50 protein-coding genes (1 of these 50 running past the window's edge) are annotated in these 57,671 nt (G+C 41.7%); 37 read left to right on the top strand and 13 right to left on the bottom strand.

Features of this window, described 5'->3' with window-relative positions; genetic code table 11:
* The 3 genes from P2W73_RS19695 to treF all read left to right on the top strand — a co-directional run.
* Positions 1-324: the 3' portion of a carboxymuconolactone decarboxylase family protein gene (locus P2W73_RS19695; RefSeq protein WP_276503813.1), read on the top strand. The gene continues 228 nt to the left of window position 1, outside the view; 324 of the gene's 552 nt are visible here — the last part of the coding sequence; the start codon falls outside the window, past its left edge; its stop codon occupies positions 322-324.
* A gap of 16 nt (positions 325-340) precedes the next feature.
* Positions 341-1,483: a DUF3179 domain-containing (seleno)protein gene (locus P2W73_RS19690; RefSeq protein ID WP_276503812.1), complete on the top strand. Its 1,143-nt coding sequence runs from the start codon at positions 341-343 to the stop codon at positions 1,481-1,483.
* Positions 1,484-1,572: 89 nt separating this feature from the next.
* On the top strand, positions 1,573-3,177 hold the full coding sequence (gene treF, locus P2W73_RS19685) for an alpha,alpha-trehalase TreF (protein ID WP_276503811.1): 1,605 nt from the start codon (positions 1,573-1,575) through the stop codon (positions 3,175-3,177).
* A 3-nt stretch (positions 3,178-3,180) separates the two neighbouring features.
* On the opposite strand, the gene P2W73_RS19680 is transcribed toward treF, so the two are convergent.
* The 5 genes from P2W73_RS19680 to P2W73_RS19660 form a co-directional block, all read right to left on the bottom strand.
* A complete protein-coding gene (locus P2W73_RS19680) occupies positions 3,181-5,133 on the bottom strand; it encodes an alpha-amylase family protein (protein WP_276503810.1) in 1,953 nt (650 codons plus the stop codon).
* Positions 5,133-6,086: a carbohydrate kinase family protein gene (locus P2W73_RS19675; protein WP_276503809.1), complete on the bottom strand. Its 954-nt coding sequence runs from the start codon at positions 6,084-6,086 to the stop codon at positions 5,133-5,135. The genes P2W73_RS19680 and P2W73_RS19675 overlap by 1 nt, the downstream gene beginning before the upstream one ends.
* A gap of 18 nt (positions 6,087-6,104) precedes the next feature.
* Positions 6,105-7,850: a glycoside hydrolase family 13 protein gene (locus P2W73_RS19670; protein WP_276503808.1), complete on the bottom strand. Its 1,746-nt coding sequence runs from the start codon at positions 7,848-7,850 to the stop codon at positions 6,105-6,107.
* A 23-nt stretch (positions 7,851-7,873) separates the two neighbouring features.
* On the bottom strand, positions 7,874-9,220 hold the full coding sequence (locus P2W73_RS19665; protein WP_276503807.1) for an MFS transporter: 1,347 nt from the start codon (positions 9,218-9,220) through the stop codon (positions 7,874-7,876).
* A 108-nt stretch (positions 9,221-9,328) separates the two neighbouring features.
* On the bottom strand, positions 9,329-9,931 hold the full coding sequence (locus P2W73_RS19660; RefSeq protein ID WP_276503806.1) for a hydrolase: 603 nt from the start codon (positions 9,929-9,931) through the stop codon (positions 9,329-9,331).
* A gap of 132 nt (positions 9,932-10,063) precedes the next feature.
* Between P2W73_RS19660 and P2W73_RS19655 the strand changes: the two genes are divergently transcribed.
* Positions 10,064-10,768 carry a hypothetical protein gene (locus P2W73_RS19655; RefSeq protein ID WP_276503805.1) on the top strand — a complete coding sequence of 235 codons (705 nt, stop codon included), beginning with the start codon at positions 10,064-10,066 and terminating at the stop codon, positions 10,766-10,768.
* On the opposite strand, the gene P2W73_RS19650 is transcribed toward P2W73_RS19655, so the two are convergent.
* Together P2W73_RS19650 and P2W73_RS19645 are read right to left on the bottom strand one after the other, a co-directional pair.
* Positions 10,769-11,140: a helix-turn-helix domain-containing protein gene (locus P2W73_RS19650; protein ID WP_276503804.1), complete on the bottom strand. Its 372-nt coding sequence runs from the start codon at positions 11,138-11,140 to the stop codon at positions 10,769-10,771.
* Between the two features lie 13 nt (positions 11,141-11,153).
* Positions 11,154-11,447, bottom strand: a complete 294-nt coding sequence (locus tag P2W73_RS19645) for a type II toxin-antitoxin system HigB family toxin (RefSeq protein ID WP_276503803.1) — start codon at positions 11,445-11,447, stop codon at positions 11,154-11,156.
* A 353-nt stretch (positions 11,448-11,800) separates the two neighbouring features.
* Between P2W73_RS19645 and rplM the strand changes: the two genes are divergently transcribed.
* The 9 genes from rplM to P2W73_RS19600 all read left to right on the top strand — a co-directional run bounded on the left by rplM (position 11,801) and on the right by P2W73_RS19600 (position 20,356).
* Positions 11,801-12,244: a 50S ribosomal protein L13 gene (gene rplM, locus P2W73_RS19640; RefSeq protein WP_276503802.1), complete on the top strand. Its 444-nt coding sequence runs from the start codon at positions 11,801-11,803 to the stop codon at positions 12,242-12,244.
* A gap of 132 nt (positions 12,245-12,376) precedes the next feature.
* On the top strand, positions 12,377-12,766 hold the full coding sequence (rpsI, locus tag P2W73_RS19635) for a 30S ribosomal protein S9 (RefSeq protein ID WP_276503801.1): 390 nt from the start codon (positions 12,377-12,379) through the stop codon (positions 12,764-12,766).
* A 119-nt stretch (positions 12,767-12,885) separates the two neighbouring features.
* Positions 12,886-13,803, top strand: a complete 918-nt coding sequence (rpsB, locus tag P2W73_RS19630; protein ID WP_276503800.1) for a 30S ribosomal protein S2 — start codon at positions 12,886-12,888, stop codon at positions 13,801-13,803.
* Between the two features lie 94 nt (positions 13,804-13,897).
* Positions 13,898-14,734: a translation elongation factor Ts gene (gene tsf, locus P2W73_RS19625; protein WP_276503799.1), complete on the top strand. Its 837-nt coding sequence runs from the start codon at positions 13,898-13,900 to the stop codon at positions 14,732-14,734.
* A gap of 239 nt (positions 14,735-14,973) precedes the next feature.
* The gene (sdhC, locus tag P2W73_RS19620) at positions 14,974-15,777 is read left to right on the top strand and encodes a succinate dehydrogenase subunit SdhC (protein WP_276503798.1); all 804 of its coding nucleotides are present in this window, start codon (positions 14,974-14,976) and stop codon (positions 15,775-15,777) included.
* 112 nt (positions 15,778-15,889) lie between these two features.
* Positions 15,890-17,698 carry a fumarate reductase/succinate dehydrogenase flavoprotein subunit gene (locus P2W73_RS19615; RefSeq protein WP_276503797.1) on the top strand — a complete coding sequence of 603 codons (1,809 nt, stop codon included), beginning with the start codon at positions 15,890-15,892 and terminating at the stop codon, positions 17,696-17,698.
* 182 nt (positions 17,699-17,880) lie between these two features.
* Complete coding sequence (locus P2W73_RS19610) at positions 17,881-18,822, top strand: alpha/beta fold hydrolase (protein WP_276503796.1); 942 nt, start codon at positions 17,881-17,883, stop codon at positions 18,820-18,822.
* 80 nt (positions 18,823-18,902) lie between these two features.
* Positions 18,903-19,655 (top strand): succinate dehydrogenase/fumarate reductase iron-sulfur subunit, encoded by a 753-nt coding sequence (locus P2W73_RS19605; RefSeq protein WP_276503795.1) that lies wholly within the window; start codon positions 18,903-18,905, stop codon positions 19,653-19,655.
* A 206-nt stretch (positions 19,656-19,861) separates the two neighbouring features.
* A complete protein-coding gene (locus tag P2W73_RS19600; RefSeq protein WP_276503794.1) occupies positions 19,862-20,356 on the top strand; it encodes a hypothetical protein in 495 nt (164 codons plus the stop codon).
* Positions 20,357-20,507: 151 nt separating this feature from the next.
* Here P2W73_RS19600 and P2W73_RS19595 read toward each other — a convergent pair whose 3' ends face one another.
* Positions 20,508-21,539 carry a GntR family transcriptional regulator gene (locus tag P2W73_RS19595; RefSeq protein ID WP_276503793.1) on the bottom strand — a complete coding sequence of 344 codons (1,032 nt, stop codon included), beginning with the start codon at positions 21,537-21,539 and terminating at the stop codon, positions 20,508-20,510.
* 333 nt (positions 21,540-21,872) lie between these two features.
* Between P2W73_RS19595 and P2W73_RS19590 the strand changes: the two genes are divergently transcribed.
* The 24 genes from P2W73_RS19590 (at position 21,873) to pdxH (ending at position 52,692) form a co-directional block, all read left to right on the top strand.
* A complete protein-coding gene (locus P2W73_RS19590) occupies positions 21,873-24,983 on the top strand; it encodes a SusC/RagA family TonB-linked outer membrane protein (RefSeq protein ID WP_276503792.1) in 3,111 nt (1,036 codons plus the stop codon).
* A gap of 20 nt (positions 24,984-25,003) precedes the next feature.
* Positions 25,004-26,959 (top strand): RagB/SusD family nutrient uptake outer membrane protein, encoded by a 1,956-nt coding sequence (locus P2W73_RS19585; RefSeq protein WP_276503791.1) that lies wholly within the window; start codon positions 25,004-25,006, stop codon positions 26,957-26,959.
* A gap of 103 nt (positions 26,960-27,062) precedes the next feature.
* Positions 27,063-28,421 carry a glycoside hydrolase family 88/105 protein gene (locus P2W73_RS19580; protein ID WP_276503790.1) on the top strand — a complete coding sequence of 453 codons (1,359 nt, stop codon included), beginning with the start codon at positions 27,063-27,065 and terminating at the stop codon, positions 28,419-28,421.
* An 81-nt stretch (positions 28,422-28,502) separates the two neighbouring features.
* The gene (locus P2W73_RS19575) at positions 28,503-29,291 is read left to right on the top strand and encodes an SGNH/GDSL hydrolase family protein (RefSeq protein WP_276503789.1); all 789 of its coding nucleotides are present in this window, start codon (positions 28,503-28,505) and stop codon (positions 29,289-29,291) included.
* A 188-nt stretch (positions 29,292-29,479) separates the two neighbouring features.
* Positions 29,480-31,036, top strand: coding sequence for a GH39 family glycosyl hydrolase (locus P2W73_RS19570; protein WP_276503788.1), 1,557 nt, complete (start codon positions 29,480-29,482; stop codon positions 31,034-31,036).
* A gap of 26 nt (positions 31,037-31,062) precedes the next feature.
* Entirely contained in the window at positions 31,063-32,304 is a 1,242-nt protein-coding gene (locus P2W73_RS19565) for an oligogalacturonate lyase family protein (RefSeq protein ID WP_276503787.1), read from the top strand.
* Between the two features lie 227 nt (positions 32,305-32,531).
* A complete protein-coding gene (locus P2W73_RS19560) occupies positions 32,532-35,426 on the top strand; it encodes a glycosyl hydrolase (protein WP_276503786.1) in 2,895 nt (964 codons plus the stop codon).
* A 78-nt stretch (positions 35,427-35,504) separates the two neighbouring features.
* Complete coding sequence (locus P2W73_RS19555; protein WP_276503785.1) at positions 35,505-36,428, top strand: family 43 glycosylhydrolase; 924 nt, start codon at positions 35,505-35,507, stop codon at positions 36,426-36,428.
* A gap of 30 nt (positions 36,429-36,458) precedes the next feature.
* The gene (locus P2W73_RS19550; RefSeq protein ID WP_276503784.1) at positions 36,459-38,594 is read left to right on the top strand and encodes a hypothetical protein; all 2,136 of its coding nucleotides are present in this window, start codon (positions 36,459-36,461) and stop codon (positions 38,592-38,594) included.
* A 486-nt stretch (positions 38,595-39,080) separates the two neighbouring features.
* Positions 39,081-39,218, top strand: coding sequence for a hypothetical protein (locus P2W73_RS19545; RefSeq protein ID WP_276503783.1), 138 nt, complete (start codon positions 39,081-39,083; stop codon positions 39,216-39,218).
* A 26-nt stretch (positions 39,219-39,244) separates the two neighbouring features.
* Positions 39,245-40,267 (top strand): 3-dehydro-L-gulonate 2-dehydrogenase, encoded by a 1,023-nt coding sequence (gene yiaK, locus P2W73_RS19540; protein ID WP_276503782.1) that lies wholly within the window; start codon positions 39,245-39,247, stop codon positions 40,265-40,267.
* An 8-nt stretch (positions 40,268-40,275) separates the two neighbouring features.
* Positions 40,276-41,202 carry a glycoside hydrolase family 43 protein gene (locus P2W73_RS19535; RefSeq protein WP_276503781.1) on the top strand — a complete coding sequence of 309 codons (927 nt, stop codon included), beginning with the start codon at positions 40,276-40,278 and terminating at the stop codon, positions 41,200-41,202.
* 148 nt (positions 41,203-41,350) lie between these two features.
* Entirely contained in the window at positions 41,351-41,845 is a 495-nt protein-coding gene (locus P2W73_RS19530) for a hypothetical protein (RefSeq protein ID WP_276503780.1), read from the top strand.
* Between the two features lie 121 nt (positions 41,846-41,966).
* On the top strand, positions 41,967-42,101 hold the full coding sequence (locus P2W73_RS19525) for a hypothetical protein (RefSeq protein ID WP_276503779.1): 135 nt from the start codon (positions 41,967-41,969) through the stop codon (positions 42,099-42,101).
* Positions 42,102-42,258: 157 nt separating this feature from the next.
* Positions 42,259-43,023, top strand: coding sequence for a hypothetical protein (locus P2W73_RS19520; RefSeq protein ID WP_276503778.1), 765 nt, complete (start codon positions 42,259-42,261; stop codon positions 43,021-43,023).
* Positions 43,024-43,365: 342 nt separating this feature from the next.
* On the top strand, positions 43,366-44,850 hold the full coding sequence (locus tag P2W73_RS19515) for an RNA-binding domain-containing protein (RefSeq protein ID WP_276503777.1): 1,485 nt from the start codon (positions 43,366-43,368) through the stop codon (positions 44,848-44,850).
* Positions 44,851-45,242: 392 nt separating this feature from the next.
* Positions 45,243-46,016, top strand: a complete 774-nt coding sequence (locus P2W73_RS19510; protein WP_276503776.1) for a rhamnogalacturonan acetylesterase — start codon at positions 45,243-45,245, stop codon at positions 46,014-46,016.
* A 30-nt stretch (positions 46,017-46,046) separates the two neighbouring features.
* Positions 46,047-47,177, top strand: coding sequence for a glycoside hydrolase family 88/105 protein (locus P2W73_RS19505; protein ID WP_276503775.1), 1,131 nt, complete (start codon positions 46,047-46,049; stop codon positions 47,175-47,177).
* A gap of 129 nt (positions 47,178-47,306) precedes the next feature.
* Entirely contained in the window at positions 47,307-48,098 is a 792-nt protein-coding gene (locus P2W73_RS19500) for a hypothetical protein (RefSeq protein WP_276503774.1), read from the top strand.
* A gap of 154 nt (positions 48,099-48,252) precedes the next feature.
* Complete coding sequence (locus tag P2W73_RS19495; RefSeq protein WP_276503773.1) at positions 48,253-48,852, top strand: hypothetical protein; 600 nt, start codon at positions 48,253-48,255, stop codon at positions 48,850-48,852.
* 273 nt (positions 48,853-49,125) lie between these two features.
* Positions 49,126-49,848, top strand: coding sequence for a hypothetical protein (locus P2W73_RS19490; protein WP_276503772.1), 723 nt, complete (start codon positions 49,126-49,128; stop codon positions 49,846-49,848).
* A gap of 160 nt (positions 49,849-50,008) precedes the next feature.
* Positions 50,009-50,722 (top strand): UMP kinase, encoded by a 714-nt coding sequence (pyrH, locus tag P2W73_RS19485; protein ID WP_276503771.1) that lies wholly within the window; start codon positions 50,009-50,011, stop codon positions 50,720-50,722.
* A gap of 177 nt (positions 50,723-50,899) precedes the next feature.
* Positions 50,900-51,946 (top strand): coiled-coil domain-containing protein, encoded by a 1,047-nt coding sequence (locus P2W73_RS19480; protein ID WP_276503770.1) that lies wholly within the window; start codon positions 50,900-50,902, stop codon positions 51,944-51,946.
* 101 nt (positions 51,947-52,047) lie between these two features.
* Positions 52,048-52,692, top strand: coding sequence for a pyridoxamine 5'-phosphate oxidase (gene pdxH / locus P2W73_RS19475; protein ID WP_276503769.1), 645 nt, complete (start codon positions 52,048-52,050; stop codon positions 52,690-52,692).
* A gap of 73 nt (positions 52,693-52,765) precedes the next feature.
* On the opposite strand, the gene P2W73_RS19470 is transcribed toward pdxH, so the two are convergent.
* The 5 genes from P2W73_RS19470 to P2W73_RS19450 all read right to left on the bottom strand — a co-directional run bounded on the left by P2W73_RS19470 (position 52,766) and on the right by P2W73_RS19450 (position 57,347).
* Positions 52,766-52,882, bottom strand: a complete 117-nt coding sequence (locus P2W73_RS19470; protein ID WP_276503768.1) for a 30S ribosomal protein THX — start codon at positions 52,880-52,882, stop codon at positions 52,766-52,768.
* 100 nt (positions 52,883-52,982) lie between these two features.
* Positions 52,983-53,252 carry an HU family DNA-binding protein gene (locus P2W73_RS19465; RefSeq protein WP_276503767.1) on the bottom strand — a complete coding sequence of 90 codons (270 nt, stop codon included), beginning with the start codon at positions 53,250-53,252 and terminating at the stop codon, positions 52,983-52,985.
* 294 nt (positions 53,253-53,546) lie between these two features.
* The gene (locus P2W73_RS19460; protein WP_276503766.1) at positions 53,547-53,972 is read right to left on the bottom strand and encodes a DUF4286 family protein; all 426 of its coding nucleotides are present in this window, start codon (positions 53,970-53,972) and stop codon (positions 53,547-53,549) included.
* Positions 53,936-55,165: a hypothetical protein gene (locus P2W73_RS19455; RefSeq protein WP_276503765.1), complete on the bottom strand. Its 1,230-nt coding sequence runs from the start codon at positions 55,163-55,165 to the stop codon at positions 53,936-53,938. Before P2W73_RS19455 ends, P2W73_RS19460 begins: the two co-directional genes overlap by 37 nt.
* The gene (locus tag P2W73_RS19450) at positions 55,143-57,347 is read right to left on the bottom strand and encodes a DUF2339 domain-containing protein (RefSeq protein ID WP_276503764.1); all 2,205 of its coding nucleotides are present in this window, start codon (positions 57,345-57,347) and stop codon (positions 55,143-55,145) included. Before P2W73_RS19450 ends, P2W73_RS19455 begins: the two co-directional genes overlap by 23 nt.
* Positions 57,348-57,671 lie beyond the last annotated feature (324 nt).

Genomic DNA, 57,671 nt, shown 5'->3' with positions numbered 1-57,671 from the left:
TGTGATATGCAGGTTATAGATGATATTAAAAGGGACTTTCGTTCCTCGCCTTTATCTGAAAAAATGAAAGCATTATTATCTATTGCAGGAAGTGTGCAAAAGAGTGGAAAACATGTTGCGATTGCTCAAATAAACGATGCAAAAAAAGCAGGGGTAACCGACCGGGAAATCCATGATACTGTTTTAATAGCAGCCGCCTTTTGCATGTTCAATCGTTATGTTGACGGTCTTGCAACATGGGCGCCTGCTGACAGGCAGGTTTATATTGACAGGGCGCCGCGGAGAGCAGAGGAAGGATATATAGATTTTGATCTTTATAAGTAAGTAAAAAAATATACCAATGAAAAAACTTTTTTGGCTGGGCTGGATAGGACTGCTACTTTTCGAAATAGCCAATGTCTATTTCATCATGCCTATGCCGGGCAGCCAGCGAATGAATAGTATTGACGCTGCATATTTTTTATATAAATGGCGCTGGGCAATTCGTGGCTTATTCGGGTTAATGATAATCGCCGGGCTTTTAAAAGCTAAATGGCATAAGAAGTGGAAGTGGGCATTGATACTTCCGCTGCTTGTTCTTGCGGCTGTTATTTATATGGCCAATTTTAATATGGCGGCCGACTCCATGTTTAGACAACCCAAACAATTTGTATTATCCGGCGCCGGTGACAATAAAGTGGATTCTAATCGCCTTGTGATCGGTGTTGCTATCAATGGCGAAGCAAAAGCCTATCCAATCCGGTTTTTAGGTTATCATCATCATGTGCAGGATATTGTTGGCGGCAAACCGATACTGGTTACTTATTGTACAGTCTGCAGAACGGGTCGTGTCTTTGAGCCAATCATTAATGGCAAAAAAGAAACATTCAGACTGGTAGGGATGGATCACTTTAATGCGATGCTTGAAGATGCAACTACCAAAAGCTGGTGGCAACAAGCCACTGGTAAATCAGTAGCCGGAAAATTAAAAGGGCAGCAATTGCCTGAAGTATTGAGTACACAAACATCATTGATCAAATGGCTGGAACTGCACCCTGATTCGAAAGTGATGCAAGCCGATTCGGCGTTTATTGCTTCTTACGATACCACATTGAAATATGAAAGCGGCAAAAGTAAAAGTAAGCTGACAGGAACGGATAGTTTGTCCTGGAAAGACAAATCATGGGTGATAGGCGTGAAGTCAGGTGATGGCAGAAAGGCTTATGACTGGAACCGGTTGAAGAAAGAAAGAATTATTCATGACAATATAAATAGTGCTTCGCTGGCAGTTGTACTTGCATCGGATGATCAAAGTTTTTTTGTGTTTGAACTGCCGGCGCCTGATGTTAAGCTTTTGCTGGTAAATGACACTCTTCTGTTAAACAATAAACATTTCAGAATAGACGGCAAAGGGATAGACACTGCTTATTCTCTGAAACAATTGCAGGCTTACCAGGAGTTCTGGCATAGCTGGCGCACCTTCAACCCGGCTACAAAAAAATAGTAACTATTCCGTTCCCATGCGGCTCAGCAAGCTGATACTGCAAAGTGCCAGCTTGTTTTCTTTTGTATCTTTAAGCAACAACTTATTATATGAAAAAGAACCTGGCTGCCATCCTTATGTTGGTAATTTCTTCACCAATGTTCTCGCAAAAAGTTCAAACACCCGACCAAATCTATGGTCAACTTTTTAGAGATGTACAAATGGCGAGAATATTTCCTGACGGAAAAACTTTCGTGGATTGTGTGCCAAAAAAGAATCCAAAAGAAATAGTGAAAGAATACCTGGCTGCTAAAAACAATCCTGCTTTGCGCTTCAGCTTAAAATTATTTGTAGAAGGCAACTTTGATTTACCAAAAACTCCGCAGCTTAATTATGTGACCAAAGAAAAAGATGTGGTCATGCATATCAAAAACTTGTGGGGCGTTTTGAAAAGAGATGCCGATATTTCCTCCTCCACCGGGGGAGGTCAGGAGGGGGCCGGAAGTTCTTTATTACCGCTACCCAATCCCTACATTGTCCCTGGCGGACGATTCAGGGAAATTTATTACTGGGATTCTTATTTTACCATGCTGGGTCTGAAAGAGAGCGGAGAACACGAGATGATTGAGAACATGATCAAAAACTTTGCGTATCTCATCGAAACATACGGTCATATTCCCAATGGAAACAGGAGCTATTATATTGGCCGGTCACAGCCGCCATTTTTTGCAGCGATGGTACAGTTGCTGGCTTCTATCAAGGGCGATGATGTTTTTACCGTTTATTTACCAGCCCTGGAAAAAGAATATGCTTACTGGATGGATGGCGCTGCCAAAGTAAAATTGGGTCAGCCTTATAGAAGAGTTGTCAGACTAAAAGAGGGCACTATACTTAATCGCTATTGGGATGATAGTAATGTGCCCCGGCAGGAGAGTTATAGGGAAGATATAGAAACCGCTGCCAAATCGGGAAGAAATAAAATAGAAATGTATAAGCACCTGCGTGCAGGTGCGGAAAGTGGAATTGATTTTAGCAATCGTTGGTTTGCTGATGGTAAAAATATTACCAGCATTCAAACCACCAACTATATTGCTGTTGATCTGAATTCGCTTTTGTATAACCTCGAACTGGTTATCGCTAAGGGCAAATTGTTAAAAGGTGATCAGCAGGGCTCTGAAGAATTCAGGAAAAAAGCTTCGACGCGGCAGGCAGCAATTGATAAATATTGCTGGAATAAAAATCTTAACTATTATACCGACTATAATTTTAAAACACAACGGATCGTCAACAATGTTTCATTAGCCGGTATGTATCCCTTTTGTTTTTTTGAAGATAAGCCTGATTATTTAAGCCTGTTGGCGAAAAGGGCTGCTGAAATGATCAGGACAAAATTGTTGAAAGATGGTGGCGTGGTGACAGTTGAAAAAAATACCAACCAGCAATGGGACGCACCCAATGGTTGGGCGCCGTTGCAATGGATGACTATTTGGGGGCTCGATCGTTGTGGTCAGAAGGAATTGGCTGCAGATATTGCCAAGCGTTGGGTAAAATTGAATAATGATGTTTTTCTCCGCACAGGTAAAATGATGGAAAAATACAATGTGGTTGACACGCATCTTGAAGCAGGTGGTGGCGAGTATCCCGGCCAGGATGGTTTTGGCTGGACAAATGGTGTCTTATTGGCCCTGATAAAAAAATACGGGTTGACCTTATAACAATTATTTTTCCAACGGTTCCAACAGCAGGAAATCGTAAGGACCAATCACCAGGTACTCGTCATTTCCTCCAATAGTCAATTTTCGTTCTTTCCAGTGATCATACAATTTCAATGCCCTTAATGAGTGTTCTTTAAAAGCATACCAGGTCAAAAAAGATTCATTCGGGCTGAAATTGAAAATGCCAAAAAATTTACTTTCTCCAAAGACACGCATATAGCCGGCTACATGAATATTGTGCGGAGTAAGCCAGGTGAGATTGCTATGGTCGGCGATCAACGGTATTTTTTTTCGGATAGCCAATAGTTTTTGTGTACCGGAAAAAATCCGACTTTCAACCGTGCCTGTCTCATTAATTTTTTTATTCTTCTCCCAGTCAATAGTTGGCCGGTGCATCCAGCGGTTATCATAACTTTTACCAGCATCTTGTAAATAACTATAATCGTTTGTGTAGCCCAGTTCATCACCGTAGAATAGCATCGGTACACCACCCAGGAAAAAACTATGCGCCTGCATCAGCAAGATTTTTTTGATGGAAATATTTATGGCATGCGCATCCTTGTTATCTAATGCTTTTTCCAACCCACATAAAGAAGCGAGTGATCCGCTTATTCGTGCATCACCTGTTTTGGGATTACTTGAAAACAATGCGCCTTTTGCAGGTGAGCCGGGATGAAAGCCTGAGTAATAATCTTTCAAAAATCTTCGGTGTTCAAATGGATCAAAGCCTGCCTGTCTTATCATATAATCTTCGTAGCCCAAACCAATGTCATCATGACACCGGGTATAGTTTATCCAGGATGTGCCGAATGGTTTTTTCAACAGTTCATGCTGCGCTGCCAACATGATCCTGGTATCACCTGTGGCCAGCATATCCCATTGTAAAGCCATATGTGTTGCGTTGTAAGCAAAGTCGCATTCCCGTGCCTTAAAATCACCGGTGCCAAAATAGGGCATGATATCTTTTGGGGCGACAATCGCTTCGCCCAATAAAGCCATGCCCGGTGTAGCCACCTGTACACATTGTTTGATCAACCGGAGAATAGTATGAGCCTGTGGAAGATTTTGACAGGTGGTGCCTAATTGTTTCCAGATAAAGGCCGGTGCATCTATTCTTAAGACATCAACACCGAGATTAGCATAGAAAAATATAATGCCCAGCATCTCTACCAACACCTGCGGATTATTGTAATTCAGGTCCCATTGATAGTGATGAAATACTGTCATCACCCATTTATGGCAATCACGAACATAAGTGAAGTTGCCGGGAGAGCTTTCCGGAAAAATCTCCGGCATTGTCTGATCATACTGGTCGGGCAGGCTACGATCATTATAAAAATGATAATAGTCCTGGAAATGCTGATCTCCCTGTTTCGCTTTTTTTGCCCATTCATGATGATGTGAGGTATGATTCAACACAATATCGAGCATCAGGTACATATTTCGTTCCTGCATGACTTGTTGTAATTGCTGCAAATCTTCCAGGTCACCAAATCTTTTATCTACTTTACGAAAATCAGATACAGCATAGCCGCCATCACTTTCATTTTTAGGACTTTGAAATAATGGCATCAAATGCAGAAAGTTTACGCCCAGTGTTTCCAGGTAATCCAGTTTGTTTTGAAGATTCTGCAGGTTTCCGCAAAACCGGTCGACATACAAACTCATTCCGTTTATTTCATTGCTTAAAAACCAGTGTTCTTCTTTTGTTTTTTTGTTATCTCGTTCAATTAAGGTTTTTGATCTTTCGGTATGTGCCTTGATTATTACTTTGATCAATTCATGAAAAAACTGTTCAGCCTTGGGATGGTGTTCATACAATTGCATGTACAACCCAAAGATCGTACTGGTGTTAACGATAAACCGGGTATAAAATAAATTATCAGCGCCACTAATATCCAGACCGGCCTCCTGTATGGATTGATTGACATGTTGGTGAAGCCCGTAATTGTACATTAGTTGAAAATTTTTGTGCTTAAATGTTTAAACGCTTCCATGGCGCCCATATATTCACAGGTTCTGGCTCCGGCCTTATTGGCATTTAAGATGATTGTCCGCCAATCTTCAATGTTGAGGCTTTTTATTTGTGCCACAGATCGGGAACTCAGCTGATAAAGCACCGTCCCAACAAATGCATCACCTGCACCGGTGGTATCAACGGGGTTCACCGGTATGCTGGGAATGATAATGGTTTCGCCCTGTATGCCAAGCATAGTGCCTTCTTTACCCAGTGTAATGGCAAAGACGGCCGAAGTTTTTTGTAGTAATGTATCCACTGCATCTGTTAAGGTTGCCCGCCCGGTTATCAGCATGGCTTCGTCATCACTTACTTTGAAGAAATGACAACTATTTAAAAAATTCCAGGATTGATCAATGAATGTTTGTGTATTGTTTTGAAAGAGTAAATGACGGTAGTTGGGGTCAAAGCTGATAAAAACTTCATGCTGCAGGCATTGTTGCAGCAATCCCTGGTAAGCGGCTTGCAATGGCCCGGGCAAAAATCCGGTTGCTGATCCAAAATGAACGATGGAGAATTCATTGAGATTGACCTGGTCAATATCTTTTACACTCAATTGGCCATCCGCGCCGCGGTTAAAATAAAAATCACGTTCCCCGTTTTCCATCAGTGATACAAAAGCAAACGTGGTGAAATGATCAGGATCCTGCAATATCCACTTCGTACTTACTTTAAACTCCTCCATCACGTCGATCAGGTGGCGGCCGAAAGGATCGGTACCAACTTTTGCCAATAATTCCACTTCGCCGCCCAATGCAGCAATTGCAGCAGCTACATTAGTAGGAGCACCGCCTGCTTTTTTTAAGAAATTATTTCCGTCAGCTAAGGAGCTTCCTTTATCTGTGCAGATCATATCGATCAATGCTTCGCCTATACATAATATTTTTTTCATGTGTTTCTTTCTAAAAAATTATGGCAATTCGTATATAATGACTTCATAGGGTTGAAGGTTCCCATGGACTGACGGTGTTTTGTAATTACACAGCAAAATTTTTGCATTATCCAGGTCCATATCCGTCCTGGCTACTGCTGCCGTGCTTCTGAAATTTAAAAGTACTAACACTTTCTTGTCGTCTAATTCCCGGGTATAGGCATATACATCCGGATTGTTTTTATCCAGCAAGGTATATTTTCCATACACCAACACCGGGTTTTCTTTGCGTAATTGAGTAAGCTTTCTGAAATAATTCAGACAACTTGCGGAGTCTTTTTCCTGTTCGGCGACATTAATGGAGCTATAATTCGGGTTGACCTTAATCCAGGGTGTGCCGGTAGTAAATCCGGCATTTGCACTGCTATCCCAGTGAAAAGGTGTGCGGCCATTGTCCCTGCTGCTGTTTTGAACGGTTTCCATAAAAAGGTTCATGTCTCCACCGATATCCTTTTGATGCTGGTACTCATTTAGGGTAGGCATATCCTTATAATCACTAATAGAGGTAAAGCCGGCATTGGTCATTCCCAATTCATCGCCGTTGTAACAATACACGGTGCCACGCATGGTCATAAGAAATGTATTCAGCATTTTGGATGAAGCTTCCCGGAACAATGGCTTATCATTTCCAAAACGGCTCACCATCCTGGCCTGGTCATGATTGGCCAAAAAAATAGAGAGCCAGCCTTTATCCGCAAAAGCACTATCCCATCGGCTGAACACTTCTTTTAATTTTAAAACGCTATAGCCTTTTGCATTACCGATATCCACTGCTTCAAAGGCATAGGCCATATTCAATTCTTTCCGGTCTGCATCAACAAGGGCATGCGCATCCTCAAAAGAATTGCCGGCTCCCTCAGCTACACTCATTACATCATACTTGCTAAGCACTTCCCGATTCATTTCCTTCAGGTAGTCATGCAGGTGAGGCCCCATTGCATAATACTTGATGAAATTTTTCTCAAAGCCCTGGGGATATACAGGAAAGCTGGTGTCTTTTGATACAAACTGGAAGGCGTCGAGCCGGAAACCATCAATACCCTTATCGGCCCAAAACTTCATTATGTCATATACTTCCTGCCGGAGCCTGGGGTTTTCCCAGTTTAGATCAGGCTGCTTCCTCGAAAAATAATGCAGATAATAAGCATCAGTCAGTGAATCATACATCCATGCATCGTGGTTAACATCAAATAAACTGTATCGATAGGGTGGTTTGCCACGTTCCGCATTCCACCAGTGATAGTAATTTCGGTAAGGGCTTGTTCTCGAGCTGCGGCTTTGCTTAACCCATTCATGTTCATCACTGCTGTGATTTACTACCAGGTCCATAACTATTTTTATGCCTCTGTCATGGAGACCTTTTAATAAGTTGTCAAAATCTGCCATCGTTCCAAAATCCTGCATGATGTTTCGATAGTCGCTTACATCATAGCCATTATCATCATTCGGTGAAGTGTAAATGGGGTTCAACCATATCGCATTTACACCAAGACTTTTAATATAATCCAATTTGGAAAGGATGCCTTTCAAATCTCCAATGCCATCGCCATCGCTATCTTTAAAACTGCGGGGATATATTTGATATACGATGGCCTCCTTCCACCATTTTTTTTCCAGGGCTTCCGTGGTCGCTGGTTGAGGTTGTTTTTTTTCTTTTGATTTGCAGGAGGAGAGTATGCCGGTTGAAGCCACAGCGATCAGCAAGAGGATAAATAGTCTTTTCATCGACTGAGGTTTTAGGTGATGCATTAGTGAATCATGCCGTGCACAATTTCATCGACTGTTCCTTCAACTCTTTTACTGGTTTTTACAAAAAACACCGATACCGAAGCCAATATCAAAAGAATACCTGCCAGAATAATCGCATTGACAGGATTATTTCCCAACCATGATTTATAATAAAGCGGTATGGTAAATGTCTCCAGTAACATGGGTATTACAATAAACATGTTGAATATGCCCATGTACACACCTGTTCGTTCGGGAGGAATGCTTCCTGCCAACATGATATAAGGATTCCCCATCATGCTGGCCCATGAAAGACCCATGCCAATCATTGGCAAAAACAATAGATTTCTATCCTGGAGATAAGGAATAGTCAACAGGCCAACACCTGCTAAAAACAAACAGATCATATGAATGTATTTCGGGCCATATTTTTTGGCAAGCGATGCGAGCCCAAAAGCCGAAAGAAAAGCGACGCCATTATAAAAGGCGCCCAAAGGTCCAACCCATAATTCGGCTTTTCTGAAAAGCGGACTGGCAGGATCGACTGTATCATATAATGACTTTGACAAGCATTTAGCGATATACTGCCAATAGATGAACATGGCGTACCAGCTAAAGAGCATCATTGGCCCCATCAGCTTCATGGTCAATGGCATTTCTTTAAATGCCATATAAATCTCTTTAAAAGTGCCACCGATACCGGAGGGTGATTGGCGGATTTTTTCTTTTTCCTGTTCTGTCAGTGGAATTTCTTTGGTTGTTCTTAATGTCCATAAAATAGAACCGATAGAAACAACTGAACCAATAATGAAAGCGATAACTGTAGTAGTAGGCAGTCGTCCTATTTTACCATCTTCAGCAATCGTTAATAAATTGATCAGTAAAAAAGGCGTCAGGTAAGATAGCGTTTGTCCTAAGCCGGTAAAAGCACTTTGCGTTAAAAATCCAATGGAATGCTGGCTCTTATCCAGCTTATCACTGACAAAAGCCCGGTAAGGCTCTTGTGTAATATTGTTTGCGGCGTCCAATATCCAAAGGATGCTTGCAGCCATCCACACCGTGCTGCTGAAAGGCATAAAAAATAAAGCCAGGCTGCAAAACACAGCACCCACTAAAAAATAGGGAGTACGCCGGCCATAGCGGGTAATCGTTTTATCACTCATGGCGCCGATGATCGGTTGTACGATCAGTCCTGTCATGGGACCTGCCAACCATAGCAAAGGCAACTTGCTTTCTTCTGCTCCCAGGTAAGAATAAATTGGGCTCATGTTAGCCTGCTGCAAACCAAAACTGTATTGCAAGCCAAAAAAACCAAAGTTCATATTGATGATTTGCCAAAAGGATAGCAGTGGCTTTTTGGACAGCATAAGCAATCGGTTTGTGGAGCTAGCAGATATTTCTTGAAAAGTAGCCCGGAATCCTTATTGAAAATACAGCAAATCCTTGTTTTTACCTGCAATCGTTTGCAGTCAAGCCTATTTTATTTCCTTTTGATGCCGGATGATAAAATCGATCAATTCCTCGAGTGAAATATTGATGCGGGATAAGGCATCGCTTATATCATCGCGGTTCACCTGTGCGGCAAATGAGGGTGTTTTTAGTTTTTTTAAAATGCTTTTCACTTCCATGCCCTCGTACAGGTTTGGTCTTATCAATGCCGCGGCGTGAATAAAACCTGATAATTCATCAATGGCATAGATCATTTTGTCCATTTTGCTTACTGGCTCTACGCCAAAATAAGATGGTCCATGTGAAGCAATACAATGAATGACGTCAGGATCAATATTTCTGCGCTCCAATTCTTCGATGATAATGCGGCAATGGTCATCAGGATATTTTTCCCAGTCCGCATCATGCAGTAAACCGGCCAGTTCCCATTTCAAAGCGGTGGCAGCATCGGCATTTTCTTTTTCAATGGCCCAGGCTTTCATCACTGCCGCCACCTGCTTCATATGAAGACGCAATCGTTCATTGGGCACCCATTCTTCCAGTAGCTGATGCGCTTCTTCCAGGGTAAGGAGGTTGCCGGCATTTTTTGGATCGCCAAAAACAGAACGGCCGAGCAGGTGAGTTGCCATATGAGTATTTAAAGTATAAATATAAAAGGCTTGCTCCAATTACTCATAAAAGTAAAAGGTTTAAGAACAGTCTAGCCAGTACCTTTGACTGCGATTCAAACGCTGTAAAGCGAGAGCAATAATTTTAATTTCATGGACGAAACAGTATATAAAGGAACGATTTCATTTATTCATCACGATAAGCAATACGTTACTATCGACTATGTAGCTAATGGAAAAAAGAAATCGATAAATGGTAAAATAGATGAGATAACAGCTAAAGGCAATAAAAGAAAACATGTTTTTCGGGTGGGTGATGAGGTAAATTTCCAGGTTAAGCTGTCCGACCGGGGGGATAAGATGGTAGCCTATAACCTGAAGTTTCTTTATAACACAGCCCTTGAAAAATTGATCAACAAGTCCGCCGTTGAAAATCGCTTTGCCGGGTATTTCAAAGTAGTGGATGGTGAGATGTATGTGAAAGAAAGGGAAAGCTATATTTTTTTTCCGCTTAAGTTGTCCAAATGGGAGAAATCTCCGGTGGAGTCCGCCGTTAATGAGACCATCAATTTTAAATTAATAAATATCGATAAACCGAATATTGCAGCCGAACTCTTCTCTCATAGTTTTATCCCTGAATACCGAAAGGCAGAGGAACATTTTAAAAACAAAAAGGAAATAGAAGCAACGGTAGTTAAGGTTTCTTCTTATGGCATTTATCTCAACCTGTTTGGAGATAAAATACAGGCAAAAATTCAGCAAACCGAAAAAAGTTCTGAAGAGTATAAACCCGGCGATAAAATAAAAGTGGTCATTACTTATATGAGTGCCGGCCGCATCGTTGTAGAGAAACTATAATTATGACTGCAGTTTATATTCTTTCGTCAACGCATCGGCAGGAATGCGAAGCATTTTACTGAAGATGCGGATCATATTCAATGAAAGAGGCTGCTTATAATTTAGAACTTTACTGATCGTTCCCTTATCACCATATTCTTTGGCAAGGTCTGAAGCGGTATAGCCAAAGTCTTCCATGCGAATCTTGATCATTTCAATGGGGTCAACTTCGGACAGGCTAAAATGTTTCTTTTCATACTCGCTAATCAGAATAGCCAGGAGCCGCATTTCTTTAAAATGGGGTGATCCCTTTTCGGCATCATATATTTCTTCAAAGCGGTGTGAGGCTTCTTTATATTCTTGTTCTGTTTCTATTGGTAACCACTGTTTCATATAAATCACTTTATCAAATTGTTTCAGGGTCGATCCTGTCATATTCATTATGTGTGCCAATGAAGCGAATAACAACCGTTTCAGCATCATAGTTTATAAAAACAATCAGGCGATACGTGTTATGATTTATTTCAAAGCGGGCCCGGTTATTCTTTATCATTTTCGCATTTGGAAAATCATTTAAAACATCTTGTTTGTTTTTCCATAATTCGTTTTCGGTTACATTCTGCCACGTTGCGAGACTTTTGCGGGCATCAGCATGTCTTTTTGCGAATTCGCTTAGACGCTCTAAATTGACAATTCTCATAGATTGCTATTTTTAAATTAGAATCCACAGCCTGTACATTTAGTAGTGTCTTTACAATTTGTGTAATGGATGTATAAATAATATAACCCAATTAAGTAACGTAAAAATATAAATAGGTTGGCAGTTTGCCAACTTTCTTTAATTATGATTCCAATTAGTCAAAATTTTTACTGTAAATCAATCTATTGCAAAGGTGCATTTTAAAATACCTTTACCTTTTCTTGGAAAATTGCATTGTCCAGGCCTATCTTCGCACCCCCAAAAAATAGCATTAGCTAGGGGTGCTGCCGGGGGATGGCCCGGTGGTAATTTTAAAACCTGCTGTGATTTGATCACAGTGCAAAGATTCAAGAATGAGCAAATTACATTTCACTACCAAGCATGCGAATGCGGCTACCGTACAACGTAACTGGTATGTTGTAGACGGTACTAATCAAACCGTAGGACGTATGTGTGCAAAGATTGCCGCTATCCTTCGCGGTAAAAACAAAGCTTCTTACACTCCCCATGTTGACACAGGTGACTATATCATCGTGATCAACTGCGAGAAAGTTGTACTAACCGGTAACAAGCTGGATCAGAAAGTATATGACACTTTCAGTGGTTATCCCGGTGGTCGTAAAGAAGAAGTAGCAAGAAACCTCATCAACCGCAGACCAGAGGTGGTGATTGAAAGAGCGGTAAAAGGAATGCTTCCTAAAAACAGGTTGGGTCGCCAGATGTACAAAAAACTGTTTGTATATGCCGGTGCTGAACATCCACATGTTGCACAACAACCTAAAGAGCTGAAGTTTTAAGGCCCCCTCTAACTCCCCCGAAAGGGGAGGATAAGAAAGGTCTTCGATAAATGAAAATTTTTCAAAATAACAGGTTCTTCGGAAATCTCTCCGCCGCGGCGGAAGATTTAGAGGGGCTTCAAAAACAAATAAATGGAAAAGCAAACAACAGGTGTTGGACGTCGTAAAGAAGCAGTGACAAGGGTATTTGTTACCAAAGGAAATGGTACGATCACTGTAAACGACAAAGATTACAAACAATATTTTTCACTGGTGTATTTGCAAAACCAGGTGGAGCGTCCTTTTAAAACCATCGATGCCGTTGGCAAGTTTGATGTAAAGATCAATGCTGATGGTGGTGGTGTGAAAGGCCAGGCTGAAGCAGCAATGCTGGGTATTTCCCGTGTGTTGGTTGAACTGAACCCCGATTTTCGTCCTGCTTTAAAGGCTGCTGGCTTGTTGAAACGTGACCCACGTTCTGTTGAGCGTAAGAAATTTGGTCATAAAAAAGCGAGAAGAAGCTACCAGTTCAGCAAACGTTAAACCCCTGTCCCCTAAAGGGGATTTGGAAAGATTTTAATAAAAAGAAATTTCAAAACAACTGAATCTCCAAAAGTCCCGACTATCAACGTCGGGATTTGGGAGGTCTCAAAAAATCGAAAATGGAAAATAACACTTCACTGCAACAGCAACTTCTTGACGCCGGTGTGCACTTTGGTCACCTGAAAAAGAAGTGGAACCCCAAGATGTTACCTTACATCTTTGCTGAAAAGAAAGGTATCCATATCATTGACCTGAATAAAACGGTTGAGTGCCTGCAGGAAACTGCGGCTGCTATGAAGCAGATTGCACGCAGCGGTAAAAAAATACTTTTTGTTGGTACAAAAAAGCAAGCGAAAGATATCGTTAGCGAATGCGCCAAAAAAGTAAACATGCCTTTCGTTACTGAGCGTTGGCTGGGTGGTATGTTGACCAACTTCAACACCGTTCGTAAGAGCGTTAAGAAAATGCAGAGCATTGAAAAAATGCTGGGCGATGGTTCTTTTGACAGCATTACCAAAAAGGAGCGTTTGACCTTGAGCCGTGACCGTGATAAAATGGATAAAGTGTTAGGTGGTATCGCTCAATTGGGTCGTGTGCCTGCTGCTTTGTTTATCGTTGACATTGGCCATGAGCACATCGCTTTGGCTGAAGCAAAACGTTTAGGCATTACCACTTTTGGTATCGTTGATACAAACTGCGATCCTAATAAAGTTGATTTTGCTATCCCCGGTAATGATGATGCGACAAAGTCTATCGCTATTCTCGCAAACTATCTTACTGCTGCTATTGCAGAAGGATTGGCTGAACGCCAGGCTGCTAAAGATGAGGATACAGAAGATACAGTAGATGATGATGCAGAAAAAAGAGCAGCCCGCCTGGAAGCGGAAGCACAAGCTGAAGGTGGTCGTGGCCGTGGTGGTCGCGGCGGCGGTGGCCGTGGTCCTGGTGCCGGCGGGGGTGCTGCCGGTGGCCAAAGACGTCGTACAAGTGGTGGTGGTACACCCGGTGGCCGTGGTCCTGGTGGCGGCAGAAGATAAACCCACACCCTCTAGAGGGGAGTCTGGGACGGGTTCTTAAATTATTAATATTTCTTAGGTCCGCCGCGGCGGATTTAGGGTAAACTTCAATATTATGAGCACAGTAACTATTAGTGCAGCAGATATAAATAAACTTCGCCAGGCCACTGGTGCTGGTATGATGGATTGCCGTAAGGCTTTGACTGAAACAAATGGTGATTTTGAAGCAGCTATCGACTGGTTGCGTAAGCAGGGTCAGAAAGTAGCGGCTAAAAGAAGTGACCGTGAAGCAAAAGAAGGTGTTGTTATTGCACAAACAACTGCTGATAACAAAACAGGTATCGTGGTTTGTGTAAGTTGCGAGACTGACTTCGTTTCTAAAAATGCTGATTTTATTGCATTGGTACAAAGCATCGCTGATACAGCTACATCCAACAATATCAAAACGGTTGAAGAGTTAAATGAGGCAACAGTAAATGGTGCTAAGATTGCTGATCTTATCAATGATAAGCTGGCGTCAATTGGAGAAAAAATCGGCATCACTAAATATGAAAGAGTAGAAGCTCCTTATGTTGCTTCTTATATACACGGTGCTTATCGTATTGGTGTGTTGGTTGGTTTAAGTAAAGAAGCTGCTGAAGTAGGTAAAGATATCGCTATGCAGATCGCAGCACTGAATCCTGTAGCGGTTGATGCTGCTAGTGTTCCTGCTGACGTTATTGCCCGGGAGAAATCAATCATCATGGATGTTATGAAAGAAGATCCGAAAATGGCTGGCAAACCAGAAGAGATGTTGTCAAAGATCGCCGAAGGTAAACTGGGCGCTTTCTTTAAAGAGCAAACCCTCACTGCACAGGCGTTTGTAAAAGATGCCGGTAAATCGGTAGCTGATTATTTGAAAGAATCTGGTGATGTGAAAGTGACAGAATTTAAAAGAGTAGCCTTAGGATAAATGATAAGGAAATCGTTTAAAAAAAGCGTCTCAATATGGGACGCTTTTTTAGTTTGGTCGCTCATGCAAAATCGGACCAGCGGAGCAGTCCTTAATCCCGGTCAGTAGTTTATTGTTTGCAATTTTTTCTTCTGTATCTCAGCATTTTTTGAATTACCTTAGAGAACAGATTTTGCGTACTTCTCTTATTCATTGACAAGTTGGGTGTTAAGATTTTGTCCTTAATAACACACAGTGTTATGGCTGAAATAAACTTAACAGGTAAACACCAGGGTTTTGGTCACACCAATCGGAAAGATGGCTGGTGGTTGCGACCATTGATTGTCTTTGTCTGTCTCTCCGCTTTCGTCATCTATGCTACATGGGCCGCATTCCAGGGTGAGCATTACGCATTTGGATCTTATCTCTCTCCTCTTTATTCGCCGGAACTTTTTGGTGATTCACCACACAGTTGGTTCGGTTCGAAGCCTGGCTGGTGGCCGCAGATATTGCCATGGTCACCTGCACTGCTGATATTATGGGCGCCGGGTTTATTTCGGTTAACCTGTTATTATTACCGCGGAGCTTACTACAAAGCATTTTGGGCTGATCCTCCTTCCTGTACGGTTACTGAACCACGGAAAACGTATCGTGGTGAAAATTCTTTTCCATTGATCATACAAAATATACATCGTTACTTTCTTTATATCGCATTGTTCTTTCTTGTTTTTCTCTCGATTGATGTTTGGAATGCACTATGGTTTACAACTCCTGGTACGGGTGAAAAAACATTTGGCATTGGCGTAGGCACATTGGTGTTAGCCATCAATGTGATTTTTCTCGGCGGATATACATTCGGTTGCCATTCTTTGCGCCACGCAGTTGGTGGATTCATGGATCGATTTTCCGGTTCGCCGGTTCGCCGGAAATTATATGGATGTGTAAGCTGTTTCAACCGGAAGCATATGCTGTGGGCATGGATGAGTTTATTCTGGGTTGCGTTTTCAGATATCTATGTCCGTTTGTGTTCGATGGGGGTGTGGAGGGATTGGAGGATTTTGTAAGTAGCGAAAAGTCAAAAATAAGAAGTGAAAAATCAAAAAGAAACCCGTGCTGCTGTGCGCAACTTTTCACTTTTGTCTTTTCACTTTTGACTAAAAATTGCAGGTAATGTCTATGTTCGATACATACAATTACGATGTACTTGTTATTGGCGCGGGTGGCGCTGGTCTTCGTGCTGCTATAGAAGCCGCTGCTAATGGCGTTTCAGTTGGTTTGATCTGCAAGTCCTTGCTGGGCAAAGCTCACACGGTAATGGCAGAAGGGGGAATTGCAGCAGCCTTGTCCAATGTAGATGAGCGGGATAACTGGAAAGTACATTTTGCGGATACGATGCGGGGAGGACAATATCTTAACGATTGGCGAATGGCTGAGCTGCACGCCAAAGAAGCCGCTGATCGTGTGCGGGAACTGGAAGCATGGGGTGCACTATTCGACAGAACAAAGGATGGCCGGATTTTACAACGGAATTTCGGTGGCCATAAATATCCCCGCCTTGCACATGTAGGCGACCGCACAGGATTGGAAATGATCCGCACCCTACAGGATCATGGTATTCACCAGGGCATTGCTGTTCACATGGAATTTACCATTATAACATTGCTGAAAAATGGGGAACGGGTGGCGGGTGCTTTTGGATACGACCGGGAAAAAGGACAGTTTAAATTATTTCGTGCCAAAGCCATTGTAATAGCCACGGGTGGTATAGGCCGGGCTTTTAAAATCACCAGCAACAGTTGGGAATACACAGGCGATGGTCATTCATTGGCCTATCATGCGGGTGCGGAACTTATGGATATGGAGTTTGTACAATTTCATCCCACCGGCATGGTCTGGCCCCCCAGTGTCCAGGGCATCCTGGTTACGGAAGGAGTCAGGGGTGAAGGCGGAATTTTGCTCAATAAAGAGAATAAGCGGTTTATGTTTAATGACATTCCGGAATTATATCTTAATCAAACCGCCGACAACGAAGAAGAAGGCTGGAAATATACACAAGGCGATCGTGCTGCAAGGCGGCCACCGGAATTGCTGACCAGGGATCATGTAGCTCGTTGTATTGTTCGTGAAATAAAAGAAGGAAGAGGCAGTCCTCACAACGGCGTATTTCTTGATATTTCGTGGATCAAAAAGAAACTTCCCAATGCCGCGGAACATATCAAGAAAAAATTGCCCAGCATGTATCACCAGTTTAAAAAACTGGCCGATATAGATATTACCAAAGAAGCGATGGAAGTAGGACCCACTACTCATTACATGATGGGTGGTATACGGGTGGATGCTGATACACAAATGTCAACAGTGCCGGGTCTTTTTGCTGCAGGCGAAGCAGCCGCTGGTTTGCACGGAGCAAACCGTTTGGGTGGCAACTCTCTTTCCGATCTATTGGTTTTTGGAAAACGTGCCGGTGAATTCGCGGCAATATTTGCTAAAGAAAATGGGCAACCCATTATTATTAATGAACAGGAAATAGCAGGTTTCGCAAAGAAGGCATTAGAACCCTTTGAACGAACGGAAGGAGACAATCCCTACCAGGTACAATATGACCTGCAGGAAATGATGCAGGATCTTGTTGGCATTGTTCGCAAAGAAGAGGAACTATTGACAGCAATGGAAGAATTGAAAAAGCTGTGGCGACGCTCCAACAAAGTGAAAGTGATTGGAAACAGGGAATATAATAACGGATGGCACACGGCATTGGACCTGCAAAATTTATTGACTGTTTCGGAAGCGATTACCCGGGCGGCTATTGAAAGAAAAGAAAGTCGTGGTGCGCATTTTCGTGAAGATTACCCGGAAAAAGATGAGAAAACCGGCCAATGCAATCTTATTATTTTGAAAGGAGAAGATGGACAGATGAAAGTGAAGCGGGAGCCGCTTCGTGAAATGCCCACTGATCTGAAACAAATCGTTGAAGAGATGAAGTAAGAGCGGGAGGATGGAGGTCAGAATTCAGAAATCAGAAGGTAATAGACTTTAAGCTTTTAAAGATCAGCTTATCATAAACCAACTCATTCAGGAAATGAAATAATAGTATTAGTAAAAAGAATCAGGTACTGGCTGAAAACCCAACATCAAATTTTTTATAAACCAGGTTAAAATAATCAGCTATGAAGAATAATTTTTTCTATCTAATCTTCTTATCGCTGCTGTTTTGTTTGGAATCATGTAATAATAGCGATACCGGCAAAACAACGCAAAGCGAAGTTCCTGAGGTTCCTGAAGTGAAAAGCATTTTCATTAACGGCGACAGCATTCATTACATTGACATTGGGAAAGGTGATCCTGTGGTTTTCATTCACGGAGCAGTGGGTGATTACCGCACCTGGGGAGCACAAATGGACACTTTTGCCAAAAACCACCGGGTCATCGCTTACAGCCGGCGCTTTGCTTATCCGAACAAACAAGCGATAAATGACTCGGCACAGTTAACGGTTATTTCTCATTCCAAAGAGCTCTCTGAATTTTTAAAAAACCTGAACCTGGGAAAGGCACATCTTGTAGGGCACTCTTTTGGAGCCAGTACGGCATTGTTTACTGCGATAGATCATCCTGAACTGGTGAGTAGCCTCACACTTGGCGAGGCATTTGTTCCATCATTGGTGCTTAATGTTCCGGGTGGTGATACCATCCTGAATAACTTTATTACCAAAACTTTCGGGCCGGTTGTTGAAGCATTTAAAATCAGCAACGATGAAAAAGCGGTAAATGCCCTTATTAGCGGCGTGATGGGTGATAGCCTCTATTTCTCCAGGCTTCCTCAAAAGGACCGTGAAATTATGATGACGAATGTCACGGAGCTAAAAGGAATTACGGCTAGTCAGAATATTTTCACGCCGGTCGCCTGCGATGATCTCAAAAAAATAAAAGCACCTGTATTGTTATTAAAAGGCGATCAGTCGCCCGTAATTTTTTCTTTGGTTATAGATGAACTGAACCGATGTTTAAGCAATAGGGAGATTGCGACACTTACAAACACTACGCATGGATTGGAATTTGAGAATCCGGCTGAATTTAATAAAACAGTGCTTGGATTTATAGATAAGCAATAAGTGTTTAAAGTTCTTTTGATAGAAACTATCAGATAAATAACAGGTCGAATTAAAGAACCTCAAACCATAAAAACCTTCGTATGGCAACAGCAACCTTTCAAATCTGGCGTGGCGATGCTTCAGATGGAAAATTTGAAACGTATTCCACTGAAATTGCTGAAGGCATGGTGGTTCTCGATGCTGTACATCAAATACAAGCGGAACATGTCAATGACCTGGCGGTGCGCTGGAATTGCAAAGCCGGCAAATGTGGCTCCTGCTCGGCTGAAGTCAATGGCATGCCTAAACTAATGTGCATGACCCGGCTCAGTGATCTTCCTCTCAATAAGCCCGTACTGCTGCAACCCATGAAAGCATTTCCATTGATAAAGGATCTGGTGACCGATGTTTCCTGGAATTTCACAGCAAAGAAGAAAATTAAAAAATTCAAACCCCGGCCACCCGATGCAAAGGACGGCACCTGGCGAATGGCTCAGTCAGACATAGACCGGGTGCAGGAATTCCGCAAATGCATAGAATGTTTTTTATGCCAGGATGTATGTCATGTGTTGCGTGAGCATCAGCTTCATAATGAATTTATGGGTCCCCGGCTTTTAGTATATACTGCTGCACTGGAAATGCACCCGCTTGATGTGGAAGACCGCATGGAAGATTTAAAGAAAGCCGGTGGAATTGGTTATTGTAATATCACCAAATGCTGTACAACAGTTTGCCCTGAAGACATTACTATTACAGACAATGCCATCATTCCGCTGAAGGAAAGGGTTGCCGATAGATTTTATGATCCTGTGAAAAAATTCTTCCGGATGTTCCGGTCGAAGAAAACTGTCTGAACTGGGTCCCGATAGCTACCGGGATGGTAGGAGTAATAGGATTTTTAGGAAACAGTAAATTACGTTGCACCGCCGCTAGAAAACATAAGTTGAAAAATTAAGATTGTTGCTGCGCTGCCACATGAAATGGTCTTTGCCTCGTTGCGTTGTCTTTGCGACTTTGCGTGAAGCTTATATATTTTTTTAAATAATTAAAATAACCAATCATGTTCCAACTTAAAAACATCTCCAGGGACAGCATTCCGGCGGCTCTCGAAAAAGCGGAACGATACCGGCTGCTCGATGAGCCTGACCTCGCTGAAAGCATTTGCCTTGACATTCTTGAAGTGGATCCCAATAACGCCAAAGCCATTATCATTTTGTTGTTGGCCATTACGGATCAGTTCGATACTTCCGCATCAGGTGATGTGAGCCGGGCGCAACAGCTCCTGCCTCGCCTTGAAAGCGAATACGAAAGACTTTATTATTCCGGTATTATCAGCGAACGGGAAGCCATGGCCATTTTAAACAGAACAAGGGGTGGCCAGTTTGCTGTTTATGAATGGCTGAACGAAGCCATGGAGTTTTATCAGAAGGCGGAAGCCATTCGACCACCGGGTAATGACGATGCCATCCTGAGATGGAACACCTGTGCCCGCCAGATCATGCGCCATCACCTGCAGCCACTCAATGAGAAATATGTTGAGCCGCCGTTAGAATGATTTGAGAGAAGTGGTAGCTTTTAGGATAAGTATAAAAACTACCCGCTACTGTATAAAAAAAAATGCATCGAAAGCAAAGGCGCTAATAGACATGCATCATACCTGAAGGGCAATAACATTTTATTTGAAGTAGGTGAGACAAACAAAAGAATTATAAAGAAGATCGTAAAGTGATCTTAAATGGAACTTCAAAATGTTCCCTTGAATTATCCAATATCATTTGCGCTGTTTTTTCGCCCATCAGTTGAAAGTCGGTCGAGATGGTGGTAATACCATCCAGTATTATTTTTTTCAGGGGCGTTTCATTATAAGAGATCACGCCGATGTCTTTCCCCACCTTCATGGTTGTCGCCAGTATTTTTTCAATCAATACAACGAGATCGTCTTCCATCAGTGTAATAAATACCTCTCCTTCTTTTATAGGTTCTGTCCTTATTTCGTGAACAACCTTATAAGTAAAAGCATATTGATCGCAAAAGCGATAGAAACCTGAGAGTATTTCGCCCGGGTGGTAAGTATAAGCAGGAAAAATTATTTTAATAGTGTGATACCTACTCAGCCTGTCAAGCGATTGTTCCAAAGCATTATAAATATCCCGCTCAAAGTTTTCATAAACGGCCGCATACCTGCCATCTACACGGGGAACGAGTTTGTCCAGCAACACCAATTTATCTTTCGGAATGGTATTAATGGTCTCATAGGCATTTTCTCCACCTTCCAAAAAGTGCGGTATGATGACATAATGCGTATAATCGTTCTTGTTGTTTTGTATCAGGCGTTTGAAAAGAGCGAAGTCATTATTATAGATATAAAAATCAATGGAAGCCATTCCCCCCATGGCATTTGCAAAAGCATCATAAATGATCTTTTTATGCGCACTGAGTTTATTAAAAAGCAAAAAAATCTTGAGTGGTTGATTGATTTCTGTTGATTTGATAAAATATCCTTTTCCCGGAACGGAGCCCAGTATACCCAAATTCTTCAAATGCTTATATCCTTTTTCCGCCGTATCTCTTGATATTTCAAATTCAAAGCTCAGTTCATTGATGGAGGGAAGAATATCATCTTTACCAATTTTCCCTTCACTGATGGCTTTTATAACTGAGTTGGCGAGTTGCAGGTATTTTGGTGTGGCAGCGTAATAATCGATATTGAAACACTTGAACAGGTCATTCTTTTTCATGGCAATCTAATAGAAAGCATACCGGTTAAAATTCCTGACCCGGTTAATACTTTAGAGAACGAAAGATACAATTATTTCCAGCTTACGACAAGCGACAACCCATAGTAAGCAACGTAGTAAAGCGGCAAATCTAACAGGGGTTTTCGATCAAAATTTATTGCTAGTTAAGTGGAATCACTAAAAAAGTAAACATCATGTCCGTCGACTATATGTAAAAAGTTCCGGGAACGATTGCGTAGATTCTTTCGGTTTAGCAGGACGGTTCAGGACAATTCTGCTGCGGGACGACGATAAATTTAGCATGAATTGCATTTGTCCTCTTAAAACTGCTATATGAAAAAAAAGCGCATCATGCAGCGGAGTGTGTGTATCATTCTGCTCCTATTACTGACTACACAGTTTTCTTTTTCCCAAAACAACTTTAAAGTAACCGGCAAAATAACCGATGAAACCGGAAAGCCAGTGCCGGGAACAACGGTACAGGTAAAAGGCACTGCCTTGGCCACGGCGACTAATACTGATGGCTCTTATTCATTGACGGCGCCATCAGGCAGTTCAACACTGGTGATCACATCAGTTGGATTTGCCGAACAGGAAGTTGGCATTAATAATAAATCAATAGTGAACATTTCACTGGCAAACACTACTGCATCGTTGGAGGATGTTGTTGTGATTGGCTACGCAACGGTTAAAAAGAAAGATGTAACCGGCTCTGTTGCCGGCATTAACCAAAAGGATATCAGGTCAAGGCCGGTTGACAATGCGCTACAGGCCATGCAGGGTAAGGTAGCTGGTGTGGATATTACTTCTAATGAGCGACCTGGCACGGTTGGTAGTATCAGAATTCGTGGTGAACGCTCTGTAAATGCCACCAATGAACCTCTTTATGTAGTTGATAATATTCCTTTGGCCACTGGCGGTATCGAGTACCTTAATCCTAACGATATTGAAAGTATAGATGTGCTGAAAGATGCATCTGCTACGGCCATCTATGGTTCAAGAGGAGCGAATGGTGTTGTAATTGTTACTACCAAGCAAGGAAAGTCGGGCAAAGTGCAAGTGAATCTTTATAATTCGGCTACGTTTGAAACCGTTAAAGACTGGGCGCCTATCATGTCTGCTTCTGAATACATTGATTTTCGCCGGTGGGCGGTTTACTACAGTAATCCGGCAGGCCGTCCACGAGGTGATGCGCCAACTATCGCCAACGACCGTGATATTTTTCTGGCTACTTCTGACCCGACTGCCTGGAAAAATATTGCGCAGGGCTGGGCAACAGGTACATGGGATGGCTCAAAAGTGGGCAACACCGATTGGACGGGGCTGGTATCTCAAACCGGCCTTACCACAGACAACACCATCAGCGTTAGTGGTGGAACAAAAAATATAAAGGCATATGCTTCATTTGGGTATTTGAATAATAAGGGAACTTCTATTGGCCAAAAGTTTACAAGATATTCTGGTAAAGCCAGTGTGGATATACAGGCTACCGATTGGTTTAATATGGGGTTGAATGTAAATGCTACCCACGGCACCCAGGAATTCGGCCAGTCAAATTTAATAATTGGTTCATTTGTAGGTACGCCTGCAAATAGCATTTATAATTCTGCAAGAGGCCTTTTCAAATGGGCTGTGCCCTATGATTCTGCAGGTAACAGAATTATATATCCCGGTGGTGATGTGGCTATTAAAACCGTAGTGGATGAGGAGAAATATACTCAGGACCAGCGGGTAACACTTCGTGCGTTTGGTAGCATGTACGCCCAAATGGATTTTGGTAAAATTCATCCCTTCTTGAAAGGATTAAAATACCGTTTCAACTTTGGCCCCGACTTTTCAAATTATACCAATGGTGTTTATATCGATGGTCAGTCCGCCGCAAGCAGTGGTATTAATGGCGCCTCATTGCAGGAAGCTAAAACTTACTCATGGACACTTGATAACCTTATTTACTATGACAAAGAGATCAAGCGACACAGCTTTGGCCTTACATTACTGCAAAGTGCTACCAAGTATGTTGCTAACCCTGTAAACAGAATAGTTGGTACTGCTGTTCCTTTCGCCAGTCAAAAGTGGTATGAACTGAACAACAGGGTGCTTCCATCCACCAACCTTACTATTAACCGGGTTACTCCACTAACTGAAACCCAATTAAGAAGCTATATGGCCCGTCTCAACTATGGGTTTGATGATAAGTATTTGCTAACTGTATCTGTGCGACACGATGCTGCTTCGCAGCTCGGTGAAGGATATAAGGGTGACATATTCCCCAGTGCTGCGCTAGCATGGCGTGTAAGTCGTGAGAAATTTATGCAAAATGTTTCGTTTGTGAACGATTTAAAATTCCGCATTGGTGTGGGCGTTACAGGTAACTCTTCTATTGATCCCTATAAAACATTAACTTTTGGTGAACCTTATTTCTATCCGAACGGCGGCAGTGTAAGTGCAGCCTCTCTTCCAACTACTGACCTTGGAAATCCAAATTTAAAATGGGAGAAAACAACCCAGTACAATGCAGGTATTGATTTCAGTATATTAAAAAACAGAGTTTCGGGGGCAATTGATGTTTATACTTCAAGAACAAACGATTTATTATTTCTGCAACAACTGCCTACGGTAACAGGATTCCTTAGAACGAATACCAATCTTGGGCAAACTACTAATAAAGGTGTTGATATTAATATCAATACAATTAACATAACCACTAAAAACTTTCAATGGACAACCAACCTGAATGCAAGCTGGCAAAAAGACAAGCTTGTTGAAGGGGCAACGGGGAAAGGCCCTGACGTTCTTAACAACCTTTTTCCTGGCGGACCAATTCGGGTTATCTATGGCTTTGCCTCCAATGGTATGTGGCAGTATGCTGATACAGCATTGTTATCCAAGTTTGGTCAAAACGGCAACAACTTTACTCCGGGCCAGGTAAGACCTATTGACCAGAACGGTGATAATAAAATTGATGCTAACAATGACAGGGTAGTTATCGGTCACACAAGACCCCGCTGGATAGTGGGTATGACAAATAGTTTTACGTACAAGGGCTTCGAGTTGTCAGTGTTCATCTACGGCCGCTTAAACTATTGGTTCAATCAGGGCGGAGAGTCCCAAACGGCCCGTGGAAACCAGCGGCGGATTAACTACTGGACAGAAAATAACCAAAATGCAGAGTACCAAAAACCCTTTTATTCTGTAGGTTCAGGCGATGCATATTCCCCTTCATTAGGATACCTGAAAGCATCGTTTTTGAAAATCAGGAATATTTCAGCTGCTTACAATGTGCCCAATAGAATTACAAAGGCAATGCACATGTCGAGCCTGCGGGTTTACTTCCAGGCTACCAATCCAGGTATGATATATTCTCAAATTGAATTCATGGATATGGATGCAGTTTCAACGTTCTCTAACCGTGGATATACATTTGGTATCAATGCCGGTTTTTAACTTCATTAAATTTTGACAAAATGAAAAATGAATTCTTAAATATAACCATAGTGATCCTGTTAATGGTATTGGTTGCCGTTTCATGTAAGAAGAAATTCTTAGATGAAGAATTGAAAACTTCAAGAGATTTGGAATTTTATAAAACGGATGCCGGTATCCAGCAATTGGTTAATGGAGCCTATCACCAGGTATTTGCCACTCCATTCAATGGGGAAATGGCATTCTCTAATATGTGCTACGGTGTGGATGAATTCCGCGTAGGCGGCGACCCTTCAAATGGTATGTATAACTCTTATGGAAATACTTTTGGCTCTTTTATTACACCTAATAATGGGAATACAGTAGCAGCAAACGCCCAATGGGATAATTTATATATAGGAATCGGCCATGCCAACCTGATAATTGAAAACGCCACGGCCAGCACTTCTACTGCTGATGCTATTAAAAAAACTGCGTTAGGCGAAGGCTATTTTTTGCGGGCCTATAATTACTTAAGGTTAGTAAGCCAGTATGGGGCAGTACCTTTAAAAACCACGCCCAGTACCACTCCGGATTTAGAGTTTACCCGTGCTGAACCAAAAGACATATTTGCACTGATTATTGATGATCTTACCAAAGCATATGGACTTTTGAGTAATACGGGTTCTCCTGCCAAAATAACCAAAGACGCAGCAGGGCATTATTTAGCCAAGGCATATCTAAGTCGTGCCAGTGAAATAAATGATTCCTGGAATTCTAGCACCAAAGCTGCCGACCTGGCTGCTATCGTGCCTTTGTGCGATTCCGTTATTGCCAATCATCCACTGGCGCCAAACTTTGGCGATCTATGGAGATATACCGCTCCCAACGGCGCCAATGAAAACCTGAAAGAAATAATTTTATCAGCGCAGTTTACTTCAGATTTAACCGCAAGTGGTCAAAACACACAGCATTTATACTATGTTTCCCGCTATGAGGATATTGCGCAAATGCAGCGGGACCTAAGTGGAGATCGTCCTTTCAGCCGGCTGTGTCCTAACTTTTACATGTATCGCATTTACGACTTGCAAAATGATTCAAGGTTTTGGAAAAGTTTCAGGACAAAACATAAGGTTAATGCTAATGCGCCAACGGCTCCTTATGTGAAAGGTGATTTAGGAATAATGTATGTTATCAATCAACCCGGTGATACCCGGTTTTCTGCAAATGTGCTAAACAATTCGGTGGTATATGGCGCAACCGGTAAAACTATACCTCATGTGTATGTGGCATATAAGACTGGCGTTACGGCCGACGGAGGATGGAACGATACCCGCAAATTTCCATCGTTAAGCAAGTTTATGGATGGTTCCCGTACTGCTGGGTTCAACGATGTAAGAGGCCTTCGGGATATTACACTGGCCCGTTCGGCTGAAACCTATTTGATAGCTGCAGAAGCTAAAATCCGTTTGGCAAATATGGGTACGGGTTCTTATAATGATGCATTACCTTATATCAACCCATTAAGAACAAGGGCGCAATTTGTAAGCGGCGAAAGCCGTTCGGCTTATTATGATGGTGGAGCTGCACCCAGCAGTGCTCCTCAAACCGTACCTCCTTCTTTTTTTCCGGAGAATTCCTATTACGAGTCAAATAATATTCCGGTTACAACAGATGCTTCAGCCAGCTTAGCAGTTACTGATATGGCAACTTTACCGGCAGGAGATGAATATATTATCAGTACACTCGCCTTATCTTCTCCTTACGACAGGGCATTGTGCTTTTTATTGAATGAACGGGCCCGTGAGCTTGCCGGTGAATATTTGCGTTGGCAAGATCTGTCCCGCACAAAAACATTAGTTGCTCGTGCCAAGGCTTTTAATCCTGATGCAGCTCCTAACATTCAGGATCGCCATTTGCTGCGGCCAATACCACAAACATTTCTTGATGGCATACAGGCTGGCGGCAAAGCCTTAACAGGCCCAGAAAAACAAGCAATGCAAAATCCCGGGTATTAAAGTTTCTCATACATAAGCAGGCAGTTTTTGAAAATGGCGGCTACAAATTTTTGCCGCTATTTTCATTCTGGTAAGTCAGATGATTACACTAAATTGGTTCACTATGAAGTCAGCAACAGTTTTCAAATACACAGCCGTTTCTTGTATAGCAACGTTATTTTTCTTTTATGGCCGGGCGCAGCAAAAGCAAACAGATGTAAATGCACCCTTGCATGCCTTGCAACCAGACTATCCCATTCCTTATGGTGCCCCGACAAAAGAAAAAGTAAAAGCAGTATTAGATAAAGTCTACGATTATCTCGATGCCGTTACACCTGCAGCCATGATCAATCAAAAAACAGGTGAGGCGATAAATGAAACAACGCAATTAGATACCAACAGCATTGTAAAGACGGGTGATTTCCGGTTGACCAGTTATGAATGGGGGGTTACTTATTCAGCCTTTCAACGGGCATTTGAAACCACAAAGGATCAACGTTATGCCGATTATGTAAAAACAAGATTTGATTTCCTGGCAAAATGGGTGCCTGCAGTAAAACAAAAATTCGGTATTGATTATATCCGTAAGAAGAAATTGTTGTCCCAGCCAATAGATCCTCATGCCTTAGATGATGCCGGGGCTGTTTGTGCGTCTATGATCAAGGCGCAGCGAAGCGGGTTGAACAATAATCTCCGTCCGCTGATTGATAACTATATACATTATGTATTCACCAAAGAATACCGGCTAAAAGATGGAACGTTGGCAAGAATGCGTCCACAGGCCAATACCTTGTGGCTTGATGATTTGTATATGGGAGTGCCGGCGATGGCACAAATGGGCAAGCTCACAGGAGACACAAAATATTTTGATGATGCTGTCAAACAAGTAAGACAATTTGCACACCGAATGTTCAATAAAGAAAAAGGACTGTATATGCATGGCTGGGTCGAAAGCATGGCGAAGCATCCTGAATTCAGATGGGCGAGAGCCAATGGTTGGGCACTGATGACAAAAACGGAGTTGCTGGATGTGCTGCCCGAAAATCACCCGGGAAGAAGTTTTGTGTTAAAGCAATTGAAAGACCATATCAATGGATTGATGAGCTATCAGGATGGAACGGGTTTCTGGCACCAATTGCTTGACAAAAATGATTCTTATCTCGAGACATCGGCTACAGCTATCTACGCTTATTGCATTGCACATGCCATTAACAAAGGTTGGCTCGATCCGATGATCTATGCGCCAACAGCGATTCTTGCATGGAACGCCGTGTCAACAAAAGTCAATGCCCAGGGACAAGTAGAAGGTACATGTGTAGGAACAGGAATGGCTTTTGATCCGGCTTTTTACTATTACCGTCCGGTGAATGTATATGCCGCTCATGGCTATGGACCGGTCATTTTAGCCGGTGCTGAAATTTACCAGCTGCTGACTAATTTCAAATTTATTATCAATGACAGTTCACTGCAATTGTCAAAATAATAAAAGAGTAAAATGGTGAGTGTTTTAGTTGCAACTTCAAAACCAGATAGTAATTAATTGACGCCATCTTTCTGAAAAATCATGGATAATAAAACAACAAGAAGATCATTTTTAAAAGTTTCGGCTCTGGCAGGTGCAGCATCGGCGTTAAGTCCAGCGTCGGTGATGGCAAGTGCTGTTCCCGGAGACATGATTGAAGATAAAACTAAAGGTCTCGTGTTTTTATTCCAGGGCGATTCTATTACGGATGGCAACCGGGGCCGCGACAAAGATCCGAATCATATCATGGGTCATGGCTATGCATTTTCGGTGGCAAGCAGGATAGGTGCAGATTTTGCAGAATCCAATCCTGTTTTTTATAACCGTGGAATCAGTGGCAACCGTGTTACTGATCTTGAAAAACGTTGGCAGACAGATGGGCTGGATATTAAACCGGATGTGTTGAGCATATTGGTTGGCATCAACGATGGAGCCGTGATGATAAAAGAACCTGAAGTTAAAGAGGCAACTATTGATCAGTTTGAAAACAGCTATCGTATTATTCTTGCGAAAAGCAAACAGCAAAACCCCGACACCTTGTTTGTGCTTTGCCTTCCATTTGTGTACCCGGTAGGCAGGGTAAAAGATGATTGGGAGAAATATCGTAGCACGGTCGATCAATTGGCAGGTCGCATTAGAAAACTCGCTGCAGAGTTTAATTCAGTACTTGTTGACTTTCCTGCTGTATTTGATAAGGCGATAAAAAGGAAGCCTGCTGAATATTGGATATGGGATGGAATACATCCTACAGTGCCGGCGCATGAATTGATGGCAAGGGAGTGGATAAAACAAGTTGGTGTACGATTGAAGTTTCTTGAAAAGTATAAGTAACAACTTTTATGCTAATGTCGGGACAAGTTCCACTCACTGTAGACAACATTTAATAATAAAACGATTGTAGCAAGATGAAGCATTTCAAATTTTTGGCATTTTGTTTTTGTTTGATTCAAATATTGGATCAAACCGTATTCGCTCAATCTCCTATAATACAGGTTGATCTGAGAAAGGAAACGGGAGAGATGAAGCCAATCTGGGCTTGGTTTGGCTATGACGAACCAAACTATACCTACATGAAAGATGGTAAAAAGTTGTTGTCAGAGATTGCAACCTTAAGCCCTGTGCCTGTTTTTGTCCGGGCGCACAATTTATTGACGACGGGTGATGGCACTCCTGCATTAAAGTGGGGTTCAACTAATGCCTATACTGAAGATGCAAATGGTAACCCGATGTATAATTGGACCATTGTCGACAGCATCATTGATACCTATGTGCAGTGGGGTATGAAGCCATTGATGCAAATCGGTTTTATGCCAAAAGCCCTTTCTTCAAAACCGGAGCCCTATCAACATAGCTGGAAACCCGGTGTGTCCTATAAAGAAGTGTTTACCGGCTGGGCCTATCCGCCAAATGACTATAATAAATGGCGGGAGCTGATCTATCAATGGGCTAAGCATTGCAAAGAAAAATATGGGAGCAAAGAAGTGGATAGCTGGTATTGGGAAGTATGGAACGAACCCAATATCGGTTACTGGCAGGGCACACAAGAGGAATTTTTTAAAACATATGATTATGCGGCAGATGGTTTGCGCCTCGCATTGCCCAATGCAAAGATTGGTGGCTGCGATATAACCGGTGGCGGGTCCAAATTTTTAGCGGCTTTCATTGAGCATTGTTTAACGGGTATAAATTATGCAACAGGCAAAAAAGGCTCTCCACTGGATCTCGTTTTGTTTCATGCTAAAGGGCAGCCCAAATTTGTCAATGGTAAAGTAATCATGAATGCCGGCACACAAATGCGAAATATCCGCGATGCATTCATTACTGTAAATAATTTTCCGGCCATTAAAAATATTCCCCTGGTAATTGGTGAAAGCGACCCCGAAGGTTGTGCCGCCTGTGGTATGAGCACTAACCCTGAAAATGCTTATCGCAATGGCACCATGTATTCCAGTTATACGGCTGCTACGTTTGCGAGGAAATACCTGTTGGCCGATCAACATAATTCCAACTTAATTGGAGCGGTATCCTGGTCTTTTGAATTTGAAAACCAACCCTGGTTTGCCGGCTTCCGGGACCTGGCTACTAATGGCGTTGATAAACCGGTGCTGAATGTATTCCGCATGTTTGGCATGATGAAGGGAAAGCGGGTGGCAGCAACAGGCAGCCAGATGTATGACCTCAAAACTTTTGTTGATTCAAGTGTGAGAGGACACAATGACATCGGGGCATTGGCGGCAAAAGATAAGCGTAATGCCACCGTAATGGTATGGAATTATCATGATGAGGATAAACAGGAAGATGCACAAACAATAACAGTGCTGATTAAGGGTATTCCTGCCGCTAATGTGACGATTACAGAATACAGGATCGATAACGAACACAGCAACTCCTATGAAGTATGGAAAAAGATGGGTTCGCCACAGCAACCAACAACAGAGCAAATAGCGATGTTGGAAAAAGCGGGACAATTACAAACAAAACAAAAAGCAATCAGGATAAAGACTGCGAACAATGTAGCTAAACTGACAATCAACCTGCCGGTGCAGGGTGTAACCTTATTGAAATTGGATTGGTAGGTTGATGATCTCATAAAAAGAATAAAATGTTACGACAGTTTTTTATAGGCAAAAACATTCTTGTGTCGTTTTTTTTGACTCTCCAGGCAGCTGCCCAACCTGTGATGGAAACCGGCGGGAGGAAAATGCCCGATGAATGGATCGATAAAGACACTAAACATAAAGTGATCCGGTTAACACGATTGGAGGGGAAAAGTAATCTTAGCTTTTACTTTCATAACAATCCTTTTATTGGAAACTCCATGGTTTTTTACAGCAGCAACAAGAATAATGTCGATAGTGTTGCCAAGCAGGAAATCTCCATTGTTGTTTCTCTCAACCGGCAAATTCATTTACTTGATCTTAATACGTTAAGGTCGGAGCAATTGACCAATCACGTATCACTCATGAATGGGGAGATTGTCGATAATAAAGCCGGTATTGTGTATTACCAGGTCAAAGATTCGGTGTATAGTGTAAATGCGAAGACGAAAGAGACTAAACTCATCTATGTTTTTCCCAATGATTTTAAAGCAGGCATTACAACCATCAATGCAGACGGAACCTTGTTGGCAGGTGCTAAGTCAAGTGATAAAGAAAAGGAGATCCTAAGAAACAATCCGGGCAAGAGCAGTTATTTTAATTTGATCTATGAAGCCAAACTGCCGCGAACATTGTTTACGATCGATATCAAAACCGGTAAGCTGGAAAAACTATTTACCGATAACGCATGGCTCAATCATGTTCAATTTTCAACAACCGATCCTAAACTCCTGATGTTTTGCCACGAAGGTCCCTGGCATAAAGTAAATCGGATATGGACAATTGATGTAAGCACAAAGCAGGTAACGCAGATTCATAAGCGCATTATGGAGATGGAAATAGCCGGGCACGAGTGGATCAGTGCCGATGGTAAAACCATCTGGTATGATTTGCAACAACCCCGCGGCCAGGTGTTTTTTGTAGAGGGACATAATATTAAAACCGGTCAAAAGACAAAATATCAATTACAAAGGGATGAGTGGAGCATTCATTTCAACAGCGGTAAAGACGATAAACTTTTTTGTGGCGATGGTGGCGATCCCAGCCAGGTGGCAAAAGCACAGGACGGCAGGTGGATTTATTTATTCAAACCGGAAGGAGATCATTTTGTTTCAACCAGGCTGGTGAATATGAAACATCATAATTACAAGCTGGAACCGAATGTGCATTTCAGTCCCGATGGCAAGTGGATAATTTTTCGTGCAAACTTTGAAGGCATAGAGAATGTCTATGCAGTGGAGTTGTGAGTGGTGGATGAAGAAGTGAAAAGTCAGAAGTTAGAAGTCAAAAGTGAAAATTGAAGAGTTTCTTGTCCTGATTTGTCCCGTAGGGACTACAGATGGGTAGCAAAAGTGAAAAGTGAAAATTGAATGATTTGTCCCGTAGGGACAACAGATGGGTAGAAAAGATAACGAACATTTTCGGCGTGCCGTAGGTACGCATTATGCCTCCGGGTTATAAAATAAAGCAATAGATGAATTTTAAATACACAAGATTGCGGCAAGTCATTTATGTATGGTTGATTTCAATGCAATGCATTTCCGTCAAAGCACAACTAAACTGGCCATCGGTAACCAATACAACCAAACCGTGGACACGGTGGTGGTGGGAAGGAAGCGCTGTAAACAAAGCTGATCTTACCTGGAACTTAGAGCAATACCAGAGAGCAGGATTAGGCGGTGTTGAACTCACACCCATTTACGGAGTGGAAGGTTATGAAAAACAATTCATCAACTTTTTGTCACCGCAATGGATGCAGATGCTGGAACATACATTGAAAGAAGCCAAACGGTTAGGTATCGGGGTTGACCTTGCCAATGGAACAGGCTGGCCTTTTGGTGGTCCTTGGGTAAAAGATGCAGATGCGAGCAAAAGCATTTTCTATAAAACGTATAAACTAAAAGGCGGCGAACAATTAAACGAAGCCATTGAATACAAACAGGAAGCTTTTGTACGTACGGCCAATAACAAACCCGCTGCTATTGAAGATATTTTGAAGCCTGTGTATCTAAATCAAAATCTGCAGGCATTGGCATTGGATCAAATACAATATCCCGGTAAACTTCCTTTACAGACATTGATCGCTTATTCCAATAAAAATGAATCGATCGATCTTACTTCAAAAGTTGATGCCAATGGAAAATTAAACTGGACTGCACCTGAAGGAAGCTGGAGCTTGTATGCTTTGTTCCAGGGCTTGCATGGTAAGATGGTGGAACGTGCTGCTCCCGGTGGTGAGGGTTATGCCGTTGATCATTTTTCTGCAACAGCAGCAAAGAATTATTTTAAAAAATTTGATGAAGCATTTGAAGGGTATGATATTTCTTACCTGCGTTCTTTCTTCAATGACTCGTATGAAGTGGATGATGCAAAAGGGCAAGCGAATTGGACTGAAGATTTATTGACTGAATTCAAAAAAAGAAAGGGCTATGCATTAGAAGATCATTTGCCGGCTTTGTTTGGAAAAGACAGTGCAGATAAAAATAGTCGGGTTATTTACGATTACCGCTCTGTGCTTGATGAATTGCTTCTGGAACACTTTACCATTGCCTGGAAAAAATGGACTGAAGGAAAAAATAAAATGGTACGCAACCAGTCGCATGGCTCACCGGGCAATACGCTGGATTTGTATAGTGTAGTAGATATTCCCGAAACGGAAGGCAACGATATACTTCGCTTCAAGTTTGCCACTTCTGCTGCCAATGTAAGCGGAAAAAAATTAGTATCGGCGGAAGCTGCTACCTGGCTCAATGAACACTTTCTTTCATCATGGGCTGATGTAAAAAAGGCCGTTGATCTTTTTTTTCTCGGTGGAGTGAATCATATTTTTTATCACGGCACAGCTTATTCTCCGAAGGAAGCGCCGTGGCCGGGTTGGTTGTTTTATGCAGCGGTACATTTTCAACCTTCCAATCCTCAGTGGAAAGATTTTCATGCACTGAACACTTACGTTACACGAGTACAAAGTTTTTTGCAGCAGGGAAAACCCGATAATGATGTGTTGTTGTACTATCCTATTGCCGACCGTTATTCAGAACCCGGCAATGCATTACTGCAACATTTTGATGGTATGGAGAAAAATTTCGAGAACACAGATTTTGAACATGTATCAAAATGGATGCTGGAGAAAGGATATGGGTTTGATTTTTTCTCAGACAGGCAACTTCAAAATTTTACCGTTTCAGAAAATAAAATAGTAACTGGCGGGAATAGTTATAAAACTATTTTATTGCCTGCTAATAAGCTGCTGCCTGTTGAAAGCTTAAAGAAATTGAGGGAGCTTGCGAAACAAGGGGCTAAAATTTTATTCTATAAAAAAATGCCCGAAAGTGTACCTGGATTTGCAAACTTGGCTGTGCAAAAAAAAGAATTTAGAAAGTTAATGGATCCAATTTATTCTGGTTTCGGCGAACCATTTGCCCTGGCTATTGGCGATGCTGATGGTAATATTAGAAAAGCTGGAGGATCGAATTATATGGCAAGTTTGGGTAAAGGAGTGTTTTATATGAGCGATAGTCTCAAAACTTTATTACAGATTACTGTCGGTGATGAACAAAAATTATTGGAAAAAGGATTATCATACTGCAAACGAAAAAATACAGATGGGAAATTGTATTTTATCTGCAATCGAACTGATAACGTTTTCAATGAATGGCTAACGTTAAATGAAAAACCAGTTTCAGTTGCTTTGTTTGATCCGATGACCGGCAAAAGGGGATTGGCAAAATGGAAGAAAAATAACAACGGCGGAATAGAAGTGAGATTGCAGTTGCAGCCCTATGAGTCTGTTATTATTCAGACATACGATGTTAAAAAGACAGGTGCAATATTTCCTTATTTGGTTGCGGCTGGAGAACCACAATCTATAATAGGAGAATGGACTATCGGGTTTTTAAACGGAGGCCCCGTGATTCCTACAAAAATCATTACAGATGAATTATACTCCTGGTCAGATCTTGATACAAGTGAATATTCAGATTTTTCCGGCACTGCCAGGTATTCTATTAATTTCAATAAGCCATCGGGTACATCGTCCGCATACTTGCTTGATCTCGGCAAAGTACATGAAACCGCTGAAGTAATTTTAAATGGGAAAAAGATTGCTACGCTGATCGGGCCAACATTTCAGTGTGTAATACCTGCATCAGCTTTATGGCCAACCAACAAACTGGAAGTCATTGTTGCGAACTTAATGGCGAATCGTATTTCGTACATGGATCGTAATAATCTTCCCTGGAAGATATTTTACAACACCAATATGCCTGCCCGCAAAAAAGAAAACGTAAAGAACGGTTTGTTTGATGCATCAGCATGGAAGCCCTTGCCTTCGGGTTTGCTGGGGCCGGTGACAATTACTCCGTTGAAATAATGAGTATGAATTTAAATTATATCCTGCCTGCCTTTATTGTACTTTTTTTTTTATGAAGCTTCAGCACAGAAAAACAATGTGCCCAAACCTTTGTATGATGATCCGGTGTATCATGGCGCTGCCGATCCTGTGATCATTTACAACAAAGCCAAAAAGAAATGGTGGATGCTGTACACCAATCGCCGTGCATCGATAGAAGACTCAACTGTGCAATGGGTACACGGGACAAGAATTGGTATTACGGAAAGTAAAGATGGTGTAACATGGAAATATGTTGATACCGCCAATATCAATTATCGGCCCGATGCCGGCTATACACATTGGGCGCCCGATGTAATTGAGCACGATGGCATCTATCACATGTATCTCACGTATGTGCCCGGCACATTTAAAGACTGGAACCATCCGAGAGTGATTGTTCATTTAACGAGTAAGGATTTGCGTAACTGGGATTATCAATCAACGGTTAAATTAGTGAATGAAAAGGTAATTGATGCCTCTGTTTACAAAGTGAATAACACGTTGTGGCGCATGTGGTACAACAATGAAAAGGATGGGAAGAGTATTTACTATGCCGACAGTAAAGATTTATACAACTGGGTAGATAAAGGAAAAGCGATTGATACAAGGGGTGAAGGACCAAAAGTATTTTACTGGCGGCAGCAGTATTTTATGATTGTGGATGCATGGAAAGGAATGGAGGTATATTCTTCGGATGATTTATTAACCTGGAAGAAGCAGGCAACAAGAATATTGGAGCAGCCCGGCAAAGGAAAAGATGACCAGGCTATTGGCGGGCATTGTGATGTAGTGGTGAATGGCGGCCGTGCTTTTGTGTATTACTTCACACATCCCGGCAGGAGCAAGGCAAATCCTGCAGCCAGAGGGTCGTTCGATGATAAGCGAAGTGTGATACAGTTAGCAGAATTGAAGTATGTGAATGATGAGGTAGTGTGCGACAGGGATGAGCCAATAACTGTTCAACTGAAAGTAGCATTATAAACCTGGCGGCTCCTTATAACACTTTAATGAATGTATTTTAAAGCTTCTTTTCTCCTTATTACAGCTTTGTGTCCCTGTGCCTTTGTGGTTCAATCACAACCCATCAACCGTGAGGTAGTGGTGAAACGTCATAATGTAAAAGTGAATAAGATCGATTCGCTTTCTTCACTCACTGTGGGCAATGGCAACTTCGCTTTTACTGTCGATGCAACAGGTATGCAAAGCTTTCCGGATGCCTATGCTAACGGTGTTCCGCTGGGCACACAATCCGTTTGGGGATGGCATAGTTTCCCAAATACTGAGAACTTAAAAATTGAAGAAGCGCAGAAGGTGTACGACCTGGAAGGGAAAAAGATTTCTTACACTGTACAGGTGAAAGAACCTGAACGCAGCAGAAAAGCAGTTGATTATTTTCGTATCAATCCGCACCGTTTGCAATTGGGTAATATTGGAATGGAGATTGTCAAAAAAGATGGGTCAGTTGCAACAGCAAAAGATATTCAAAACATCAATCAGCAACTGGATTTGTGGACAGGTATCATCAGCAGTTCCTTTACAGTTGAAGATATGCCGGTGGAAGTTAAAACTGTTTGTAGTCCACACGAAGATGCGGTGACATTCAAAATTGAATCGCCGTTGCTGAAAGAGAAACGAATCAGCATCAGGGTAAAGTTTCCTTATCCAAACGGCCAGTTCAAAGATGTGGGTAATTACTGGATGAAAGAAAAAGCACATTCTTCTGTAGCAAAACCAGGACATAACAGTGTTTTCATTGAAAGGACACTGGATGATTTCAAATACAAGACAAGTCTTTATTGGTCGGACAAATCTTTGTTCAAAGAAAAAAGCAAACATTTTTTTTTGATCACACCGGAAAATATAAAAGATGTCAGTTATGAACTGACTTGTTTGTTTGAAGGAAAAAAAGAGCTTTCTGTGCTCACAGGTTTTAAAGCTGTGAGCAAAGTCGGCAGTGAAGCATGGAAAAAATTCTGGCTTAGCGGTGGAGCAGTTGATTTTTCAGGAGTCAAAGATCAACGTGCATTTGAAATGGAAAGAAGAGTGGTACTGTCGCAATACCTTACCCGAGTGAATTGCGCTTCAGCATATCCACCGCAGGAAACAGGCTTAACGTATAACAGCTGGTACGGTAAACCACATTTGGAAATGCACTGGTGGCATGCCGTGCATTTTGCGCAATGGGGCCGGACGGAGCTGATGGAAAAAAGTCTCGACTGGTATTTTACTGTTGCTGAAAAAGCAAAGCTGATTGCAAAGCGACAAGGCTTTGATGGATTACGCTGGCAGAAGATGACCGATAATAATGGCGATGAAGCACCTTCATCTGTAGGTGCTTTCCTCATCTGGCAACAACCGCATTTTATTTACATGGCAGAGTTGCTGTACCGGAGTAAACCAACGAAAGAAACAGTCAATAAATACAAAGATCTGTTGTTTGCCACGGCTGATTTCATGGCATCGTTTCCAACCTATAATCAGCAAACAAAAAAATACAATCTTGGTAAAGGATTGATTCCTGCACAGGAATGTTTTGATGCAGTAAGCACCTTCAATCCAACCTATGAATTGTCGTACTGGAGTTGGGCACTGGAAGTGGCGCAACAATGGAGAATACGTGCAGGTTTGCCAAGAGAAAAGAGATGGGATGAGATCATCAAAAATCTAGCACCGCTCCCGCAGGCCAATGGTGTTTATCTCGCGGCAGAAAGTACACCCGATTGTTATGAAACAGGATCAAAATATTTAACGGATCATCCGGCTGTGCTGGGCGCTTACAGTACCATTCCTGCAGCGAATGATTTGGATACAGTAGCGATGAAAAATACTTATCACACCGTATTGCAAAAATGGAACTGGAACGAAACATGGGGATGGGATTACCCGCTGATGGCCATGACCGCTGCACGGTTACATATGCCTGAAGAAGCGGTGAATGCTTTACTGATGCCGGTACGTACCAATACTTATTTAATCAACGGGCATAATTACCAGGATGATCGCTTAACGATTTACCTGCCCGGAAATGGTGGCGTGTTAAGTGCAGTAGCATTGATGTGTACAGGTGCAGATGCAGATAAAGAAATCAATACCGGCTTTCCAAAGACATGGAAGGTGAGATGGGAAGGCTTAAGGAAAATGTTTTAAAACCGGCCTCCCCTGAACTTCGTTCGTAACCTTCGCTTTGCTCGGTTACCTCCGAAGGAGGGGCTTTCAAAGTACAGCCCTTGCTTTTCGACGATTTCAAAAAGGAATGGAGTCTTCGAAAATGCTGAGCAGAACCTCACCTAACCTCTCCAAAGGAGAGGAACAACGCACAGCCCTTGCTTTTCGAAAATGCTGATATTAGTCGGCAACTCCGAAAATGCTGAGTAGTGGGCCTCCTCCCGATCTCCCCCAAGGAGGAGGCCATCACCACACAGCCCTTGTATTTCGGAAAAGCTGATATTAGTCGGCAACTTCGAAAATGCTGAGCAGAGTTATGAGGGCGATGTGGTAGTTATATCGTTTGGATTTGCAATACAGCACCGCTCCCTCTCCACCCGGAGAGGGAGGAGGAGGGTGAGGCCCAGAACGATGAAAAGTGCGACGCAACAGAAGTTGATAGTAGTACAACAGCTTGTATCATAAAAAATGAAAACCATTTTACTCCTCATCTCATTTATCATCGCCTGGCAATTTTCTTTTTGCCGGGAGGAAAAACTTTGGCTGGGCATTGAAAGGGAAGTCCGTGTGGTAATTGGATTGATGGCTGTTACCTTGCAGCAATAATTTATCTTTCCTACTCAAATCCTTGTATGAGTGATTCATCCAATATTATCATGGTGCAGGCAGAAGCCATGCAGGCTTGCTTCGAAAAAATATTGTTGAAAAATAAGTTTGAGCCCGGCAGGGCTCGTGAAATTGCAGCGGTGTTTACAAGCAATAGTATAGACGGGGTGTATACACATGGGGTAAATCGGTTTGCCCGGTTTATCGAATATGTGCAAAAGGGCTTTGTGAAAAAAGATGCCGGTCCGCAATGCAGGCATAAGTTTGGGAGCATTGAGCAATGGGATGGTAACCTGGCGCCCGGTATCACGAATGCCATATTTGCGACCCAGCAATCAATGAAACTGGCTGATGAAAATGGTATTGGTTGTGTATCGTTGGCTAATACCAATCACTGGATGCGTGGCGGAACCTACGGTTGGCAGGCAGCGAAGGCAGGATATGTATTTATTGGCTGGACCAATACCATTGCCAATATGCCGGCGTGGGGCGCCATGGATGCAAGGCTGGGCAATAATCCACTGGTGATAGCAATACCTTACGAAGGTGAAGCGATCGTGTTGGACATGGCGATGTCGCAATATTCATTTGGCGCCATGGAGCTGTCAGCGATGAAGAACGAAAAATTAACGGTGTATGGCGGCTTTGATAAAAACGGAAATATTACCAATGATCCGGCGGCTATACTTGAATCGAGGCGGCCGGTACCGGTAGGTTATTGGAAAGGCGCAGGATTATCATTGCTGTTGGACATATTGGCTACCATTCTTTCAGGCGGTTCAGCAACACATGCTGTGAGCCAGCGGGAAGTTGAGTATGGATTATCGCAGGTATTTGTGACCATTAATATTTCGGTATTGCCCGATCATTCGGCTATTCCAGGCCTGATCAAAAACATTCTTGACGACTACAAACAATCATTGCCGCAGGATAGCAGGACGTTCATCAGTTATCCGGGCGAAAGAGTACTGCAAACAAGAGAAAAAAATAAAGTCCGGGGAATCCCCGTTGTGCGGCGGGTATGGGACGAGATCGGAAAACTTCAGTAAATGTATATATGATGAAATGGCTTTTTGGATTTATTACAATGCTTTCAATGCAGGCAATGGCGCAGCAGCCTGACGATGTCTATTTGTTTTCTTATTTCAAAAACAATGGCGAAGATGGCTTGCACCTGGCATATAGTTATGATGGATTGAAATGGACAGCGCTGAAAAATGACAGCTCATTTTTAAAACCCACGGTAGCAAACGATAAACTGATGCGTGACCCCTGCATCATCCGTGGGGCGGATGGATTATTTCACATGGTATGGACGGTAAGCTGGAATGATAAAGGAATCGGTTATGCTTCGTCGCCGGATCTCATCCGCTGGAGTGAGCAGCAGTTTATACCGGTAATGGCACAGGAAGATTCGGCGAGAAACTGCTGGGCGCCAGAGATCACTTATGATGCAAAGAAAAAGCAATACATGATCTATTGGGCCACGACTATACCCGGCCGTTTTGCAGCGGGTGATACAGCAGGAGATGACAAATACAACCACCGGCTCTACTATGTAACTACGAAAGATTTCAGGCGTTTCAGTAAAACAAAATTGCTATACGACCAGGGTTTTAATGTAATTGATGCGAGCATTGTGCCGGTGGGAAAAAAGTTTGTGATGTTCCTGAAAGATGAAACAAGATATCCGCCACAAAAAAATATCCGTATCGCCACGAGCTCCAAACTAACCGGGGGTTATGACAAACCTGCTGCACCCATCACTGGTAATTATTGGGCTGAGGGACCGACGGCTGTACGCATCAATGACCAGTGGATCGTTTATTTTGATAAATACATGGATCATAAATATGGTGCCGTTGCTTCCAAAGATCTTGTCAACTGGACCGATATTTCAGAACAAATACAAATGCCACAAGGCATCCGGCATGGAACGGTGTTACGGATCAGCAAAGAGGAGTTGAAGGTTTTATTGAAATAATCAGGTAAAGACACCCTGGAACAATGTGAGATGTGAGGGCATGATTTGAAAATCAAAATGTGTTTTCTTGCTTTGATAGAGTGGACGACATAAATTTATGTGTTGCCGCTGTTTTTTAACTCCAAACAAACCTCACAAATCAAATAAAATGACAAATCCATACATTGTTAAAGAAATTCAAAAGCAAATAGACTTGGGCTTTTCACCCACAGAGATTAAAGAATTTGTAATTCAACAGGGTGAAAACCCTGAAGATTATAATAAGACATTTAAATATTTAGAAGAAAAGGTTAGGCCTAAGGGCAAATTTATTGCAATCGGCATAACTCTATTGGTAATAGGACTTATTTCAATATTAACTGCAAGATCGGTTGGAGGTAGTTTAGATTTTACATTTGACTCATCTGGTGATTTTAAGCGACTTGAAGAGTTATTATTTAAGCCTCTTTTTGCAGTAGTTTGTATTATTCTTGGCATTGTCTTTTTAATAGTAAGAAATAAAATAGGAAATAATATATTAAGAGTTGTATTCTTTGGATTACTTATATTGACAAGTATTGTTTGCATAGCAGGTCAAGACATTATTTGCTTTGTTCTTTTTGCAATTGCCGCTTATATAGTATTTAGTTTTTTTAAAAAATAGCTTGCTTAAGGAAGGAAAACAGTAGTCGACAGGCGATTCTATACCCTTACCAGGTTTCCCACCAACAACAGGCCCGTTAAGCCACTTACTACAAAAGGGAATACCTTAATAAGTGGGGTTGGTGAGAAACACCAACCCCGGCGTAGATCTTGTAAACTGGACCGATATTTCAGAACAAATACAAATGCCAAAGGGTATCCGGCATGGCACGGTGTTACGGATCACAAAGGAAGAGTTGGGAGTTTTATTAAAATAATGGGTGAGTGCATTAAGATAAATAGCGAGTTGTATTTAGGCCGTAACAATAAAAATGGAGAATGTTATCGCTTTGAAAATCAAAAAGCTTTTTTCTTGCTTTGATTGAGTGGACGGTATAAATTTATGCATTGGACGTAATTCTCAAACTAATACAAATGAAACCAATGACTTTAATTTTAATTGGTGCAATCATTGCAATAATAGGTGGGCTTATTGGAGCAATTGGAACTTGGAGACATAATAAATCATCATCAGAAAAATCAACAAGAATTGAAGAAGGTGTAAATAAGGGAGTTACTATTGGTGAGACGACAAATACCCAAGTAATTTTTTTAAAGAAACAAAATCAAGACTTAATAAATCAATCTAATGAATTAAATAAAAAAATTGAAACACAATCTACCACGATTGATGAACTTCGTAGAGAAAATACAGAGCTTTATTCAAAATTAGCAGACGCTTCTCTCAATATATATCAAAACATAACCGGTGCTAACAGTTATTGCATAATGGAAATTGGGAATATTAATGCAACTAATGACGTTGGCTATCTTGTCTTTGCAGTAGAAGGACAAAATCCATTAAGCAGAATTCAGGCTAGAATTGTTGATTTAAATGAACCCAACAATGAACCTATGACAATGACTGATATCAATAAAAATGTTTTGGATATTGGGACGCTAGACCCCAAAAAGGCATGGATGAATGGATCAACAATTAGACTTGACAAAATTAACGGAGTAAATTTAAACATCTTCTTTTCAGCTAACAACGGTTTTACAAACCAATTGACCAGAATGAGATTTACAAAGAACAAATGGACGTCAGCAATTAGAATCACAAACTTTGAAGGTGACAAAGAATTTTATTTAAAGGTTGATCCTGACTATCCAATCCAAGACAAAACCAAAATTTTCTAAATAACTACGCCAACAAAAAGTATTTTACTCTGTTGCCGGTGAGGGAACACCGGCAACAGGCCCGTTAAGCCACTTACTATAAAAGAAAATACCTTAATAAGTGGGGTTGGAGAGAAACATCAACCCCGGTGTAAAAGGATGTGGAAATATTTTAAAACCGAAGCATTTGCCACATTTATCGGAAGCAAAGATTGACTATGGCAAAGCCAAAATTGGATATGAAATAAATTTCACCAGTATTTTTATAAATACAAGCCATTGTGCAGCCTTGACGAAATTCGCAGGGATATTTTAAAACTGGAAAAAGAAACCGAAGACATGATTAAAAAAGTGATTGAATAAATGAGCCTCCCTGTAAACATAGAGGAATTATTGAACGGCCAAACGGTCGAATGGGAACGTATTGAATGCAAGCGAGGCTGGAATCCCGAAGATGTAATTCACACAATTGGTGCTTTTGCAAATGATATTAATAATTGGGGAGGCGGTTACATTTTTATTGGAGTGGCAGAAAAAAATGGTGTGCCCCAATTGCCCCCTGTTGGCGTACATGCATCAAGTCTTGATGGTATTCAAAAAGAACTTTTGAATCTGGGCCATAAAATACAACCTTATTATACTCCGGTTTATCAGCCTTACATACTTAACGGTAAACATATTTTAGCAATATGGGTTCCAGGCGGAGATAACCGCCCTTACAAAGTACCGACGACATTAGGAGCTAAAGGTCAGAACAGGTATTATGTACGACGTGGATCAAGCTCTGTAATTGCTAATCACCAGGAAGAGCAATTATTGCTGGAAATGGCAAAACGTATTCCTTTTGATGATCGTGTCAATCATCATGCAAAGATTGACGACCTCAGCTTTGGATTAATAAGATCGTTTCTGGAAGAAATAAAGAGTGACTTGGCGAAGGAAGCTGCACACATGTCCTTAAGTGAACTTGCACAGCAGATGCGAGTAGCCGGCGGGCCATCTGAATCCCTGCTTCCATTGAATGTGGGCTTGTTATTCTTTTCGGAAAAACCGGATAAATATTTTCCCGGAGTAAAAACAGATGTTGTTCTTCATCAGGACAAGTCGGGCACTGTATTCACCGAAAAGACATTTACCGGCCCTGTTCATCAGCAGTTGAGAAACGTGCTGTCATTTATCCAAACAAATATCATTAAAGAGAAAGTAATAAAAATATCTGCAAGGGTTGAAGTGGACAGGATTTACAATTTTCCGTTGGCTGCTGTAGAGGAAGTTGTAGCCAACTCTTTTTATCACCGGAGCTATGAACAGGATAGTCCTATTGAAATAAATTGTTTTCCTGATCGCATAGAAGTATTAAGTTTTCCCGGCCCATTACCACCTGTTACAAGAGCTATACTTAAAAAAGAAAAAAGAATTGTTGCAAGAAAATACCGCAATCGAAGGGTTGGAGATTTTTTAAAAGAGTTGAGGCTTACCGAAGGGCGTGCAACCGGTTTTCCGACTATTTATAATAGTATGCACCAAAATGGTTCGCCCAAACCGATATTTGATACTGATGATGATTACACTTATTTCTTGGCCGTATTACCAATACATCCTGAATTCTTAGTGAGTGCCGAAGAAGTCACAGAAAAGGAGCTTCAGGTTTTATTGTATTGTATGAAACCCAAAAAGAGAGCAGCCATTTTGAAAAAAATAGGTTTGAGCAATCATGCTAAAAATTACCAGAAATATATAGTACCATTGATTGAAAAAGGCTGGCTGGCTTATACATCACCGGATATACCTACCAGCCCGAATCAGCAATATATAACTACTGAAAAAGGAAAGCAGGTATTAGGATAGCAGCTTATACACAAGACAGTGTATAAGCAGTGTACAAGCTAAAAGGTTAATCCCGAACTAGGAGATTACTAAAACCAAACATTTATTCACTTATGCACAAATGAGTGTATAAGCAGTGTATAAGACAGAAACAAACAAGATAACACGATACGAAAAAAAATAAGACTCAAAGATTGAATGGATTAAGGATAGTTCAATCAGGATACTTCAGGACGGACAGGCAACATGAAATAGCTAATTTCATTGCCTCTAAAATTGCTGTTTAATGCTTGCCAATCATATAGTGTCTCCTCCCTTATTGTATGTCAATATCCCGGTCCAGGGAAATAAAATTTTCCAGGAAACGACCATAGCCTCACATTATTAATTATCACCTCTTTTAAAAAGTTAAGATGTTAAGAATTTTTCTGTTGTCAGTTTCCCTGCTGCTTCTTTCTTCCTTCGTTGTATGGAAGAACGGGAAACCTGTGATTTATATCATTGGCGATTCAACAGTCAGGAATGGGGATGGCACCGGCCAAAATCAGCAGTGGGGATGGGGAAGTTTTATAGCCGGATATTTTGACACCAACCGGATCAGTATCCGAAACAACGCTATTGGCGGACGAAGCAGCCGCACATTTATTACCGAAGGTCGTTGGGACAAAATTTTACAGGCATTAAAAAAGGGTGACTATGTGATCATGCAGTTTGGTCACAATGATGCGGGACCACTGGATGACACCGCCCGTGCAAGAGGAACTATCCGGGGAATTGGTGATGAGTCGAAAGATATTTATAATCCTATTTTAAAAAAACAGGAGACTGTATATACCTATGGCTGGTATATGCGAAAATATATCCGTGACGCAAAAGCAAAAGGCGCTATTGCCATTGTGTGTTCGCCTGTTCCCCGCGACAACTGGCAAGATGGTAAAGTAACCCGTTCGTCAGACAGCTATGCTAAATGGGCCAAAGAAATAGCGCAACAGGAAAAAGCTTTTTTCATTGACCTCAATGAACGGGTGGCGTTGCGGTATGAAGAGCTGGGAGCCGATAAGGTAAAAAGTTTTTTTCCGGCTGATCATACGCATACCGATAAAGCAGGGGCGGAGCTGAATGCTGAAGTTGTCATGACGGCGCTCAAACAAATAAAGCCTGGCAGGCTGAAAAAATATTTTCTTTAAATCAAAACAATCCAAATAAAAAAACTGGTTATGAAAAAAATACCGTTGTTGCTGATCATTGCCGGATGTTTTTTACAAGCCGATGCGCAGAAAAAACTGCCTTCAAAAAAGAAAATTGTAAAAGTACTCCGGCTGACCAACCAGTATTTCATGGATAAATGGCCGGATGCCGGCAAACCTATTTTCACCAATATTGAAAGACCCTCCAATATTTGGACCAGGGCTGTGTATTATGAAGGGCTGATGGCCTTATATGCTATTGACAAACAAAAAGCCTGGTATGATTACGCCTTGCAATGGGGTGAGAAACACAAATGGGGTTTGCGTGGTGGCGTCAAAACAAGGAATGCTGATAATCAATGCTGCGGTCAAACCTATATCGATATGTATTTGCTGGATAATAAGCAGCATCCCGAAAGAGTAAGAGATATTAAGGCTTCTATCGACTCCATGAAGTTGACCAGCAAAGTAGATGACTGGAACTGGATCGATGCCCTGCAAATGGCCATGCCGGTTTTTGTGAAATTGGGAAACCTGTACAATGACAGCAGCTATTTCAGCAGAATGTATGACATGTATGCTTTCACCAAACACAAACACGGTGGCAACGGTTTGTATAATGCCGCCGATAAACTGTGGTGGCGGGATAAAGATTTTGTCCCACCCTATAAAGAACCCAACGGTGAAGATTGCTATTGGAGCCGCGGCAATGGTTGGGTAGTGGCTGCATTGGCCAAAACGCTGGAAGCGCTGCCAAAATCAGATCCGCATTATGCGGAGTACCTGCAGGATTTTAAAGACCTGTTATCTGCTTTGCCGGCTATTCAGCGGGAAGATGGCTACTGGAATGTGAGTCTTCATGACCCCAATCATTTTGGCGGGAAAGAAGTCAGTGGTACTTCCTTGTTTATATATGGAATGGCATGGGGAATGAATAACGGCGTGCTGGATAAAAAAACCTACCTGCCTGTTATCACGAAGGCCTGGAATGCGATGACGAAAGAAGCGGTGCATCCCGACGGTAAGTTGGGCTATGTACAGGGTACCGGTAAAGAACCAAAAGATGGCCAGCCGGTCGGCTATGATAAGACACCTGATTTTGAAGACTATGGACTAGGCTGTTTTTTATTGGCCGGTACCGAAATCTTCAAATTAAAATGATTGTTCTCCGATTTTTATAAACAGAAAAAATTATCGGGCAAGATTTAGCTTTCTTACCTAAAAGTAGTATTGGGCTATAGGTATATCTACCTACATTTGGTATGCCATTTCAAACCAAAAACTATTGTTATGAAAAAGTCAGCATACCTCCTCTGCCTGGTGGCGGGGCTTGCGCTGTCGTCCTCCGTTCCGGCGCAGGGGCTTTTAAAAAAGCTCAAGGACAAAGTAAATAAGGCCGTAGATAAGTCCGTAGACAAAGAAGTAGAAAAGAAAACCGGTCTTCCTTCCGATTCCCCATCAAACGACAACAGCAACAACAACTCCAGTGGCAAGCCAACCAATAAAGGTGGTGGTGGTTTGACAAATACCGAACCACCGGATGTGAAGGCACAGATGGCAGAAGCCGAAACTGCACACGGAGCAAAAAATTACAGTGATGCCCGCTATTCTCTTCAACAGGCATTAATGGGCGTCGAAATTCAATTGGGACGACAGGTCTTAAAATCATTACCGGCAACAGTTGTATCGGTTCCTGCCGATACTACGCAGGATAAGGTAATGAGTACGCAATGGGGTTGGAGTAATATGACTATTCAACGGGTATACCGGAAGGATGATAAACAACTTACTATCACCATTGGCAACAACAGTGTTTACTCGCCTTTTATCAGCATGTATTTTGCGAATGCCGGCATGGTGGAGGCCAATGCAGAAAAGCAAAATATAAAACAGGTGAAGGTAAAAGGAAATAAAGCCATCATTCAATACGAGGATAGCAAGGGTTATACATTAATGATGCAAATGGGTCAAACCTCACTCATCGTTTGGGAGTGCATCAATTTCGCCAATGAACAGGAAGTAATGACGGCAGCCAATGCATTTGATATTGACGGTATTAAAAAAATGCTTGGCGAAAAATAATTAACCACTTCAAAAGAATTATTATGAAATGAGCCATGACAATGCTTATTTCCAATCATGATAATTATTGGCGACACGAAGTTCGATGAGGCTAAAATAAAATATTAATGAACTCATCAATTCCATTTGACTAAAAACAATAAAAAATAAACAAATGAAACATCTCAGCATATTATTAGCCTGTGTTTGTTTGGCTGCTTCTTGTATCGCACAGGATTTTGCAAAAGACATGGCTACAGCCAAATCAGCCTATAATGCCGGTAAATTGGAAGAAACGCATTTTGCTTTGCAGCAGGCGATGCAGGAAATCGATATTATTATCGGGAAAGAAGTATTAAAGCTGTTACCAACAAAAATGGATTCCCTGGCTGTGAATACAAAAGATGACAATGTATCCTCCAACGTCGGTTTTGTTGGAGCGACTATCCACCGCAGCTATGGAAAATTTACAAAAAAAGCGGACCTGTCTATTATCAGCAACTCGCCGATGGTAGCTATGTTGAATTCCATTTTGAATGCACCATTGCTTGGCGGAATGATGAAAGATGAAAACAGTAAAACAGTGAAAGTGCAGGGCTATAAAGCAAGACTGGAGAGAAGACCCGGCAGTGCCGAGGACAAATATGACTATGATCTGCAGGTGCCACTCGGCAGTGCTCTGATCACTTTTACAGTAGATGATTGTACGGATACTGAAATACTGGCGATGGCGAATACATTGCCGCTTCCTGAAATAGCTAAGTTAATTCAATAAAGATCGCTTAAAGTACAAGAGGCGGCCTTCAAAATTATTTAGTAACACAAAGCCCACTAAGAGTACACAACGAACACGAAGGATGTCGGATATTCATACGTCGTGTTCTCCGTGCCGTGCTTTGTGTCCGTTATGCTCCCTGATTCGTGGCTAATTTCTCACTTTGGTAACGAACGTACAAAACGCATTAAACCCACTGTTAATTTTTTTGAAATTGGTTTTTAGTTGGCAACAGATATTGCATCTGTTATTTATTTTTTCAGAAAATTTTTCATGCAACATTTTCTACTTTTTGTTCTTTTTATTGCCACTCTTTCTTCCTGTACTACCTATCAGTATGTCACATTGGATTCCAGTGATGTTCCAAAAAATGAGAAGAAAGAATTTTTGTGGGAAAATGATACGCTGAAAGTCTCCTATAAATTCAGTGGTGAAGGTGGGCTATTAACTATTGCCGTTTTTAATAAGGCAAACCAGCCGTTATATATAAAATGGAAAAAATCGGCGTTGATAAATGACGGAGAGGCGATGAGCCTGTTTAAAAAGGGGGTGATTGTTTCCGGCGCTGTTGAAACAGATACTTACCGGGTCGATAAAAATCTGTCGGCCAGTTCATCCTTTTTTTCGGCTTCTTTTGATTTGCCGGAGGGGGTTGATTTTTTACCTCCCCTGAGCGGATTAAGTAAATCGCTTGTAAGCCTGCAGGAAATAAATTCAAAGAGCATGGCGGTGCCGGGGGATGTTCCGCAGAAAAAAATAAAATCAGCAGAGGGAATAATTACAAAACTGAGGCTTGTTCAATATGGAAAAGAGTTGTCACCTTTGAAGTTTAAAATCTATCTCACACTGGCATTGGGCCAGGAGGCCGGAAGCGAATTCTTTGTTCAGCACTCTTTTTATGCAAATGAAGTAATCCAGACAAATGAAATGCCTGATTTGTTTTCGATGTATCGTAAGGATGGAAGCCAGTTTTATGTGCGCCATGAAGCCCAATAAAATTAACATTCACGGTGCTTACAATAATAAATTCCCATGCAGGCAGGAAAGCATCAGCATGCGACAAATGTTCCGTTTTAGTCAACGACTGGCCATACCAATAAAACCTGACCGATAAAAAGCCTGTTTCCCTATCTTCGCAGCGCAAAAAATATAATCCATGCTGCCTAAGTATAAACGAATTCTGCTGAAATTGTCCGGTGAATCTTTGATGGGGGATAAGAATTTTGGAATGGATACAACCGTGATCTCCCAATATGCGCAGGATATAAAAGAGATAACAGAACTGGGTGTGCAGGTGGCAATCGTTATCGGTGGCGGTAATATTTACCGGGGAATGAACGAAGCGGAAACCGGAATTGAAAGGGCACATGGCGATTATATGGGAATGCTGGCAACAGTAATCAACGGCATGGCCTTACAGGCAGGCCTGGAAAAAATAGGCGTGTACACAAGATTACAAAGTGCCATTAAAATGGAGCAAATAGCCGAACCTTATATCCGACGCCGGGCTATCCGCCACGTGGAGAAAGGCCGTGTAGTTATTTTCGGGGCAGGTACCGGTAATCCTTATTTTACTACTGATACCGCTGGCTCTTTGAGGGCCATTGAAATAAAGGCAGACGTTATCCTGAAAGGCACCAGGGTAGATGGTATCTATACCGCCGATCCGGAAAAAGATTCTTCCGCTACTAAATATGACAGCATTACCTTCCAGGAATGCCTGAGCAAAAATTTGCGGGTAATGGATATGACCGCTTTCACCCTTTGCATGGAGAATGACCTGCCGATTATCGTTTTCGATATGAACAAAGAAGGCAACCTGAGGCGGGTGGTCACCGGCGAAAAGGTGGGTACCCTGGTGAAGGGCTAAGCCGCTCCCACGGCAATTTTTGTCCAATAGCCCGGCAAATTCCAAACATTTTTCATCCGGGGCTTTTATTTCTCAGGATAGCTATTATCTTGTGTAATCTTTCCCACTCTTGTGAAAAACAATTAGCCAGCGTCTGGTTAATTTTTTTTAGTTTCCAGAATTAATTTATTTCAGAGTATGTTGGCCGCCGTCACTCTTACCCTTTCTGTTCTTGAAATCGTGTTGTTGCTTTTTGGAGCGATCATTTTAGGCATCACCATACATTTCTTTATTGCCAGTAATAGAAGTCTCAAAGCCACCACCCGGGAAATGGAAAAAGGTAATCCACTGCAAGATGAGTGGAAACTGAAATACCTGAATGATACCGAAGCAAAAGACAGGGAATTAGCGGAACTCAGGCAACAATTGGCAGAAGCAGAAGAAAACGCCAGGATATATTCAACCGAAGCGCAGGAGATACACAAGGAGAAACGAGCCCTGGAAATTGAAATGGCCAACATGCAAAAACTCGCAACTCCGGTTACTGTTACTTTACCCGCAGAAAAAGAAAGAGTGGTGGGCATCGATTATCTCGACCAACTACGGGAGGCGCAAAATAGCCTGATGGAACAGAATCAAAAAATCAACCAGCTATTGGGGAATATTGATGTGATAAAAGAGAAGGAGGAGTTGCAGCGGGAGATCCTGAAAAGCAATGAAGAGCTGGCAGCGCAGGTTGGCAGCATGCGGGCGCAACTATCCGAAAAGGAAAAAGAAATCAATCAAATAAGGCAAAAGGAGCAACTGACCTCTGAAATGAAGTCAATGCTCGACAATACTTACCACGAGTTTAATATCCTGCAGGGTAAAATTCAGAAGATGGAGTCGCAGCTGACAGCTGCTAAAATGATGAACCTTGAATTTGAAGACCTGAAAGAATTGCATTCCAAAATGAGCAAAGATTTTGAGGAGACGAAGTTCAAGACCAACACCCTGTCGATGGAAAACCAGCAGCTGCACACCCAACTGATAGAACTGGAAGATAAGTTGAGAGAGGCAAACTTTCAGAAACAACAATTGCAAAAAAGAGCCAGCTACCTGGAAGAACTAAACAATGACCTGCAGGTCGTATCAGACACGAATAAAAAGCTGGAAAGCCAGCTGCGCCGGGTAGGGGAATTGGAAAGTATGCTGAACATGGTATCCGAAGAAAGGGATCAGCTGATGCGTAACAGGGAACTGTAATTTTTTACTGATTAAAATCATGCTGCAGAAAGCTCCGCCAGGGGCTTTTGTTATCTTGCGACTTTCGTAAAGCAGTTAACTTTGCTGCTTAAATGATCCATATGCAACAGGATATTGCCGGAATCAGGAAGACCTACTCGCAAAAAACATTAACAGAAGACTCTATTGATAGTAATCCAATCCGCCAGTTTGATACCTGGTGGCAGGAAGCTATCGATGCCGATATTGATGAGATAAATGCCATGACGCTGGCAACAGCTTCAGTAGATGGTGTTCCGTCTGCCAGGATTGTGTTGTTAAAAGGCTATTCGGAAAATGGGTTTATATTTTTTACCAACTATGATAGCTATAAAGGCAAACAGCTATTGGAAAATCCCAAAGCCTGCCTGGTGTTTTTTTGGAAAGAACTGGAAAGGCAAATAAGAATAACAGGCCTTGTGGAGAAAGTAGACGAAAACGAAAGTGACGAATATTTTCATTCAAGGCCGGTTGCAAGCCAGTTGGGAGCCAGCATATCGCCTCAAAGCGCCGTGATAGAAAACAGGGAATGGCTCGAAAAAAGATATGATGAATTTGAAAAGAAAACCGGTAATAATATAATTGAACGACCGGCAAACTGGGGCGGGTACCTGGTAAAGCCCGTTATTATTGAATTTTGGCAGGGCCGGCCTTCACGCCTGCATGACAGGATAGAATACTCATTGCAGGAAAATGGCGAATGGAAAACAGCGAGGCTGGCACCTTGATAGTCTACCATTCCAAAAGAAAAAGAGGTACAATTTTTTGCTTCGTACCTCTATCTTGAATCTTGTTCCTTCTTTACGCTTTCTTTTTAGCGGCTGCTTTTTTTGCTGGCGCAACTTTCGCCGGACGTGTTTTGCCAAAAGAACCTTTGAAACGTTTTCCTTTTGCGGTTTTTTTATCTCCTCTGCCCATAATTATCTTTTTTGTTTAAATGCGAAGGTATGTTGTTTAAAAATTAAAAAAGCTCCGGAACTGGTAAAGCTCCGGAGCTTTTAATACTGTAATGGTTGGATTACATTTTTGCAGCCAATTCTTTACCTGCTTTGAATTTTGCCACTTTACGGGCTTTGATTTTGATAACAGCGCCAGTTTGGGGGTTGCGACCGTTACGTGCAGCTCTTTTAGATACGGAAAAAGTACCGAAGCCTACCAGTGTAACTTTACCACCACCTTTCAAAGTTTTGGTAACTGCTTCAATAAAAGAATCTAAAGCAGCGTTTGCCTGAGTTTTTGTAATCTCAGCATCGTCAGAAATTTTTGCGATCAATTCAGCTTTGTTCATAATCTTGTTTTTAATGATTTAGTAACGGGGCAAATTTATACGGTTTTTGATAGCAGCAAAAAAATATTTGCTCTTTTTACCAATATCGAATATAGTGCCCGAACCCGCACGGGATAAGGATTTTAAAGGATTTTTGCTATCGTATTTTTGTGCGGTAATTTTACCTATGGTGCTGAAATCCTTTACCAGCAAAGGTTTCAAAAAGGTCGCCTGAAAGGCAGGCGGGGTGTGGGTTTGAGAGGAATATACAATAGTTTTTGAATGTGTAAAACAAAGAATTAATGTTTTGCACACTCAATTCACAACTTCTAAAACAGAGTTAAATGCAATAAAAGCATCACCCCACTTAGTGGTTGCTTTTGTTCTCATTTCCCCGGCAAAGTTTTGTATATAACGATTATAAAAGGCCTTACTCACGGCATGATATTGTATTGCATAGGTGAGTCCTTCCGTCTCATCAACCTCCATCAGGCGCAGGACGGTTGCATGGGTGAAGCAACCGGTAGCAATAATGCCGGGGATATGCTCTTCTTTTATCCATTGCAACCATTGACTGGCTATACGATGATCTACTTTTGTCGTTACATTATAGATAATACTTCCGGAAGTTTCCATCCCTACTCTTTTTGCTAAGATATTTTGATTACCTGAATTATTGTCGCCACCTCCATTACAAGCAATTTCTACTTTAATTTCTTCATATCTCTTGTAAGGGACCATGTAAGATAACTCAGCAATATTATTACAACAAGAATGGTGGGCCAAATCCACCATTTAATATTTCCCTTTGTTTGGGTAATGGCTGAATGGATGGGAATGGCTTTTATATCGCCGATATTCAGTCGCTGAACAGATGCCGGAATTAAATTTTGAAATTGTTTAAGATCATAGTCAGGGGCAACGCCATTTAAATTATCAAGCAGTAATTGATAATTCTTACCTTTTTCAAGCCATGCAATGAGCATTTTGTTTTGTTGTAGCGTACTAATGGCTTCAATCTGCACAGGCGGATTATCATTATTTTCTACTAACAAATAAAGAACACTATCCCTCATTAAAGGAGTTTCATATCCTTCGTTATTCCCCGATGACAGAAGAAAATTGCCGACAGGCGTTGTCTGTAATGCTGACTGTATGTTAGTTACAGGAGATGCATATAGCCTCGCTCTTCGTTCAAAATATTTAGGCGATGAAATGTGAATATTGAGTTTGCTAAAATGAAAATTATTTCCGTTATCAATTCGTATCAATGAAAACCCGGCGCTGTCTGTTTGCTGAAAGCTTGCTTTCGGGTTTTCTATAAAGTGTTTAACGCTGTCAGGTAATGCAGTTCCATAGTTCAGGGCTTCCAATATGTTCAACGGATCATTTTTACCATTGTCAATGGTTAAACGGAAATAGGAATAACTGACCGCTGGGAAACTGATGGTCAAAGCGACTTTGTTATCATCGAATATACCCGGTTGGCTTAATAACAAGCTATCAGCGATGCTAAACCAGTTTTTGTTGTCATCGCTTCCGCTTAAAGCGGCAAACCGGCTGGCTGCAGTATTTTTTAGCGTTAGATAAAGATTGGAAAGGGGTGGATTGCCTGGGTTACGGATAATTAAAATCGTTTTTGAATTGACATTCTCCTTTTTAATAACAGGAAGTGTAAAATAGAGAACTTCAGTCACACGGTTTTGACCTGGGTAATGAATAATATGTGGCGCCCATTGTTCTTTTTGATCCGCAATTCTTATATCGCTCAAATCTGTTTTGATATATGTGCTTAATTGCGGGGAAACTGCTATAGCATAAAATCCAGGCTCTTTTACTGAATCCAATACAGCACTATGGCGAAACTGTGCTTGTGCGCAAATGGACAGCAACAGGCTAAGCAACCATATATTATTTCGTTTCCTGTGTGTCATCAATAATTATTTTTTTCAGGCGTTGATACATAAATGATACGGTAAGCAGCAGCACTCCGAGCAGGATAAATGCCGCTATCTTACCACCGGGCGGGATATTGCTGATGTCATAGAAAAATAGTTTTACTATTGTTACAGAGAACAGTGTTAATGAAATGATACGAAGCGTCCTGAATTTATATTTCATTCCCAGCCACATCATGATAAATGAACAGATACCCCACAAAATGCTTAACCCGGCTTTGAAATACAGATTTTGCCAATAGGCCCAGTCATTTTGTTTTGCGTAATTGAGCCACAGAATAATGTGATGCGTTTCTACGCTTAGCAGCAAAATGATGCTGATAGTGGCCAACCAGGTAAAAGATCTTTCGTATGACACCCAGCTTGTATGATTTTTCCTGAAATAGATAACCAAATCATACAGCAGTTTAAGCAGTAAGACGGCGCTTATCCAATGAGCGGTAAAATGAACTTTATTGTCCCCTGTTTCCAGGATATTGTTTAGTATTTCGTAATTGGTATTAAGATTAATCAGATACAACGCAAAACAGAGTATGGTCAGCACAAAGCGCAGCAGCGGCAGGTTGTTAGCTTTCTTAAAAACCAGCAACAACGCTATGGCAAAAGCAAAAGAGTACAATTGGAGATAAACAGCATAGATCTCCGTTTTAGGGATTCTTGTGCCGAACTGGTACCATATTTCCAGCACTCCCGCCAGGTAACCAAGGAGAATACCGCCTGCAAGAAGAATAGTGCGGACTGATTTATTGGTCAGGCTATTGAGATAAAATGAATCTGCTTCTTTTCGCATCAGCAGATAGTAAACTAACAATGCGGCGGCAGCTACAATAGCAGTAGTAAATCCCTTATTCGTGATAATAGGTATCTGAACCCTTGATGCAGAATATACCTGTGACCAATCCATCAACAGGCTGATAAACATCAATAGCGTGACAGCTAATGAAGCGATTTTGATCAGTGAGATGCGGGAGCGCTGATACAGCCAGAACAAAACAACAGCTTCCGCAGCCCAGAACAATGTGATATGATTCCCTTTTAATTGAACAGGAGCAGCTAATGAAATAAAAGTCAACGTTAGTCCGATAAGCAGATACACAAAGTTTTTGTCCACTTTAGTATTGCGAAAGAAAAGCCAGGCCAGGGCCAGGTTGATAACTCCCAATGCGGATGTAAACAAACCTTTATATTCACCGGCATTCCAGTACTGTAAGATCAGCAGGCCTGCGGTATAATACAGAAAGTTTACACTTAATACCACGATGAAATCAAAACCTTTAAAAGAATTTTTTAGCCGCAGGGTGTTAATGATATTCATTATTACAAACAACACATAAAAGATAGTAGCGAAAAGTATGGCATTCCGATAGGGGAATTGCCCTTCATCGCCCGACAATATCTCTTTTGTAAGCCAGCCGCCATAAATAAAAACAGTAAAAAATAAGGCGACGAAATTAATGGCTGGCCAGCGTTTGAACCAGGCCAGCACCATCAGGCCGGTATTTAAAATACACAAATAGGTGAATAACGCTATATAATTACCATGACCTGTACTAACAAGGAAGGGGGTAATGAAACCACCTATGGTTGCCAGTATAGCCACTTCCAGCCGGTTGTACAACAAGGAAAGTATGATGGCGAAAGCAGTGATGAGGATCATGATAGCGAAAGCCGCCTGCTGGCTCATTAAATGATACTCATGGAATGCAAAGGCCATCGTGAAATAAAAGATCGCTAGCCCACCGCCTACTAATACGGAGCTGAAAGAACGATAACTGTTTCGGATGTAATGTGCGAGGCCAATTAATGTGCCGCCACTGGCAAGACCGATAACTACACGACCTGCTTCGTTGATCCAGTTTTTATCAATGGCGTATTTTACAAAGAATGCGATACCCAACACCAATACGGCGATGCCGATCTTGTTCGCCAGGTTTTCGCCAATAAATTTTTCAAGATCAGGATTGTTCTGCATCCATTTATCCCACAGGTTTTGTTTATTGACCAATGCTGGTTGTGGAACCGGACGCTTAAGTTGTTCGCTTATTGGTGCGGAAGATTCTTCTTCAGTAATTATTCTTTCTTTCGTGGCCGGGATTTCGGGCAGTGAGGGTTTTTCTCCGGGGCTTTTTGAAATTTCAGCCACGGGGTTCACGTCCACAACCGCCTCCGCTTTTTTCGATGGGGTTTCGGGAACAGGTTTTTAAACTGCTTCTTTAAACAGTGGTTTGGCGGGCTTCTCCTCTTGTTGATCTTTTAATTGCCTGGAAAGATCATCAACCTGGTTATTGAGTTTTTTGATCGTTTTATTAAGCGATTCTAACAGGTCTTTCTGCGCGGTTGTTTTATTGAGAATGGTAATTAACTCAAGTTGCTAGTTAATATGTCAAAAAAACTATTTGGTCAACGCAATAGGCTGTTTGGTGTATAAAAAAAGAAGTGAGCATTAATAAAAGATAATTTTGAGTTACCACACGCAAAACTC

The sequence above is a fragment of the Terrimonas pollutisoli genome (assembly GCF_029360765.1).
Taxonomy (GTDB): domain Bacteria; phylum Bacteroidota; class Bacteroidia; order Chitinophagales; family Chitinophagaceae; genus Terrimonas_B; species Terrimonas_B pollutisoli.
This window is presented reverse-complemented; position numbering and strand designations above follow the sequence as displayed.

Bases quoted from the DNA above. Each gene is read 5' to 3' on its own strand.
- P2W73_RS19600 (WP_276503794.1), top strand. From the start codon at position 19,862: ATGTTCCAACTTAAAAACATCTCCAGGGACAGCATTCCGGCGGCTCTC.
- rpsI (WP_276503801.1), top strand. From the start codon at position 12,377: ATGGAAAAGCAAACAACAGGTGTTGGACGTCGTAAAGAAGCAGTGACA.
- P2W73_RS19565 (WP_276503787.1), top strand. From the start codon at position 31,063: ATGTTACGACAGTTTTTTATAGGCAAAAACATTCTTGTGTCGTTTTTT.
- P2W73_RS19645 (WP_276503803.1), bottom strand. From the start codon at position 11,447: ATGAGAATTGTCAATTTAGAGCGTCTAAGCGAATTCGCAAAAAGACAT.
- P2W73_RS19595 (WP_276503793.1), bottom strand. From the start codon at position 21,539: ATGAAAAAGAATGACCTGTTCAAGTGTTTCAATATCGATTATTACGCT.
- P2W73_RS19610 (WP_276503796.1), top strand. From the start codon at position 17,881: ATGAAGAATAATTTTTTCTATCTAATCTTCTTATCGCTGCTGTTTTGT.
- P2W73_RS19520 (WP_276503778.1), top strand. From the start codon at position 42,259: ATGAAACCAATGACTTTAATTTTAATTGGTGCAATCATTGCAATAATA.
- P2W73_RS19580 (WP_276503790.1), top strand. From the start codon at position 27,063: ATGAAGTCAGCAACAGTTTTCAAATACACAGCCGTTTCTTGTATAGCA.
- P2W73_RS19510 (WP_276503776.1), top strand. From the start codon at position 45,243: ATGTTAAGAATTTTTCTGTTGTCAGTTTCCCTGCTGCTTCTTTCTTCC.
- P2W73_RS19470 (WP_276503768.1), bottom strand. From the start codon at position 52,882: ATGGGCAGAGGAGATAAAAAAACCGCAAAAGGAAAACGTTTCAAAGGT.
- yiaK (WP_276503782.1), top strand. From the start codon at position 39,245: ATGAGTGATTCATCCAATATTATCATGGTGCAGGCAGAAGCCATGCAG.
- P2W73_RS19455 (WP_276503765.1), bottom strand. From the start codon at position 55,165: ATGACACACAGGAAACGAAATAATATATGGTTGCTTAGCCTGTTGCTG.
- P2W73_RS19605 (WP_276503795.1), top strand. From the start codon at position 18,903: ATGGCAACAGCAACCTTTCAAATCTGGCGTGGCGATGCTTCAGATGGA.
- P2W73_RS19515 (WP_276503777.1), top strand. From the start codon at position 43,366: ATGAGCCTCCCTGTAAACATAGAGGAATTATTGAACGGCCAAACGGTC.
- P2W73_RS19550 (WP_276503784.1), top strand. From the start codon at position 36,459: ATGTATTTTAAAGCTTCTTTTCTCCTTATTACAGCTTTGTGTCCCTGT.
- P2W73_RS19575 (WP_276503789.1), top strand. From the start codon at position 28,503: ATGGATAATAAAACAACAAGAAGATCATTTTTAAAAGTTTCGGCTCTG.
- P2W73_RS19590 (WP_276503792.1), top strand. From the start codon at position 21,873: ATGAAAAAAAAGCGCATCATGCAGCGGAGTGTGTGTATCATTCTGCTC.
- P2W73_RS19460 (WP_276503766.1), bottom strand. From the start codon at position 53,972: ATGGTCCCTTACAAGAGATATGAAGAAATTAAAGTAGAAATTGCTTGT.
- P2W73_RS19615 (WP_276503797.1), top strand. From the start codon at position 15,890: ATGTTCGATACATACAATTACGATGTACTTGTTATTGGCGCGGGTGGC.
- tsf (WP_276503799.1), top strand. From the start codon at position 13,898: ATGAGCACAGTAACTATTAGTGCAGCAGATATAAATAAACTTCGCCAG.
- P2W73_RS19490 (WP_276503772.1), top strand. From the start codon at position 49,126: ATGCAACATTTTCTACTTTTTGTTCTTTTTATTGCCACTCTTTCTTCC.
- P2W73_RS19495 (WP_276503773.1), top strand. From the start codon at position 48,253: ATGAAACATCTCAGCATATTATTAGCCTGTGTTTGTTTGGCTGCTTCT.
- P2W73_RS19650 (WP_276503804.1), bottom strand. From the start codon at position 11,140: ATGAAACAGTGGTTACCAATAGAAACAGAACAAGAATATAAAGAAGCC.
- pdxH (WP_276503769.1), top strand. From the start codon at position 52,048: ATGCAACAGGATATTGCCGGAATCAGGAAGACCTACTCGCAAAAAACA.
- P2W73_RS19660 (WP_276503806.1), bottom strand. From the start codon at position 9,931: ATGGCAACTCACCTGCTCGGCCGTTCTGTTTTTGGCGATCCAAAAAAT.
- sdhC (WP_276503798.1), top strand. From the start codon at position 14,974: ATGGCTGAAATAAACTTAACAGGTAAACACCAGGGTTTTGGTCACACC.
- treF (WP_276503811.1), top strand. From the start codon at position 1,573: ATGAAAAAGAACCTGGCTGCCATCCTTATGTTGGTAATTTCTTCACCA.
- P2W73_RS19570 (WP_276503788.1), top strand. From the start codon at position 29,480: ATGAAGCCAATCTGGGCTTGGTTTGGCTATGACGAACCAAACTATACC.
- P2W73_RS19690 (WP_276503812.1), top strand. From the start codon at position 341: ATGAAAAAACTTTTTTGGCTGGGCTGGATAGGACTGCTACTTTTCGAA.
- P2W73_RS19500 (WP_276503774.1), top strand. From the start codon at position 47,307: ATGAAAAAGTCAGCATACCTCCTCTGCCTGGTGGCGGGGCTTGCGCTG.
- P2W73_RS19530 (WP_276503780.1), top strand. From the start codon at position 41,351: ATGACAAATCCATACATTGTTAAAGAAATTCAAAAGCAAATAGACTTG.
- P2W73_RS19465 (WP_276503767.1), bottom strand. From the start codon at position 53,252: ATGAACAAAGCTGAATTGATCGCAAAAATTTCTGACGATGCTGAGATT.
- P2W73_RS19560 (WP_276503786.1), top strand. From the start codon at position 32,532: ATGAATTTTAAATACACAAGATTGCGGCAAGTCATTTATGTATGGTTG.
- P2W73_RS19505 (WP_276503775.1), top strand. From the start codon at position 46,047: ATGAAAAAAATACCGTTGTTGCTGATCATTGCCGGATGTTTTTTACAA.
- pyrH (WP_276503771.1), top strand. From the start codon at position 50,009: ATGCTGCCTAAGTATAAACGAATTCTGCTGAAATTGTCCGGTGAATCT.
- P2W73_RS19680 (WP_276503810.1), bottom strand. From the start codon at position 5,133: ATGTACAATTACGGGCTTCACCAACATGTCAATCAATCCATACAGGAG.
- P2W73_RS19480 (WP_276503770.1), top strand. From the start codon at position 50,900: ATGTTGGCCGCCGTCACTCTTACCCTTTCTGTTCTTGAAATCGTGTTG.
- rplM (WP_276503802.1), top strand. From the start codon at position 11,801: ATGAGCAAATTACATTTCACTACCAAGCATGCGAATGCGGCTACCGTA.
- P2W73_RS19665 (WP_276503807.1), bottom strand. From the start codon at position 9,220: ATGCTGTCCAAAAAGCCACTGCTATCCTTTTGGCAAATCATCAATATG.
- P2W73_RS19655 (WP_276503805.1), top strand. From the start codon at position 10,064: ATGGACGAAACAGTATATAAAGGAACGATTTCATTTATTCATCACGAT.
- P2W73_RS19535 (WP_276503781.1), top strand. From the start codon at position 40,276: ATGATGAAATGGCTTTTTGGATTTATTACAATGCTTTCAATGCAGGCA.
- P2W73_RS19545 (WP_276503783.1), top strand. From the start codon at position 39,081: ATGAAAACCATTTTACTCCTCATCTCATTTATCATCGCCTGGCAATTT.
- P2W73_RS19585 (WP_276503791.1), top strand. From the start codon at position 25,004: ATGAAAAATGAATTCTTAAATATAACCATAGTGATCCTGTTAATGGTA.
- P2W73_RS19670 (WP_276503808.1), bottom strand. From the start codon at position 7,850: ATGAAAAGACTATTTATCCTCTTGCTGATCGCTGTGGCTTCAACCGGC.
- P2W73_RS19675 (WP_276503809.1), bottom strand. From the start codon at position 6,086: ATGAAAAAAATATTATGTATAGGCGAAGCATTGATCGATATGATCTGC.
- rpsB (WP_276503800.1), top strand. From the start codon at position 12,886: ATGGAAAATAACACTTCACTGCAACAGCAACTTCTTGACGCCGGTGTG.